General features: G+C 42.5%; 34 protein-coding genes and 1 pseudogene (1 of these 35 running past the window's edge). 27 read left to right on the forward strand and 8 right to left on the reverse strand.

What is annotated here, in order from left to right:
- The 5 genes from MKO06_RS07160 to MKO06_RS07180 form a co-directional block, all read left to right on the forward strand.
- Window positions 1–9, forward strand: partial view of an ABC transporter permease gene (locus tag MKO06_RS07160; protein WP_241550177.1) — the final stretch only. It extends 1,251 nt beyond the left edge of the window; 9 of the gene's 1,260 nt are visible here — the last part of the coding sequence; the start codon falls outside the window, past its left edge; the stop codon is at window positions 7–9.
- A 178-nt stretch (window positions 10–187) separates the two neighbouring features.
- Window positions 188–1,411, forward strand: coding sequence for a DNA polymerase IV (dinB, locus tag MKO06_RS07165; RefSeq protein ID WP_241550179.1), 1,224 nt, complete (start codon window positions 188–190; stop codon window positions 1,409–1,411).
- Window positions 1,412–1,470: 59 nt separating this feature from the next.
- Window positions 1,471–1,698: a hypothetical protein gene (locus MKO06_RS07170; protein ID WP_241550180.1), complete on the forward strand. Its 228-nt coding sequence runs from the start codon at window positions 1,471–1,473 to the stop codon at window positions 1,696–1,698.
- Entirely contained in the window at window positions 1,682–1,984 is a 303-nt protein-coding gene (locus MKO06_RS07175; RefSeq protein WP_241550181.1) for a type II toxin-antitoxin system RelE/ParE family toxin, read from the forward strand. The genes MKO06_RS07170 and MKO06_RS07175 overlap by 17 nt, the downstream gene beginning before the upstream one ends.
- A 40-nt stretch (window positions 1,985–2,024) precedes the next feature.
- Window positions 2,025–5,009, forward strand: a complete 2,985-nt coding sequence (locus MKO06_RS07180) for a DNA polymerase III subunit alpha (protein ID WP_241550182.1) — start codon at window positions 2,025–2,027, stop codon at window positions 5,007–5,009.
- Window positions 5,010–5,340: 331 nt separating this feature from the next.
- On the opposite strand, the gene MKO06_RS07185 is transcribed toward MKO06_RS07180, so the two are convergent.
- Window positions 5,341–5,796 (reverse strand): GAF domain-containing protein, encoded by a 456-nt coding sequence (locus MKO06_RS07185; protein WP_241550184.1) that lies wholly within the window; start codon window positions 5,794–5,796, stop codon window positions 5,341–5,343.
- An 87-nt stretch (window positions 5,797–5,883) separates the two neighbouring features.
- Here MKO06_RS07185 and xrtF point away from each other — a divergent pair, with 87 nt between their 5' ends.
- The gene (gene xrtF / locus MKO06_RS07190; protein WP_241550186.1) at window positions 5,884–6,429 is read left to right on the forward strand and encodes an exosortase family protein XrtF; all 546 of its coding nucleotides are present in this window, start codon (window positions 5,884–5,886) and stop codon (window positions 6,427–6,429) included.
- Entirely contained in the window at window positions 6,414–6,881 is a 468-nt protein-coding gene (locus tag MKO06_RS07195) for an exosortase F system-associated membrane protein (protein WP_241550188.1), read from the forward strand. Before xrtF ends, MKO06_RS07195 begins: the two co-directional genes overlap by 16 nt.
- On the opposite strand, the gene MKO06_RS07200 is transcribed toward MKO06_RS07195, so the two are convergent.
- Window positions 6,871–7,818, reverse strand: a complete 948-nt coding sequence (locus MKO06_RS07200) for an NmrA/HSCARG family protein (RefSeq protein WP_241550190.1) — start codon at window positions 7,816–7,818, stop codon at window positions 6,871–6,873. The two genes, MKO06_RS07195 and MKO06_RS07200, sit on opposite strands and share 11 nt — an antisense overlap.
- A 217-nt stretch (window positions 7,819–8,035) precedes the next feature.
- Here MKO06_RS07200 and MKO06_RS07205 point away from each other — a divergent pair, with 217 nt between their 5' ends.
- The 13 genes and pseudogenes from MKO06_RS07205 to MKO06_RS07265 all read left to right on the forward strand — a co-directional run bounded on the left by MKO06_RS07205 (window position 8,036) and on the right by MKO06_RS07265 (window position 24,121).
- Window positions 8,036–8,428, forward strand: a complete 393-nt coding sequence (locus MKO06_RS07205; protein ID WP_241550191.1) for an HYC_CC_PP family protein — start codon at window positions 8,036–8,038, stop codon at window positions 8,426–8,428.
- Window positions 8,429–8,527: 99 nt separating this feature from the next.
- A pseudogene (locus MKO06_RS07210) lies at window positions 8,528–12,369 on the forward strand (efflux RND transporter permease subunit).
- Window positions 12,359–13,603, forward strand: a complete 1,245-nt coding sequence (locus MKO06_RS07215) for a TolC family protein (RefSeq protein ID WP_241550193.1) — start codon at window positions 12,359–12,361, stop codon at window positions 13,601–13,603. The pseudogene MKO06_RS07210 and the gene MKO06_RS07215 overlap by 11 nt, the downstream one beginning before the upstream one ends.
- On the forward strand, window positions 13,590–15,290 hold the full coding sequence (locus MKO06_RS07220) for an efflux RND transporter periplasmic adaptor subunit (protein WP_241550195.1): 1,701 nt from the start codon (window positions 13,590–13,592) through the stop codon (window positions 15,288–15,290). Before MKO06_RS07215 ends, MKO06_RS07220 begins: the two co-directional genes overlap by 14 nt.
- Before the next feature lie 53 nt (window positions 15,291–15,343).
- Window positions 15,344–15,835, forward strand: coding sequence for a DUF305 domain-containing protein (locus tag MKO06_RS07225; protein ID WP_241550197.1), 492 nt, complete (start codon window positions 15,344–15,346; stop codon window positions 15,833–15,835).
- A 67-nt stretch (window positions 15,836–15,902) separates the two neighbouring features.
- Window positions 15,903–16,640 carry a PepSY domain-containing protein gene (locus tag MKO06_RS07230; RefSeq protein WP_241551037.1) on the forward strand — a complete coding sequence of 246 codons (738 nt, stop codon included), beginning with the start codon at window positions 15,903–15,905 and terminating at the stop codon, window positions 16,638–16,640.
- 30 nt (window positions 16,641–16,670) lie between these two features.
- The gene (locus tag MKO06_RS07235; protein ID WP_241550200.1) at window positions 16,671–17,252 is read left to right on the forward strand and encodes a DUF3347 domain-containing protein; all 582 of its coding nucleotides are present in this window, start codon (window positions 16,671–16,673) and stop codon (window positions 17,250–17,252) included.
- A 54-nt stretch (window positions 17,253–17,306) separates the two neighbouring features.
- Window positions 17,307–17,873 carry a helix-turn-helix domain-containing protein gene (locus tag MKO06_RS07240; RefSeq protein ID WP_241550202.1) on the forward strand — a complete coding sequence of 189 codons (567 nt, stop codon included), beginning with the start codon at window positions 17,307–17,309 and terminating at the stop codon, window positions 17,871–17,873.
- 82 nt (window positions 17,874–17,955) lie between these two features.
- A complete protein-coding gene (locus MKO06_RS07245) occupies window positions 17,956–18,963 on the forward strand; it encodes a potassium channel family protein (RefSeq protein ID WP_241550203.1) in 1,008 nt (335 codons plus the stop codon).
- Window positions 18,964–19,078: 115 nt separating this feature from the next.
- Window positions 19,079–19,399: a four-helix bundle copper-binding protein gene (locus MKO06_RS07250; protein WP_241550205.1), complete on the forward strand. Its 321-nt coding sequence runs from the start codon at window positions 19,079–19,081 to the stop codon at window positions 19,397–19,399.
- 102 nt (window positions 19,400–19,501) lie between these two features.
- The gene (locus MKO06_RS07255) at window positions 19,502–19,888 is read left to right on the forward strand and encodes a DUF302 domain-containing protein (protein WP_241550207.1); all 387 of its coding nucleotides are present in this window, start codon (window positions 19,502–19,504) and stop codon (window positions 19,886–19,888) included.
- Window positions 19,889–20,007: 119 nt separating this feature from the next.
- Window positions 20,008–22,740: a heavy metal translocating P-type ATPase gene (locus MKO06_RS07260; protein ID WP_241550209.1), complete on the forward strand. Its 2,733-nt coding sequence runs from the start codon at window positions 20,008–20,010 to the stop codon at window positions 22,738–22,740.
- A 160-nt stretch (window positions 22,741–22,900) separates the two neighbouring features.
- The gene (locus MKO06_RS07265) at window positions 22,901–24,121 is read left to right on the forward strand and encodes a permease (protein ID WP_241550210.1); all 1,221 of its coding nucleotides are present in this window, start codon (window positions 22,901–22,903) and stop codon (window positions 24,119–24,121) included.
- Between the two features lie 67 nt (window positions 24,122–24,188).
- On the opposite strand, the gene MKO06_RS07270 is transcribed toward MKO06_RS07265, so the two are convergent.
- The 3 genes from MKO06_RS07270 to lysS all read right to left on the reverse strand — a co-directional run bounded on the left by MKO06_RS07270 (window position 24,189) and on the right by lysS (window position 29,111).
- A complete protein-coding gene (locus tag MKO06_RS07270; RefSeq protein ID WP_241550211.1) occupies window positions 24,189–26,684 on the reverse strand; it encodes a zinc-dependent metalloprotease in 2,496 nt (831 codons plus the stop codon).
- Between the two features lie 105 nt (window positions 26,685–26,789).
- Window positions 26,790–27,353, reverse strand: a complete 564-nt coding sequence (locus MKO06_RS07275) for a hypothetical protein (protein WP_241550212.1) — start codon at window positions 27,351–27,353, stop codon at window positions 26,790–26,792.
- Window positions 27,354–27,419: 66 nt separating this feature from the next.
- Entirely contained in the window at window positions 27,420–29,111 is a 1,692-nt protein-coding gene (gene lysS, locus MKO06_RS07280) for a lysine--tRNA ligase (RefSeq protein ID WP_241550213.1), read from the reverse strand.
- Window positions 29,112–29,230: 119 nt separating this feature from the next.
- Here lysS and MKO06_RS07285 point away from each other — a divergent pair, with 119 nt between their 5' ends.
- From MKO06_RS07285 to MKO06_RS07300, 4 genes are all read left to right on the forward strand, one after another.
- Entirely contained in the window at window positions 29,231–29,392 is a 162-nt protein-coding gene (locus MKO06_RS07285) for a YqaE/Pmp3 family membrane protein (protein ID WP_156285130.1), read from the forward strand.
- On the forward strand, window positions 29,385–30,089 hold the full coding sequence (gene lipB / locus MKO06_RS07290; RefSeq protein WP_241550218.1) for a lipoyl(octanoyl) transferase LipB: 705 nt from the start codon (window positions 29,385–29,387) through the stop codon (window positions 30,087–30,089). The genes MKO06_RS07285 and lipB overlap by 8 nt, the downstream gene beginning before the upstream one ends.
- Window positions 30,090–30,250: 161 nt before the next feature.
- On the forward strand, window positions 30,251–33,244 hold the full coding sequence (locus MKO06_RS07295; RefSeq protein WP_241550220.1) for a SusC/RagA family TonB-linked outer membrane protein: 2,994 nt from the start codon (window positions 30,251–30,253) through the stop codon (window positions 33,242–33,244).
- 10 nt (window positions 33,245–33,254) lie between these two features.
- Window positions 33,255–34,592, forward strand: a complete 1,338-nt coding sequence (locus MKO06_RS07300; protein ID WP_241550221.1) for a RagB/SusD family nutrient uptake outer membrane protein — start codon at window positions 33,255–33,257, stop codon at window positions 34,590–34,592.
- Between the two features lie 88 nt (window positions 34,593–34,680).
- Here MKO06_RS07300 and MKO06_RS07305 read toward each other — a convergent pair whose 3' ends face one another.
- From MKO06_RS07305 to MKO06_RS07315, 3 genes are all read right to left on the reverse strand, one after another.
- On the reverse strand, window positions 34,681–34,995 hold the full coding sequence (locus tag MKO06_RS07305; protein ID WP_241550223.1) for a hypothetical protein: 315 nt from the start codon (window positions 34,993–34,995) through the stop codon (window positions 34,681–34,683).
- 140 nt (window positions 34,996–35,135) lie between these two features.
- Window positions 35,136–37,568, reverse strand: coding sequence for a hypothetical protein (locus MKO06_RS07310; RefSeq protein WP_241550225.1), 2,433 nt, complete (start codon window positions 37,566–37,568; stop codon window positions 35,136–35,138).
- 38 nt (window positions 37,569–37,606) lie between these two features.
- A complete protein-coding gene (locus MKO06_RS07315; protein WP_241550227.1) occupies window positions 37,607–38,203 on the reverse strand; it encodes a ribonuclease HII in 597 nt (198 codons plus the stop codon).
- 186 nt (window positions 38,204–38,389) lie between these two features.
- Here MKO06_RS07315 and MKO06_RS07320 point away from each other — a divergent pair, with 186 nt between their 5' ends.
- From MKO06_RS07320 to MKO06_RS07330, 3 genes are all read left to right on the forward strand, one after another.
- The gene (locus tag MKO06_RS07320; protein ID WP_241550228.1) at window positions 38,390–41,425 is read left to right on the forward strand and encodes a SusC/RagA family TonB-linked outer membrane protein; all 3,036 of its coding nucleotides are present in this window, start codon (window positions 38,390–38,392) and stop codon (window positions 41,423–41,425) included.
- A gap of 11 nt (window positions 41,426–41,436) precedes the next feature.
- Entirely contained in the window at window positions 41,437–42,807 is a 1,371-nt protein-coding gene (locus MKO06_RS07325; protein WP_241550231.1) for a RagB/SusD family nutrient uptake outer membrane protein, read from the forward strand.
- Between the two features lie 120 nt (window positions 42,808–42,927).
- Window positions 42,928–44,826 (forward strand): putative porin, encoded by a 1,899-nt coding sequence (locus tag MKO06_RS07330; RefSeq protein ID WP_241550233.1) that lies wholly within the window; start codon window positions 42,928–42,930, stop codon window positions 44,824–44,826.
- Window positions 44,827–45,223: the final 397 nt, after the last annotated feature.

Raw genomic sequence — 45,223 nt, forward strand, 5'->3', positions numbered from 1 at the left:
GGAATGTAAGGGATTCATTCACAGTATTTTAACCCCTGTTCAGAAGTCATTTTTCTTGGTTGGCAATCGCTTGTGCCTGAAAATGAAGCTCCTGTAGTCTTCTCGATTTTTTAACATTCAATTTCCGAAAATAAGCCCCTGATTTTATAATTTTGGAAAATATCCTATAAAATGGAAATAATCCAAAATGAAGAATAAGGAAAAGGCGATATTACATCTGGATCTGGATACTTTTTTTGTGTCTGTAGAGCGATTAAAGGATTCGCGTTTGCTTAATAGGCCGCTCATTGTGGGTGGTTTGAGTGATAGGGGAGTGGTTGCGGCCTGTAGCTACGAGACACGAAAATTTGGAGTGCATTCAGGGATGGCGATGAAAGTGGCGAAAAGGCTGTGTCCGCATGCGACTTATATTCGGGGAGATGCTTCGGTGTATATGCGACATTCCGAGATCGTTACCGAAATTATCAAAAGTGAAGTGCCTACTTTCGAAAAAGCCAGTGTGGATGAATTCTATGCTGATCTTACGGGAATGGATCGCTTTTTTGGAGTAAAAAAGTTTGCCCATGAGCTTCGGGAAACCATCATGCGCGAAAGCGGACTTCCTATTTCCTTCGGACTTTCCAGGAATAAGATCGTTTCCAAGATCGCGACCGGCGAGGCTAAACCCAATGCCGAAAAATATATCGAAGCAGGATCTGAACGCGGATTCCTGGCACCGCTTGAAGTGAATAAGATCCCGATGATCGGGAACAAGACCTTCCAGGCTTTGCTTAACCTTGGGGTAAGGAAGATAAAGACCATACAGGAAATGCCGGTGGAAATGCTGGAAAGTGTTCTGGGAAAGAACGGGAGAGTGATTTGGAAGCGGGCTCACGGGATAGATGATCCACCTATCATTCCATTTCATGAACGAAAATCCATTTCTACTGAACGAACCTTTAACCAGGATACTATCGATATGGTTCGCCTGCACGCAACCCTGGTAGCGATGGCCGAGAGCCTGGCTTACCAGCTTCGGAAGGGCGAAAAACTGGCTTCGGTGATCAGCGTCAAGATCCGGTATTCCGATTTTCAAACGCAGAGCAAACAGGCAAAGATTCCCTATACCAGTGCCGATCATATCCTGATCCCGGTAGTGGAGGAACTGTTCAAAAAACTCTATACCCGCCGGCTCCTGATTCGGCTGATAGGTGTTCGTTTCAGCGGACTGGTTTCAGGACATTACCAGATCAATCTTTTTGAAGATTCTGAAGAGATATTGAGTCTTTACGATTCGCTGGACCGCATCAGGAAACGATTTGGAGAAGGAAGTGTAAAAAGAGCCGTAGGCATGGATGCGAAGACCATTGGCCGCTCGGGTAACCCGTTCAATGGTCAGCCGCCAATTGTATTGGCACATAGAAATCAATGATTAATAAAAACCAATTATCAAATGATTATGAGAAAGATTAAAAACTGTAAATTTGGGTAATGAGCATTCAGGATAAGAAAATAGAGTTGATCCAATGGCTGTCTACTTTAGAAGACCAATCTGTTATTGATAAAATAATTGAATTGAGAGAAAGTGAGAAAGCAAATTGGTGGGATGACCTTTCCCAGGCGGAAAAAGATTCTATCGAAAAAGGAATCAGTGATGCCGATGCTGGTAAGCTGAAGCCACATGCTAAGGCCAGGGATCTTTATGAAAAGTGGTTATAAGATCTACTGGACGGCTCATGCACTTTCCGAATTAGAAAATACTCTTAATTACCTTAAAGAAAACTGGACCGAGAGAGAACTGAAAAAGTTTTCTCGGGAGCTGGATCATAGTATCGAACTGCTATCCCGGAATCCCAGGATTTTTCCGCTTTCGTCCCAAAAGAACAATATTCGAAGAGTAGTAATTCTGAAGTTCAATACGCTGTATTACCGAATCAAAAATGATTCGGTGGAGATACTTTCTTTTTTCTCCAATCGCCAGGATCCAGGCAAGCTCAAAACCTGATTTCTTTTTCCATAATCATTAGTTGAAAACTCATTTTTAAATGATCTACCTGAATTGTCATACCTGGTATTCTTTGCGTTACGGAACTTTTTCCCCGGAGCGCCTGTGCGACCTTGCTGAAGCAAATTCCGCAGAATACCTCGCGGTGACCGATATCAACAACACCTCTGCCTGTCTCAGTTTTCTGAAAATGGCAAAGGATAGAAAATTCCATGCTATGATAGGTATCGATTTCAGGAATGGGGTAGATCAGCAATACGTGGGAATCGCTCGGAATAACCAGGGTTTCCGGCAACTGAATGAACACCTTTCCAGGCATATCCATATAGATAAGAGTTTTGAACCCGATGCGCCCGATCTGCCAGGTTGCTTTATCATCTATCCTTTCCGGAAGGTGGAGACCAGTGACAAAATCAAGTTCAAAGAAAATGAGTTTGTCGGGGTTTCGATAGATGATCTTCGCAGGCTGAGGTTTTCTAAATACCGAAAATACCGCGAAAAGCTCGTGCTGCTTCAAAGCGTAAGTTTCGAGACAAAAAAGGATTACAACGCACACCGACTTTTAAGGGCGATCGATAATAACGAGTTGTTGAGTCGGCTTCCCGAATCGGAACAGGCTTCGTTCTCCCAGCGATTCCTTTCAGCTGGAAAATTAGAGAAGGCTTTTGAGGAATTTCTGCATATCATAGAGAATACCCGAAAACTGGCCGCACAGTGCCAGGTAGAGTTTGGATTCGGAAGAGACCAGAACAGGAATTTAAAGGTCTATGGTAAAAGTGAGGAGCAAGATATACAGCGCCTACGGGAATTATGTGAACAGAATCTTTCCCGGCGCTATCCCGAAGCCGATGAGAAAGTGAAAGCCAGGCTTGAAAAGGAACTGGCTTCGATCATCAAACTGAAATTCGTTTCTTATTTTCTGATCAATCATGATATCGTAAGCTATGCCCGCTCCAAGAATTATCCTTTTGTGGGACGGGGAAGCGGCGCCAACTCCATCGTAGCCTACATCATTGGGATCACCAATGTAGATCCTATAGAGCTTGACCTGTATTTTGAGCGTTTTATCAATGAGAGCCGTGCCTCACCTCCCGATTTCGATATCGATTTTTCCTGGAAAGATCGTGAAGATATCACCCGTTATATTTTCGAGCGATATGAGCATACTGCTTTGATGGGAACCTATGTGACCTTTAAACGCAGGGCTGTGGCCAGGGAGCTTGGTAAGGTGTTTGGGCTGCCGAAGGAGAATATCGACAAACTTTCAGAAGGTTTTTTCAATTTCAGGGAACTCGATCACCTGGAAAAACTGGTATTGAGGTACAGCAGGCTTATTGAAGGTTTTCCAAATTACCTGAGCGTTCACTCGGGCGGGATCCTGATCCTGAACGATTCGATATATAATTACTGCGGAACCTTTTTTCCGCCGAAAGGCTTCGCCACGGTGCAGATCGATATGAATATAGCCGAAGATGTAGGGGTGCATAAGTTTGATATCCTCGCCCAAAGAGGACTTTCCAAGATCACCGATAGTATCGAACTGATCAGGCAGAATCAGCCGGACGCTGAAATTCACGATATAGAGGACATTCATTTTTTCAAAAAAGACCCGGGCATCAATGAGTTGCTGAAGGTGGGAGACTGCATGGGCGTTTTTTACGTGGAATCTCCAGCCATGCGGGGCCTGCTCACCAAACTCCAAACCGATAATTATATGAACCTGGTCGCGGCAAGTTCGGTGATAAGGCCGGGCGTTTCGAGTGCCGGGATGAAAGAGGAATTCATCAAACGACACCGCGACCCTGAAAGGCGGAAACAGGCTCACCCTGTAATGTACGAGATCATGAAAGAGACCTACGGAGTGATGGTCTACCAGGAAGATGTGATGAAAGTCGCTCACCTGTTCGCCGGGCTCAATTTCGAGGATGCCGATGTGCTTCGGCGGGGAATGAGTGGGAAAAAAGTGGCTGGTTCAGATCTTGAACGGGTGGAGCGTACGTTCAGGGATAATTGCAAAGAAAAGGGCTATTCGGCCCAGCTTACCGAAGAGATCTGGGAACAGATTTCCTCTTTCGCCGGTTATGCCTTTCCTAAGGGACATTCGGCTTCCTACGCGGTGGAAAGTTACCAGAGTTTGTATCTAAAAAGATATTTCCCGCTGGAGTTCATGGTGGCGGCTCTTAATAATGGTGGCGGCTTTTACGATACCCGAACCTATATACAGGAAATTCGAAGATGGGGCGGGAGGATACATGCGCCCTGTGTGAATAAAAGCGATCATCCCACGGCGATCTACGGAAAGGATGTTTACCTGGGGCTTGGCTATATCAAGGAGCTTGAAATAAAAGTGGTACAGCAAATACTGGAAAACCGACAGTTCTTCGGAGAGTTTAGCAGTTTCGAAGATTTCCTGGATCGTATTTCTATTTCCGTGGAACAGCTTACACTGCTTTTAAAAATAAACGCCTTCCGGTTTACCGGTTTCGATAAATACCATTTGCTCTGGAAGGCCTGCTTCAGGTTGAATAAAACGAAACGGGATATCAAACAACCCCTTCTGTTTAAGCCGGAACACCGGGATTTCGATCTTCCGCAGTTTCAGATCTCCCGGCTTATCGAAGCCTATGACCAGATCGAATTACTGGGTTTTCCGCTTTGTAGTGAATTCGACCTTTTGAAGCAACCTGTGAGATCAGGGGTGAAGGCCAGGGACCTGGAGAATTATATAGATCGTGAGATTGAGATTTATGGGAATTTGATCACTTCCCGAACGGCGGGCACGGTGAATAAGAAACTGATGCGTTTCGGGACTTTCTTTGATGTGGACGGCGATATTTTTGATACAGTTCAGTTTCCAGATACTTCCGAAAAATTCCCGATACGCGGGAAAGGGATCTACCGGTGCCGGGGAACGGTGGCCGATAGTTTTGGTTATCTGTCGGTTAGGATCAAAAGCATTCAAAGACAGGAAACGGCACCCGATCCGCGACTGGTGAATAGTTCATTTAAAGTGAAAATAGCCTGATACGATTTCAGGATGTTGAGCAGGATTTTCCGCTAAAATTAAAATTCCCGTTAAAATAAAAATGAACTCCTACTTAAATAATCTTAAAAAAATGGAAAAAGCTTTAAAGTTAGTTAAATGCTTAAAAATCAGTTTTTAGCTTGTTTATATTTGATCAAAAGAAAGAAAATGGGAAGCGAAATTGAAAAGGAATATGCGAATTCTATCTTACAATTAATTGGGTTTTTTGCCCTGTTAATAGTTGTTCTTGTAGTGATATTGTAGTTCTCAAAAAACTGAACATAAAAAACCCTCGAAAGATCGAGGGTTTTTTTATTTAATCAGGCAGCTATTAAAGGATTTCTGCCACTTTTTTATTCACCCATTCCAAAAAGATCTCATCTTCATGAGAGAACGGATCTTCAGTATGCGAGTCGATATCGATCTGGCCAATATTTTCTCCGTTTACGAATAAAGGAATCACAATCTCAGCTTTTACATGAATGCTGCAGGCGATATAATTGTTCTGGGCCTTTACATCGGGCACCACGAAGTTCTTGTTCGAAACAGCAACCTGCCCGCAAATTCCCTTTCCAAAAGGAATGATCTCATGATCTGTTGGTTCGCCGGCAAATGACTTCAGCTTTAATTCTTCTTTATCTCCATTCCTGAAGTAAAAACCTACCCAGTCGTAGTAAGGGATGCTGGTTTGAAGCAGTTCACAAACTTCGGTAAGGCGTTTGTCAACACTGGCATTATCGTTCGCAAGGATCTCTTCGATCTGTGGTTTTAATTTCTGAAAGGTCATATTAACAATATTTAGTGCAAAAGTATTCAATTTATGCTGCAAAGCGACGCCAGCTTTTCTATAAATTTGTTAAAAACCCGGCTGCCTTTGCTCAGTTTATTTAGAAAATACCGACTGGTCCTTCGTTTCATCTTTATCTTCCTGGGTAGCTATTTTCTTTTCTCGAGTTTATATAACGGTTTTTTGATCCTGTATGATACCGATCCGCCGGTGCCAGACCCTATTACCAGGCTTGTTGCTTATCAGAGCGGGGATATTATGGCTGGCCTGGGATATGATACCAATGTAGTAATGCACCCTACCGGTCTATCCATGAAATTGATGGTTGAAGACCTTTTCCTGGCCGGGATCGTGGAAGGTTGTAATTCGGCCAGTATGATCATCCTGTTCGCATCATTTGTCCTGGCGTTCTTTGGTAAACCGCTGAGAACGTTGCTCTATATTTTTGCCGGGGCCGTGATCATATATGCGATGAACCTCATTCGTATTGTCCTGCTAGCCGTTAGTATTTACGAATACCCGCAATATTCAGGTATTATGCACTCCATTTTTTTTCCGCTGGCGATCTACGGAACCGTGCTGCTACTCTGGATAATCTGGGTTAGAATCTATTCGAGATGGAAAAAAGGCTGAAAAGAAGGTATCGCGGATTGCAGATCGCACTGCTGGTCATTCTTTTGGCCGCGGTACGGCTTTTTGAAGAAAGCCTGTTCTACGACCCACTTACTTATTTTTTCAAATCAGATTACCTGACTGGTAAAATTCCAGAAATGAACCTTGGGCTCCTCACCCTGAATTTGATATTTCGTTTCATCATTAACACCCTCATTTCACTGGCGATAATCTATGTAGCCTTTCGGGATAAGCAAATCATGAAATTTTCAGGCATCCTGTATGCCTTGCTATTTGTTCTGGGATTTTCGGTATTTTTCTACCTTATTTTGAATTTGGAAAATGAACATTACCTGGCACTTTTTTACGTGAGACGATTTTTAATTCATCCCCTTTTTCTGCTTATTTTGCTGCCTGCCTTTTATTATTACAGGTTGAGGCAAAATGACCATGGATCGGCGATCAAACCCTAAACCGGTTTTTATTCTTTTCCAGCCATTCTTTAAAAGATAATAATTCAGGATTTAGTTCCCATGTATTTTCAGGATCCCTTAGGGCGCAATATTCCTTTTCGAATTCAGCTTTGAACTGAAACATATTTCCCAGATCATCGGCCCCGGGAAAGTCGGAGTTCCTATACAGATCAGGTTCCAAAGCATGGTATTTAACCTTCTTACCAAGAACTTCACTGAAAATTGCTGCCATTTCATTTCCGGTAAGCAATCCTCCTGCGATCGAAATAGTTTTGCCTTTGTATTTGTTTCCTTTCTTAAAGATTTGAAAAGCTGTTTTTCCAATATCTTCTGAAGCTATTCCTGGTAATTTTTTATCGCTCATGGGAAGATTAAGGCTTAACCGACCATTTTCGTCCTTTTGAGGACCCATTCCAAAATTGATGAAATTATCCCAGAAAAAGGAAGTTCGAAGTAGGGTATAAGGGACCTTGCTTTTAATAAAATAGGAATCAGCTTCTCCTTTAGCATCGTAGTGCGGCACCTTATAATGACCCATAAGAGTTGGCATTCGATCATCATCAACCGGGATCCATTTACGCGTATCTTCCAGGCTAGACCAGATCACATGTTTCAGTTTGGCTTCTTTTGCGGCCTCAGCCATATTCCTGGCATGTTCTTTTTCTTTTTCCGGTGAAAAATGTTCCCAGAAGAAGGTCACACAGAATGCTCCGTAGGCACCTTCGAAAGCTTCGATCAGACTTTCCTTATCATCAACATCAGCTTCGAAGAGATCTGCTCCATGTTTTCTGAGCTCTTGTGCCTTATCTGAGGTGTAGTCTCTTGTGATTGCTCTAACCTCAAAAGTTTTATCGGGATCTTCTATGATGGCTTTTACCAGTCCGCTTCCCTGGGATCCGGTTGCGCCAACTACTACGATTATTTTCGGGTCATTCATTTTATCGTGAATTTAAAAAGCTGAATATTATAAAGTTATGAAAAATGCTAGTTGAAAATAAGCTTTCCTAACACCAGAAAATAACAAGGGAGAATTGAAAGTTTTTTCCTGAATTTTATAACCGCGCTAATAATTCTTGCTTTAATTTTGACCGGTATTTTTGAAATTGAGGGTCTAAATGCCTGATATTGAAAAAATATGTATTTTTGTTAACCGAATGAAAGAGGCTTTTAGACAAATATCATCTTTTATGCTGGCCATGCTGGTCATGTTTTCCACTATGTCTTTCACCGTGGAAAAGCATTTTTGTGGTGATCACCTGGTTGATAAAGCTGTCTTTTCTGAAGTGAAGACCTGTGGTATGCAGATGGATGCGATGGCCGAAGGTCATTGCTGTACCAATGAAAAAACATCGGTTGAAGGCCAGGACGAATTAAAGATCTCGTTTGATTCCTTCGATTTTCAGCAAAAGATTTTTTTAACCACCTTCACTTTTTCCTATTTCAATCTGTTTGAGGCAGAGCCACAGCAGGTAATACCATTCAGGGAATATACTCCTCCCTTGCTGGTCTACGATATTCAACTCGAAGACCAGGTATTCTTAATTTGATCGATTTGATCCGCGTTCTGTAGAGCAATTTATACAGAGCCAGTTCCTTATTTGCCCAATTTTCGGGCTATTCTGAATTAAGATCAAATCATCAAATACATGTTCAATAGAATCATAAAATATTTTCTCTACAACCGTTTAGTTACGGTTTTACTGCTGCTTTTCCTCGTTGGGTGGGGCCTGGTAACCGCACCTTTTAACTGGGATACTGGCTTTTTGCCCAGCGACCCGGTCCGGTTGATGCCATACCCGATATTGGTGAAAACCAGCAGATCGTTTTTACCGAATGGCCTGGCCGTTCCCCTCAAGATGTGGAAGACCAGATCACTTACCCGCTTACCAGTTCACTTCTGGGAATCCCGGGAGTGAAATCCATACGCAGTTCCTCGATGTTCGGGTTTTCAAGTATCTACATCATTTTTGAAGAGGATGTGGAATTCTACTGGTCCCGTTCACGGGTTCTGGAAAAACTGAATTCCCTGCCTGCCAATTTGCTTCCTGCTGAAGTACAGCCCTCGCTGGGTCCAGATGCAACAGCACTTGGCCAGGTTTACTGGTATACGCTAGAAGGTCGTGACCCTGATGGCAATGTGACCGGGGGTTGGGATCTTCACGAGTTAAGAAGGATCCAGGATTATTATGTAAAGCCGGGTTTGAGTGCCACCCAGGGAGTTTCAGAAGTTGCCTCGGTAGGAGGATATGTCCAGGAGTACCAGATAGATGTAAATCCCGATGCACTTAAAGCCTTCGATATAGGTATCGACCAGGTGATGATGGCGGTGAAGAATTCCAATAGGGATGCGGGAGCCAAAACTTTGGAGGTCAATAAAGTTGAATACCTCGTTAGAGGTCTGGGGTATATTGAATCGATCGAAGATATCGAGAATACGGTAGTCGTAGCCAGGGATAATAAGCCGGTTTTGATCAGTGATATCGCCAGGGTTCATCTTGGTCCTTCTGAAAGGAGAGGAATCCTTGATAAAGGCGGGGCTGATGTTGCCGGGGGCGTTGTTGTTGCCCGTTATGGTTCCAATCCGCTGCAGGTGATCCAGAACGTCAAGGACAAGATCGGGGAGATCTCACCCGGATTGCCTTCGAAAACATTAGAAGACGGTACTGTTTCCAAGCTCACCATAGTTCCGTTTTACGACAGGACCCAGTTGATCAACGAAACCATCGGAACACTCGAAAGCGCACTTTCTCACGAGATACTGATAAGTATTATCGTGATCATCGTTCTGGTTCTGAATTTACGGGCTTCGGTTCTCATATCCAGCCTGCTTCCCATCGCGGTGTTAATGACATTCATCACGATGCGCTATTTGGCAGTGGACGCCAACGTGGTAGCATTATCGGGTATCGCGATCGCTATTGGGGTGATGGTAGATGTGGGAATTGTTTTCGTCGAAAATACCATTCGCTGGCTCGAGATGCCGGAAAACAAAAATGCCCGTGGAAAGAGATTGCTGGATATCATCTATAAAGCCACCGTGGAAGTCGCTCCGGCAGTGACTACTGCTTTACTTACCACTATTGTGAGTTTTCTTCCGGTCTTCTTTATGGAAAATGCCGAAGGAAAGTTATTCCGTCCTCTCGCTTTTACCAAGACATTTGCCATTGCAGCTTCCTTTGTGATAGGAGTTCTGGTATTGCCAATGTTCTCCTATTATTTCTTCAATATCAAGGCCGATAAAAAGAAGACTAAATTCATCTGGAACCTGGTGCTGATCTTTGGTGGGATAATTCTGGCCATTGTTTTCAGCTTCTGGTTACCATTGGCTTTAACGCTGATTGGCCTGCTGAAACTTTTTGAAGACCGAAATCCTGAGTTCCTTGGAAAATATTCTTCCCAGATCATCATCGGGATCACCTTGCTGGTCACTATTTTATTCCTTTCGGAAGAATGGATGCCTTTAGGCTTCGAAAAGAGCCTTTTTTCGAATTATATTTTCGTGATCATTCTTATCGCGATCACCCTGGCCATGTTACTGGCAGTGGTACGTTTTTATGAACCTATCCTTAACTGGTGTCTTACCAACAAAGGAACTTTCTTTATCCTTCCGCTTATTACCATTTTCCTGGGAGCCATGATCTGGTTCGGGTTTCCGAAATTATTCGGTTTTGTGGATGACGCCACCGAAGAGATAGGGCTGGACCTGAGTAAAACCCGGGTTTGGTCTGGTCTTTCCCATGCTTTTCCGGGCGTAGGGAAGGAATTCATGCCTTCACTAAACGAAGGTAGTTTTCTCCTGATGCCAACTACCATGCCGCATGCAGGGATCGAATATTCCAAGGAAACGGTTCAGAAACTCGATATGGCGGTGACCAATATTCCGGAGGTGGAAATAGCGGTTGGAAAACTGGGACGTATAGAAAGTGCCCTCGATCCTGCGCCGGTTTCGATGTTCGAAAATGTGATCAATTATAAGCCAGAATATGCCCTGAACGAGAATGGGAAACCAATTCGATTTAAGGTTGATGAGGAGGACCGGTTCATTCTAAGGTCTGGCGACAGCCTGTCCAATGCCGATGCGGTTAACAGGGGCATTAAGCGGGAACAACTGATTCCCGATGAAGACGGAAAGTATTTCAGGAACTGGAGAGATCATATACAAAACCCTGATGATATCTGGGATGAGATCGTTCAGCGAACAAAACTTCCCGGGGTGACTTCAGCTCCTAAATTACAGCCAATCGAAACCAGGCTGGTCATGCTGCAAACCGGGATGCGTGCGCCTATGGGAATCAAGGTTTATGGCCCTGATCTGAAAACTATCCAGGATTTTGGAATCCAGCTTGAAAATCTATTAAAGCAGGTACCTTCAGTTAAATCTGAAGCCGTATTTGCAGACCGTGTTGTGGGTAAACCCTACCTGGAAATAGATATAGACCGCACTGCGATCGCAAGGTTCGGGCTTAGCATAGAAGACGTTCAGCAAACCATTGAAACTGCTATTGGCGGGATGGAGATCACATCTACCGTAGAAGGCAGGGAGCGTTTCCCGGTTAGGGTGAGATACCCAAGGGAACTTCGCGACAATCCTGAAGCGGTGAAACGAATTTTAGTACCCACTTCTAGCGGAGCACAGATCCCACTAGGCGAGCTGGCCGATCTGGAATATGTTCGAGGTCCGCAAATGATCAAAAGTGAGGAAACCTTCCTGGTTGGTTATGTGCTTTTCGACAAACGCGATGGCTATGCCGAGGTGAACGTGGTGAACGACGCCCAGAACTTCATCCAGGAAAAGATCGACAATGGCGAGTTATTAGTTCCGGAAGGAGTAAACTTCAAGTTTTCGGGGAATTATGAGAACCAGGTAAGAGCAGTAAAAAGGCTTTCCATACTCATTCCATTATGTTTGATCATCATTTTCCTGTTGCTTTATTTTCAGTTTAAGACCGTGATCGCTTCTACCATCCATTTTTCGGGAGTTTTTGTGGCTTTTGCGGGAGGATTTATCATGATCTGGTTGTATGGACAGGGATGGTTCATGGATTTTGATGTTTTCGGAACCAATATGCGTGATCTTTTCCAGATACAGGAGGTGAACTTAAGTGTGGCCGTTTGGGTTGGATTTATTGCACTGTTTGGTATCGCTACCGATGATGGAGTATTGATGGGTACCTATATTCACCAGGTTTTTGAAAAACGCCAGCCCAATACAGTGCCCGAAGTAAGGGATGCTGTTATGGAAGCGGGTAAAAAGCGGGTTCGCCCAGCGATGATGACCACCGCGGTTACTATAATTGCTTTATTCCCTGTGCTTACTTCCACCGGGAAAGGATCGGATATCATGGTGCCAATGGCGATTCCTATCGTAGGCGGAATGATTATCCAGATCATGACCATTTTCGTGGTACCTGTTCTTCAGGCTTACTGGCGTGAAACCGTGGTTAAAAAGAATTCAAAATCTCAAAATCAGTTAACAAATGAAGAATAATCGAATTATACCGTTTATCTGGTTCCTGGTTTTGGGTTTCAGCCAGCTTCAGGCTCAGCAAATTCAGGATTATTTACAGATAGCTTCTGAAAACAATCCGGAAGTTCAGGCTGCCTATACCCGGTTCGAAGCTGCCCTTCAAAAGGCACCACAGGTTTCATCATTACCAGATCCAACACTCACTATGAGCGCCTTCGGAAGAATGATCGAAACAAGACTGGGAGCACAGGAGGCCCGTTTTTCCCTGATGCAGATGTTTCCCTGGTTCGGAACGAACAATCTAAGAAAAGGGTCGGCTGAATTAATGGCCGAGGCCAGATTCCAGGATTTCCTGGCAAGCCGGGAATCGCTTTTCGTAAAGGTGAAGGAAGTTTATGCCGAAATTTACCGAATTGAAAAGAGTATCGGGATCATGGAAGAAGACCTGGAAATTCTAGACTCATACAGGAAACTGGCCTTGAATCGTTTTGAAGCCGGAAGCGCTCCCATGGTGAACGTGGTAAAAGTGGATATTGACCGGGAGGAGCTTATTACCCGAATTGCCCTGATGAAAGATGAATTGGAAACCAGGAAAATTCAGTTCAATTATTTATTGAACAGAAATGAGTCGGCCATGGTTGAGGTACAGGACAGCCTGAGGCTGGAAAATGAAATTTCAGGAATTTCAAATTTTGAAGAACATCCTAGTGTCCAGTCTCTGGATTACGAGAAGCAGGCCTTCAAAAAGGAGATCGAGATCAGTAAAAAAGAAGGCCTTCCCATGCTGGGGCTCGGGCTGGATTATTCGATCATTTCAGAAAGAACCGATGCCAATCCGGCCAATAACGGGCAGGACGCGATCATGCCTATGTTTTCGGTTAGCCTGCCCATTTTCAGAAAGAAATATAAGGCAGCCCGTGAAGAGGCCAGACTGATGGCACAGGCCACAGAACAGGAAAAGAAGGCCATGATCAATGAACTAAGCAGTGAAGCCGAAATGCTTAACTACGAGCTGAAAAAAGCCAGGCAGTTGATGGACCTGTACGACCGGCAGATCACTAGCTCGAACCAGGCCAATAAATTACTGATTTCAGGATTTAGCAATGCCAATGCCGATTTTGAAGAAGTTCTACAGATGAACCAGGATCTTCTGATGCTGAAAATTCAGAAGATCGAGACTCTTGCCAATGGCTATAAGGCGGCGGCCAAACTTGATTACCTACACTTTAAAAACAATACAGATGCAAACGAATAGAAAAAATATATTCCTGGCCATCGGGATCCTCGTAGCAGGGATCTTCCTGGGCTGGCTTTTCTTCGGAGGTAATGGAGCCGGTCAGGATGAACATGAGCACGCGGCAAATACTGAGGCCGAAGTATGGACCTGTTCCATGCACCCACAAATCAGGCAGCCGGAACCGGGGCAATGCCCGATTTGTGGGATGGACCTGATCCCGCTTTCTGAAGATGAAGGCGGATTGGACTCAGACATGTTCCAGATGAGTGAAGATGCCATGAAACTGGCCAATGTGAGAACTATGACCGTGGGTGGCGGAGAAAGCGCCAGGGAGTTGAGGTTGAATGGAAAGGTAGTCGTGGATGAACGAAATGACTATACGCAAACCGTGCATATTCCCGGGCGTATCGAAAAACTAATGGTCAATTTTACCGGAGAGAAGGTGGAAAGAGGTCAAACTCTGGCCATGATCTATTCGCCACAACTGGTAACCGCCCAGGCCGAACTTTTACAGGCGCAGGAAATTAAAGAAAGTCAGCCGGAATTGTTCCAGGCAGCCAAACAAAAACTGCGAAACTGGAAGATCAGTGAAGCACAGATAGAAAGGATGCTTGCCGAAGGTGAGCCTATTGAAAGATTCCCGATACGATCTGATGTAAGCGGCGTGGTGACCGAACTAATGGCCGAACCTGGAGATCATCTTGAGCAGGGAATGCCTATCTACCAGATCGCTAATCTTGATAAGCTTTGGATACAGTTTGACCTGTATGAAAGTGACCTGAACTGGGTAGAGGAAGGAAGCACCGTAGAATATACCGTTAAATCGCTTCCGGGGAAAACCTTTGAAGGAGAGATCAGTTTTGTGGATCCCTTGCTGAACGACAATACTCGTGTGGCTACCGCCAGGATCGAAGTGCCTAATAAGGATAGAAAACTGAAACCTGGAATGTTCGTTAGCGGCGTGGTAGAAAACCAGCTGGATAGTTCCGTCGAAGATCGAATTGTGATCCCGGAGTCGGCTGTTCTATGGACCGGTGAACGGTCGGTGGTGTATGTGAAGACCGATATGGATAAAGGCGCTGGATTTGAAATGAGGGAAATAATTTTGGGCCCGGCACTGGCCGATTCTCACGTGGTGGAAAGCGGACTGAAGCAGGGAGAACAGATCGTGGTGAACGGTACTTTTACCGTAGATGCGGCAGTTCAGCTTGCCGGGAAACCCAGTATGATGAACCCGAATATTGGAGAAGAGAAAGTAGATGTTTCTGAAGAGGACAGATCAGCCTTACAGCCGCTTTTCAGCGATTATTTTGAATTGAAAAATGCGTTGGTAAATGATGATCTTGAAACCGCTAAAGCTTCAGCTAGGCAATTTCAGCAAACAATAGACCAGCTGCAGGTTTCAGCCATGAGTGATGAGGTGGGATCCTTGTTGAAGATTCATTTTCCAAAGCTACAGTCGGTTACCGACCGCCTGGTTAATGCTGCAAATATCGATGCGGTTCGCAACGAATTCATTGGCCTGTCCAATACCATGATCAACCTGGCAGTTTCTACCAGGCCCATGGAGGGGATGTATATTCAGCATTGTCCCATGGCGAACAGCAACCAGGGAGCAGACTGGCTTAGCATGTCTTCTGAAATTCGAAATCCGTATTACGGGGCCTCCATGTTGGGATGTGGTGAAGTCACAGACCAATTATAGAGCCGATATGTTGAATTCAAAAGTTCAGTAAAACAACCATAAAACCAATCAATATGAATGATCAGAAACAAAATGAGAACAAAGGACTGAGCAATTACACCAGGTTTTTCCTGATGTTAGGATTATCATTTGTTGCAATGTACATCACGATGTACCTGAATACTTATGAAATTGACCATGTTTACTTCAGCCTTACCAGGTTTTATATGACCTGTTTGGGAATTGCGGCTATGGCGGTGATCATGTTGAGCTTAATGCTGAAAATGTATAAGAACAGGAAAAAGAATATCGCCATCTATGTTGGTAGTCTTGTCCTGTTCGTGAGTGCACTCGGACTTGTAAGGGCACAGTCGCCAGTCATTGGGGATGTACTTTATATGAAGGCGATGATCCCGCATCATTCCATAGCGATCCTTACCAGTAAAAGGGCCGATATCGATGATCCAGAGGTAAGAGAGCTGGCAGATGAGATCATCAAGGCTCAGGTTAAGGAGATTGACGAAATGAAGCGTCTACTAGATAAATTACAGAACAGGGAGGATTGATAGAAACAAAAATTACCTGCCAGTATAGATCAATATGAAAATAGAATCCCGAACTAAGAATTAGATGATAGTAAAAAGAAAAACCGCGAAGAAAATCCGGAAAGCCCACCGCTACCTGGGTATTTTTATTGGTATTCAGTTCATCATGTGGACGGTAAGCGGCCTTTATTTTAGCTGGACTGAACTGGATGAGATACATGGTGATCATTTCAGGAAGGAGCAGCCACAAATCGCCGCTTTTGGAAATCTTAGCAGTCCTACTCAATTACATCCCGGGTTAGAAGTGAGTTCTGCGGAATTATATGGTATTTCGGGTGAGCCGTTCTATTTTATCAATGATCATCTATTGATGAATGCCAGGACAGGCGAGGTAATAGATAAGATCGATGAATCCCAGGCGCTGGATATCGCTGCAAGATTTATGAAGGATGATCTAGAGGTTGAAAATATTGAACTGATCACCGAGACCGGGAAGCATCATGAATACCGTGAGAAATTATTACCGGCCTATGTCATTTCTTATGAGGGAGATGAAAATTTAAAGGCATATATCGGTGCAGGAAACGGAAGTTTTCAAACCGTGAGACACCGAAACTGGCGTTGGTTCGATTTTTTGTGGATGACCCACACCATGGATTATGAAGGCAGGGATGATTTTAATAATTCACTGCTTCGGGCCTTTTCGCTTTTAGGACTGATAACAGTTTTAAGCGGCTTCCTGTTATGGTATATCTCATCACCAACTGTGCGGAAGGTCGTTCAGCCAAAGAAAAAGAATAAAAAGAAAGCCTTTCAGGCGAATTAAAAACAGATAACAATAATTAAATTTAGGAAAATGAAAAAAAGAGTGAATAGTTTATTCGTTTTGGCACTAGCAGGAATGCTAAGCTTTACTTCGTGTAAAGACAACAAGGAGGCCGAAAATGAGCCTGCAGAGCCTATGCAGCATGAAATGCACCAGGCAGATACCGAAATGGATCATGAGGGGGATATGATGGATCAATCTGGCGGAGAAATGGCCATGGCTGAATTCAGCGATGAAAACAGCAGTATGATGTACCAGCACTATCTCGAGATCAAAGATGCCCTTGTCGCCACCGATGCTGCAGCAGCTAAAAAAGCAGCTGGAAACATGGCCGGGATGATGGAAGAAAAGAACGATATCTCCAGTATTGCTGAAAATATCGCCAGTATCGACGACGTGAATAAGCAGCGAGAATTATTTTCTGAGCTAACAGCCGCTATGGAACCTGCCCTGAAAGAAGCGATCACTTCTGGAAAGATCTATAAGCAGTATTGTCCTATGGCATTTGAAGGTAAGGGAGATTACTGGTACTCGAATTCGGACCAGATCAGGAACCCGTATTACGGCGATAAAATGCTGAAATGCGGAAGGGTTGAAGAAACCATTGAATAATTAATAAAATTTCCCGGGAGCCACTGGTTCCCGGGAACTTTAATTGAATTTGGATTGGAAGAATATAAATTACATATCAAGAACGTGGTTTGCCAGCGATGTATCATAAGCGTTCAAAATATCCTGGAGCGGCTTGAAATCCCATTTTCCAGTATAGATCTGGGAGAAGCCGTTTTAAAAAAACCGCTAAATCGTTCTGAAATGCAGGCCTTGCAGGCCGAATTCGATAAGGTAGGTTTCGAAATACTTCAGGATAGAAATGAAAGGCTTATCAATGAGGTGAAATCCATGATTATTGAAGAGGTTTACTCAGATGAACCTTCCAGCCAAAAACTGTCTTCGCTGCTTTCTTCCAGGCTTAATTTTGATTACAGCCATATCACGCACCTTTTTATCGAAAGGGAAGGGCAGAGCATTCAGAAATTCTACAATGCAGTACGTATTGAGCGAGCCAAGGAATTACTGGATTATAATGAGCTCGATATCGCAGAGATCGCCGACAGGCTTGGATATTCCACACCTGCCTATCTTTCTACTTCCTTTAAAAAAGCTATCGGGCATAGCCCTTCAGAATATAAAAATCTTGATCTGAAAGACCGACAAAATCTCGATTCTGTTTAGAAAGCTTTTTGAAAGTTTAGCATTTTCGTAGGATTTTGAGATCAAAAGATTGGTTAGGTTAAATTGCAACCAATCGATAACAATGGAATTCTATATTATACTGGGAGTTATTTTATATCTCTCCATCGCGCTGGATATTCTGCAAACCACACTCTCTATGCATGGAGGAGGCTGGCTTACCAGCCGTACTTCCCATTTTTTCTGGAAATGCGTTTACTGGTTATCCGGTAAGGATGGGGAATCTAAATTGCTTGGACATGCGGGCTATTTACTGCTTGCTTCCATTGTGGTGGTTTGGGTATTCATCTTATGGCTGAGTTTCAGTTTTATTCTCTACGGAATGCCCGGCGTGATCGTAGATAGTACTACTAAAGTCCCGGCAGATTTTCTTGAACTGGTCTATTATGCAGGTTTCAGTTTGTCTACTCTTGGAATGGGAGATTTTGTTCCGGTCACAACTGCTGCCCGAATTCTCACCAGCTTTTTTTCGTTTACAGGTTTAATACTCCTAACCATGTCGGTTACCTATTTTATCCCGGTTCTTTCAGCAGTTATTGAACAGCGAAAACTGGGTATACGTCTTAGTCTTTTAGGAAAAAGTCCCCAGGAAATTGTTCTGAACGCCTGGAACGGGGAGAATTTTGATAGTTTGCTGAAGAAATCTGATGAACTTTCAGGATCCATAATCAAATATAGTCAGCAGCACAGGGCCTACCCGGTGATCCATTATTTTCATAATACCGATGTGGAAACAACCGTGATACTTCAACTTGCCAGGCTTCATGAAGCCCTGCAGATACTTAGTTATAAGATCCCTGATGAATATCGCCCCGACGACCAAATTTTAAGACCGCTTCATAAGGCCTTTGAAAATTACTTTAAGGTACTGCTGGAAGTGACCCATATCAAACTCAGGGATACCGAGCCAGAAAGCAGCAACCTGGATGCGTTGGTGGGCACAAATTTCTTTGGAGAGCAAAAACCAGATTCCTCCGTGCCCGATAAGATCACACGGCATCGTAAATTTTTCCATTCGCTAATTTACCTCGACGGCTGGAAATGGGATCAGGTTGATCCTAAAAAATCTTAAAAATGCCCGCCCGAAGTTAAAAAGCTTTAAAACTGAAAGAACTTAGCATTTTTTTAAAAGCGAGCCTGAAACCTCATTTCTATTTTTGAGTTATAACCAATAAAATCAATTAGTTATGAGAAACGAAAAGCTGATAAGCGCCCTCGGAAATTGCATTAACCACTGTAATTATTGTGCAGATGCCTGCCTTGATGAAGACCATGTGAAGAAAATGGTGGATTGCATTCGATTAGACCGTGTTTGTGCTGAAGTTTGTTCTGCCCTGAATCAGGTACTCGCAATAGATTATAAAGATGTAAGAGGCCTGGTAGAATATTGTAAAAAAGTGTGCCAGGCCTGTGCCGATGAATGTGGAAAACATGACGCAAAACATTGTAAAGATTGTGCTGTAGCCTGTAAGCAGTGTGTTAAAGCATGCGAAACTTTTCTAGCTTAAAAGCAAAATTTGAAGAGCCTGGAACTCATAGGTTTCAGGCTTTTTTTATTCTTTTTTGCTAACTTAATGCTGATAATCAATTGTTAACCAAAAATCACAATTATGAGCTATTATTTTTCTAAAACAGTTGAAGGCAATTTTGATGAGGTGATAGAAAAGGTAAAGTCTGAACTAAAGGAAGAAAGCTTTGGCGTACTTACCGAAATCGATATTAAGGATACTCTTAAGAAAAAACTGGATGTGGATTTTAAAAAATACCGAATCTTAGGAGCATGTAACCCACCTTACGCCCATAAAGCCCTGCAGGCCGAAGACAAGGTTGGCACCATGCTGCCCTGTAATGTGATCGTTCAGGAAACAGATGCCGGGAAAGTAGAGATCGCTGCAGTTAACCCCTTGGCTTCCATGCAGGCCATCAAAAATCCGGAACTGGAACAGATCGCCAACGAAATAGCCAATAGGCTCCAGAAGGTTGTAGAATCTGTTTAAGGTTTATCTCAACTTTGGAAAGATTTTTTCGAAAGTACCTTCCCAAAAATTGAAACGGGATTTCTCCCGCCACGGCTACCTTTGCCATTCAATAACTGAATTCTATTCATTTGAGATCAATGAAACATACTTATAAAATTACCGGAATGAGCTGTAACGGATGTAAAGCTCATGTTGAAAATGCCCTTTCTTCGGTAGAAGGGGTTGAAAGCGTAGCGGTAGACTTGGGGGAAGGAAAGGCCGAAATCGAGATGGGCAGGCATATCGAACTTCAGGAATTGGAAGCTGCTCTGAGTTCCAGCGGTGGGAATTACCATATTCATATGCCATCATCCGATGAGCCGGGAAAACCAATGACGCATACTTACCAGGTCACAGGAATGACCTGTAATGGCTGCAGGTCTCATGTTGAAAAAACCTTAAACGAGGTTCCAGGGGTTGTCAAGGCTTCGGTAAACCTTGAAAATTCGGAAGCCGAGATAAGCATGAAAAAGCATATCCCGGTAGAAACTTTTGAAAAGGCACTTCAGGAAAATGGTGGGAACTATCACATTATGCTTCCCGGCCAGGAACCTCCAAAACAGGAGGATGCAGCCAAAAAGCAAGAAACTAAAGGAAAGGGAACTGGTACCTGGTACTGCCCCATGCATTGCGAAGGAGAGAAGACCTATGATCAACCCGGGGACTGTCCTGTTTGCGGGATGGACCTGGTGGAGGAAGTAAAGGCAGCTCCTAAAGTACAATTTACATGCCCGATGCATTCTGAAGTGGTTAGGGATGAACCTGGTGATTGTCCTATCTGCGGGATGGAGCTGGTGCCGCTCGAACCCGAACCTTCAGCCGAAGAAAAAGGATATAAAAAACTGCTGAAGAAATTCTGGATCTCCATCGCATTCACGCTGCCTATTTTCCTGATCGCAATGAGCGAAATGTGGCCAGATAATCCTCTTTACGAATTGGCGGACATGAAGGTGTGGAACTGGGTTCAATTTGGACTTTCCCTGCCGGTGGTTTTCTACGGAACCTGGATGTTCTTTGAAAGAGCCTGGAAATCTATCAAAACCTGGAACCTTAATATGTTTACCCTTATCGGGATAGGTGCGGGAGTAGCCTGGCTTTTTAGTGTTTTCGGACTTATCTTTCCAGACTTCTTTCCCCCGCAGTTCAAGACCGAAATGGGAACTGTACACGTCTATTTTGAAGCGGCCACCGTGATACTTACCCTTGTTCTAATGGGACAGGTGCTGGAAGCCCGTGCTCATAGCAGGACCAATTCGGCAATCAAGGAACTCCTGAAGCTGGCACCAAATACAGCGGTTCGGGTGGTAGATGGAAAAGAAGAGACGATTGCCGTAGATAAAATTCAGAAGGGAGATATTTTAAGGGTAAAACCGGGTGAAAAGATCCCCGTAGACGGAACCATTGAGAAGGGTGAATCAAGTATCGACGAATCCATGATCACCGGGGAACCTATCCCGGTAGATAAGAAAAAAGGAGATAAGGTTAGTTCTGGAACCATAAACGGGAACAAAAGCTTTACGATGGTGGCTGAAAAAGTAGGCGATGAAACCCTGCTTTCCCAGATCATAAATATGGTGAACGAGGCAAGTCGATCTCAGGCACCCATTCAGAAACTGGCAGACAGGATCTCGGCTTATTTTGTTCCGATCGTAGTTATAATTTCAATCCTCACATTTATAGCCTGGGCTATCTGGGGACCTGAACCATCTTACGTATACGCACTGGTTAATGCCATCGCCGTGCTCATCATTGCCTGTCCCTGCGCTTTGGGACTTGCCACGCCTATGTCGGTTATGGTTGGAGTAGGTAAGGGCGCTAAAAATGGCGTTTTAATCAAGAACGCCCGTGCTCTGCAGGAAATGAACAAGATAGATACCCTTATCATTGATAAAACGGGAACGATCACAGAAGGGAAACCTTCGGTAGATAAAGTTGTTTCGGTATCTTCGGAATATGACGAAAATGAGATCATTCGCCTGATCGCTTCGGTTAATGCACAAAGTGAGCATCCGCTGGCGACCTCCACGATCAATTATGCCCGGGAAAATTCGGTGGATTACGGAGAAGCTTCAGAATTCAATTCGGTAACCGGGAAAGGCGTTGAAGCAAAATTTGAAGGAAAGAGGCTGGCGCTTGGAAACGATAAATTGATGCAGGCCGAAAATGCTGAAATTTCAGATGATCTTCAGAAGCAGGTTTCGGCAGAACAGGAAAAAGGCAAAACGGTTTCCATGCTGGCGGTAGATTCCAAAGTTGTGGGCTTTATCAGCATTTCAGATAAGATCAAAAAGACCAGTAAGGAAGCGCTGGAGGAACTTCAAAAACATGGAATAAATGTGATCATGCTTACGGGCGATAACGAAAGGACGGCTTCGGCGGTAGCAAAGGAGCTAAACCTGGCCGACTTTAAAGCCGGCATGATCCCGCAAAATAAAATGAAGGAGGTAAAGAAACTGCAGGCAAAAGGGCACAAGGTGGCTATGGCCGGCGACGGAATTAATGATGCACCGGCTCTGGCCCAGGCCGATATTGGGATCGCAATGGGAACCGGAACCGATGTGGCCATCGAAAGCGCCGAGATCACACTGGTAAAAGGTGACCTTAAGGGAGTACTAAAAGCGGTAAAACTGAGCGAAAAAGTGATGAGGAATATCAAGGAGAATCTGTTCTTTGCGCTTATTTATAACAGTCTGGGAGTACCTGTGGCGGCCGGGATCTTATATCCGTTCTTCGGATTATTGCTTTCCCCTATGATCGCGGCACTGGCGATGAGCTTTAGTTCGGTTTCCGTCATAGGGAACGCGCTGAGGTTGAAAAAAGTGAAATTGTAGGAAATCAATTTTATCAATCGACAATTGACAAGGGAAAATGGACAATAGACAATAAACAATGAACAATAAACAATAACCAATGGATAATTTGACCTAAGGTTAGAAGAACATAACCTGAATTATTTCAGGACCTTATAATTAAGCAAAACAATTTAAAGATATGCAGGATTTTTTAAGCAAATGGGGAGAAGCAGCTTACACGACCAGTGGATTTTTCTGGATGGCCTTATGGGCTTTCGCACTGGGTTACGTAATAAGCAGCTGTATTCAGGTTTTTGTGACCGAGAAGAAAATGCAGGAAACCATGGGGAAAGAGGAATCTAAAGGGGTGCTTTTAGGAACCTTTTTCGGGTTTATTAGCAGTTCCTGTAGTTTCGCTGCGCTGGCGTCTACCAAGAGTTTGTTTAAAAAAGGAGCCAGTTTTGTCTCTTCCATCGCTTTTTTGCTGGCTTCCACGAACCTTGTGATCGAGCTGGGGATCATAATTTCGATCTTCCTTGGCTGGCAATTCGTGGTTGGAGAATACGTGGGTGGTGTAATTTTGATCTTGATCAGCTGGTTGCTGTTGAGGATCATTAGTCCTAAAAAACTGATCGAGAGAGCCCGAAAAAGACTTGATGACGAGGATGATGAAGATGATTCGGGTAAATCCTGGAAGAAGAAAATGAAGTCGGAAACCGGATGGGCGAAGGTGGCTCAGCAATACGGAATGGAGTGGAAGATGGTCTGGAAGGATGTGAGCGTTGGTTTCACCGTTGCCGGGATCGTGGCTGCATTTGTTCCTGACGCTTTTTTCAAAACGCTGTTCATCAATAGCGGGCAGGGACAAACAGAATTCGGTTTTTTTACCATCCTGGAGCATATCGTGGTAGGGCCGGTGGCCGCTTTTCTAACCTTTATTGGATCTATGGGGAATATTCCGCTGGCAGCTCTTCTGTTTGGTAAGGGAGTGAGCTTTGCCGGCGTAATGGCCTTTATATTCAGTGACCTGGTGGTTTTTCCCATTTTGCGTATCAATGCGAAATATTATGGCTGGAAAATGAGCTTTTTTATCCTTTTCCTGCTTTTTGCCTCGCTTGTTGGCGCTTCTCTTGCCTTGCAATACGGGTTTGATCTTCTCGGTATGTTGCCTGATCCTTCTTCCGTAAAAATTCAGGATAGTGAATTCTTTAAAATTGATTATACCTTCTGGCTGAATATGGCCTTCCTGGCGATCTCGGCTTATTTGATCTACCTGGGATTCTTTAAAAGAGATGATGTTATGTTCATGAAAGAAATGGCACCAAAAAGCAAGATCCTGGAAAAGACGCTGAAATATCTCGCTTTCGCCTGCTATATCTGGCTGGCAGGAGGGCTAATTGTAAAGTTTTTCGCATTGTAAAACTTGAGCAAACAAAAAAGAGCTACCAGGAATGGTAGCTCTTTTTTTTAAAAAATCATTTAATGGATTATCCCATTGGGTTCAATATCAGGTCTATTCTTTCCAGAACATCCTGAAGGTGATAGCGCGTAAGCGTATCTCCGGATGAATAAAGGGAATTCTTGATCTGTCTTTCTAGATTCTTCAATTCACCTCTTACAACCGGCCTGATGTCACTTTGTGAAACATCGAGGTTACTTCTGGAAATTCTGCTCCTCCATCTTGATGGGATCTCATCCTGCTCTTCGGTCATCAAATGCTCCATTCTTTCGATGTAGGCTCTTTGAAGGTTTCTTCTGTAACGATCAATGCTTTGACCTGAATATACTTCGCTCCAGATCCCTTTTCTAAGATCGGTCATCATGTCCAGAAGTGAATAGGCATCCTTACCATTTATTTCTTCATTTTCCATGAGCCTGGCCATTCTTCCAAAGTCAAGAATATCATTCAGGGTACGTTGCTGCATCCCGCGAACTCTTTCAATATTTCCGTCGAACTCGATCTTGTTAAAGATGTCCTGGTTGATCAGCCACTCTGGAGTATCGAATAACTGCTCCTGAAGGAAATCCATTGCTCTCTGCTGTTTTTCTGCAGTTACATGGAAGTATACAGGTCCTTCCTGGTCGTAGGTCTTGTAATATTCATATACTCCACCAATGTTTGCTGCTACATGACCCATATAACGGTTGTATTGTGAAAGCACCTGGCCGTAAAGATCATCCAGATCATCATAATCCTTTCCGTCTGCAGCGGTCCATTTGATTAGATTTGGAACAATGCGCTTCAGGTTTTTGATCCCATATTCGCTGGCAAGCATAGCGTCATCACCAAGATCTTCGGTTTGTGAACTAGGATCGATCACTCCGCCGCTTTGCTGTCTTCCGAATCTGTACATCGGGTCACCTGCATGTTCCAGGATCCACTCGTCAAGAATCGGCTTTTCTTCTTTTCCTGTCTTTTCAGGGATTGGGCGGTAACCCCATTTGATCGCATATTTGTCATATGGGCCAATATTCGGCATCAGGGCTACATCTCCGTCTTCTGGCTGTGCTATATAATTAAAACGTGCATAGTCCATGATAGAAGGAGCTGTTCCGAATTTCTGAGTGAATTCAGGATCTCTAAGGTCCTCTACCGCATAGGCAACACTAGATCCCATGTTATGTGGAAGTCCCAGGGTGTGGCCTACTTCATGAGAAGATACGAATCTGATCAACCTTCCCATTACCTCGTCTTTGAACTCTACATTCTGGGCATCTTCATTGATCGCCGCAGTTTGTACAAAGAACCAGTTTCTTAAAAGGGTCATTACGTTGTGGTACCAGTTAATGTCTGACTCCAGAATTTCTCCTGAACGCGGGTCGCTTACGTGAGGCCCGTTAGCGTTTGGAATTGGAGAAGCAAGGTATCGTACTACCGAATATCTCACATCCTCAGGGCTCCAGTCTGGATCTTCTTCAACAGTTGGAGCATCCTTGGCGATGATCGCATTCTTGAATCCGGCTTCTTCAAAAGCTACCTGCCAGTCTTCGATTCCCTGTTTGATGAAAGGCCTCCATTTTTCAGGAGTCGCACGGTCAATATAATATACGATAGGTTCTTTTGGTTCTACCAGTTCACCGTTCTTGAACTTTTCCATATCCTCTTCACGTACTTCCAGTCTCCAGCGGTCGAGATATTCAACTGTTTCGCTTTTCTGGGCTTCAAGTCCGTAATCGGTTTGTTCACTGGTAAACCAGCCTACACGTTCATCGAAATACCTTCTTTCCATTGGCTCCTTAGGAAGCAGGATCATGGAATTGCTGAACTCCATAGAAATAGATCCGGTGCTTTCGTTAGAAGGCGGTTCACCCGCATTATAGGTCTTGATGTGCCTGATCTCGATATTCTCTGGATAACTGCGGATGGTATCGATAAAGGAACGGCTTTCATCCAGTCTTGATACTTTGTATTGCTTACGGTTTCTATCCTGTAGTCCTAAAGCCTGAACGTCCTTGGTGTAAAGATCGGTAACATTAATAACCGTGGTTTTGTTGATAGAGTCCTTACCTACAGTTTTTACGTCGAAGCTTTGAATGATAGGTTCAAAATTCGAGTTAACCACAGCCTCATGAACCGGAAGTGTATCTGCAGCGTAAACTTCATAAGAAACTACACGTAGCAGTACCTTATCACCTTTTTTCTGCCAGCGGTGAACCTGGGTGTTCTGTTTTCCGCCTCCAAAGCCAATGCCGCTTGCTGTTTTTGCAATACGGGTTACGGTAAGCATTTCGCGGTTAAAAAGGCTGTCTGGGATTTCGTAGAAATAATCGTTATCCACTTTATGCACAGTGAACAATCCCTGGTCGCTTTTCGCATCTTTTGTGATTACCTTATTGTAAGGTTTTAAACCACCGTTTTTTTCTTCCTTTTCTGGTTTCGAGGCTACGTCCTGTTTCTTTTTATCTGGCTGAAAGACGGCACAGCTGGAAACAGACAAAGAAAGAGCTACAAGCAAAAGCTTGAGACTTTGATTCTTGATCATAAAATTGTACTTATTCGGTTAATAATTTGAATTTTGAGGTCTTTGAAATAGAAAAGACTGCTAAATGCAGCCTTTTGACTGCAAAACTAAGTAATGGTTTAAAACTTAATTTGTAATTCCCTGTTTTAATTGCTGTTGTTCCCAGGCGATCTTTTTAAAATCGAATTTCGAGCGATAGGGTTTTTCCAGGAAGGTGCGCGACCAGAAAGATTTTCGGAAAGGGAATAATGGGTCCTGTATCATGAAATAAGGAATGAAGTGATGATTTTTTACGCCGCATTTTCTGAAGAATCGCCTTATTTCCTTTTCCATTCCCAGCTCTGAAGCTGCAATGATGGCCGCATTTCTCTGGCATTTCGAACCTTTATAGTTGGCGGCCAGCCTAACATCAAAACCGTGGATGTAGAACTGGTCTTTTATTCTTTTGTAATTCTGAAACCTGGACCAGCCATCCATTAAAACCAGGAAAATGTGGATGAATGAAAAGATAAAACAGACCGACCAGAATACAATTAAGTCGGGGTCGCTGTTTGAAATGGCTTTAATAAGTAATACGTAGTAGATATAGGACTGAAGCAAGAATAGCGATAATCCAAAATATAGCAACTTGCCTACTTTCAAATAAGAGACAATTAAAGCCGGTTGTTTTGGAAGAATGAGCGCTCGCATTCTCTAAATTAATAAAAAAAGCCCTACAAAATTTGCAGGGCTCTGAAGGAATCCGGTTTTTCCTAATTACATTATCTTGATGCTCAGGGTTTCTCCTTCCTTGAATACATCTATCATTTTATGTTTCCTAAGGCTCTTTAAAGCCTTGTCCCATTTTTTATTGCTGAGCCCAGACCGGTCTTTAATAGTGTCCAAGGCATGAACTTCATCACCTTTCAATAGTTCGTAAACCGATTTTTCCTCTTCATTTAAATCCACCTGTTTCTTTTCCGGTTTCATCTGAGGGAAGAAGAGCACTTCCTGTATCGACTGGTTATTGGTAAGGAACATGATCAAACGGTCCATTCCAATTCCAAGTCCCGATGTTGGAGGCATTCCGTATTCCAGGGATCTTAAAAAGTCATTATCGATAAACATCGCCTCGTCGTCTCCTTTTTCTGAAAGCTTCAATTGCTCCTCAAAACGCTCTCTCTGGTCAATAGGATCGTTTAGCTCAGAATAGGCATTTGCGATCTCCTTTCCACAAACCATCAGCTCAAAACGCTCGGTCAGTTCAGGATTATCGCGATGTTCCTTACAAAGCGGACTCATTTCCTTTGGATAATCGGTGATGAAAGTTGGCTGTATAAAGTTGCCTTCGCATTTTTCCCCGAAGATCTCATCGATCAGCTTTCCTTTACCCATGGTTTCATCAACTTCAACACCCATTTCAGTAGCAGCAGCGTAAAGTTCCTTTTCAGATTTCCCGGTAATATCAAAACCAGTATATTCTTTAATCGCGTCGGTCATGGTAAGGCGCTTATAAGGAGCCTTGAAATCGATCTTATGTTTTCCGAAGGTAGCTTCAGTAGTTCCGTTTACAGCAATTGCGCAGTGCTCAAGAAGCTTTTCGGTAAATTCCATCATCCAGTTGTAGTCCTTGTAAGCTACATAGATCTCCATGGCAGTGAATTCAGGATTATGCGTCCTGTCCATACCTTCATTTCTGAAGTTCTTGGAGAATTCATATACCCCGTCAAAACCTCCAACGATCAGTCTTTTCAAATAAAGCTCATTGGCGATCCTTAGATAAAGCGGAATATCCAGCGCATTATGATGAGTAACGAAAGGCCTCGCTGCCGCACCACCTGGAATAGATTGCAGGATAGGTGTTTCAACCTCGAAGTATCCCTTTTCGTTGAAAAAGTTGCGCATCGCGTTGAAAAGCTTCGTACGCTTTACAAATATCTCCTTAACCTTCGGGTTTACGGCAAGATCGGCATAACGCTGGCGGTACCTTTGCTCCGGGTCGTTAAAACCATCATGCACATTTCCTTCCTTATCGGTCTTCGGAAGCGGTAAAGGTCGGATAGCCTTGCTCAAAAGGTGAAAATCCTTCACCATTACGGTTTTTTCCCCCACCTGGGTTTTAAATAATTCCCCTTCAATTCCGATGAAGTCGCCTATATCCAGCAATTTTTTATACAGGTCGTTGTATTTGAACTTATCCTCTCCCGGGCAGATCTCATCCCGGTTAAAATAAACCTGGATACGGCCCGATGAATCCTGAAGTTCAGCAAAAGAAGCTTTTCCCTGTATCCTACGGGACATCAGTCTACCTGCGATGACCACTTTCTTACCATCTTCAAATTTTTCCTTGATATCTGTTGTGGTGTGATCTACCGGAAACAGATCGGCAGGATATGGATTGATGCCTGCCTTTCTTATGGCGGCTAATTTTTCTCTTCTAATTTGTTCCTGTTCTGATAATTGCTGCATATAATCGTTTTTATGCATTCAACAAAATGCGGGTGCAAATATAGTGACTATCAGGCTTCCGCACAATTGAATTAAATGCCGAAATAATAATTCTATCTTTGCAGGAAAATCAAAGCAATATGAGTATCTGGAGAGTGATCCTTTCCGTTCTTTTTCCTCCGCTAGCCGTATATGATAAAGGATGCGGTTCCTTGCTAATCGTATTAATACTTACTCTTTTAGGCTGGGTGCCCGGGGTCATCGCGGCTTTGATCATTTTGAATAATCCGAAATATGAATAAGGAAGTAGAGGTACAATATCTGGGAGTTAAAGATTACAAAGACACCTGGGATTACCAGGAACAACTGTTTAAAAATACGCTTGACCTCAAGATAAAGAACCGGCGTGAAGAACTGGATATCCCAACGAAAAACTATTTTATATTTGTGGAACATCCTCATGTTTATACCCTTGGCAAGAGTGGCGATGCCAGTAATTTGCTAATTTCAGATGAGGAGCTTAAAGCCAGGAACGCTACTTACTACAAGATCAACCGGGGAGGAGATATTACCTATCATGGTCCGGGCCAGATCGTAGGATATCCTATCCTGGACCTGGACAACTTCTTTACCGATATACATAAATATTTGAGGTTGCTGGAAGAAATGGTAATACTTACCCTAGCTGAATATGGGTTGAAGGCTGAACGCAGCCCAGGAGAGACCGGCGTATGGCTGGATGTGGGTACTCCTTTCGCCCGTAAGATCTGTGCCATGGGAGTTAGGGCCAGCCGATGGGTTACCATGCACGGTTTCGCGCTTAATGTAAATGCCGATCTGGGGTATTTCGACAATATCGTTCCCTGCGGGATCAAGGATAAAGCCGTAACCTCCCTCAATGTCGAACTTGGAAGGAAGGAAGTCGATATGGTCGAGATTCAGCAGAAATTACTTAAGCATTTTACCAATCTGTTCGAAGCTACCATCTCAAAAAGTTAGTTTATTCTCAGAAAAATCCATTTTTATCTATCTAAAATTAAAATAAAGGTCCTTCTGTCATTATTTATTTAAATTTCATGCAATCTGCTGAAGAAATTAAATTTTTTTTTAATGGTTTAAATAAAAATTAGGATTTTTACCAAAATTTTAAAAGATAAAACATGAAGAAACAATTACAATTCCTTATTGTTCTGATTTTTTCATTTACATGCCATCTTGGTTTTGCCCAGGAGAAAACAGTAAGTGGAACGGTGAATGATACCGATGGGCTTCCTTTGCCCGGGGTGAATGTTATAGTTCAGAACACCAATAGAGGAACTCAAACCGATTTTGATGGTAATTACAGTATAGAAGTTTCTCCAGGAGAAGTTCTAACATTTAGTTATGTTGGATTCACGACTGAAACGCTTACTGTTGGGGAAGCTAATAACTATAATATTATTCTACAGGAAGATGCTTCACAATTAGATGAGGTAGTCGTGGTAGGTTATGGTACTCAAAGCAAGAGAAAATTAACCGATAACGTTGCTAAATTAACCGCAGAGGATATCGAGGAAGTTCCTGTGCCAAACATTCAAAGTACTATTGCTGGTAAGGCTGCTGGTGTTCAGATAGCTCCAACCAATGGTAAAGTAGAAGGTGGGGTAAATATCAGGATTCGTGGTATCGCCAGTATAGGTGCAGGATCTGAACCATTGTACGTACTGGATGGTGTGCCTTTGATTAACAATAACGAATCCAGTAATGGGGCACCTACTAACCCGTTACTTACTTTAAGCGCTAATGAGATCGAATCTATCGATATTCTTAAAGATGCTTCGGCAGCTGCTGTTTATGGTTCTCGTGGTGCAAACGGGGTTGTGATCATTACTACCAAAAAAGGTAAGGAAGGGAGATCTTCTTTCACCTTAAACTATTCGTATGGTATTAGTGAGCCAACTAATGAAATGGAATGGTTGAATGCCGATGAATATATCGAACTTTTTACCGAAGCAGCCGTTAACAGTTTTGGAGAACAAGATGGTACCGAATATATTGAAGGTATTTTCGACTTCCTGGCTGGAGATACCGACTGGAGAAGTAGGGAAGTAGATACCGACTGGCAGGACCTTGCTCTTCAATCTGGGCATGTACAGGATGCAAGTCTTTCAATGTCTGGAGGTAATGAGAAAACAACCTATTTCTTCTCCGGAGCATATAATGATACAGAAGGTATCATAACTGGAAACGACCTGGAAAGGATCAACAGCCGTATTAACGTAACTCATAGTTTCGATGAAAAGTTTCGTGCTGGAATGAATACCAGTTTCTCAAGAACAGAAATAGACAGGATTGCAAACGATAACGCCTTTGTTAACCCTATTCAGGCAGTTGCTCAGCCTGCAATCTCGCCGGCCTATTTGGAGAATGGTGATCCTAACCCAAATACATTGTATCCTAACTTTTTACTACAGGATAAACATGCTTTCTATAAAACAGTGATTAGAAGGATTACAGGTAGAGCTTTTGGTGAATATTCTTTTACTGATAATTTCAGATTCAATTCAGATTTTGGATATGATCTTTATTACCAAACAGAAGATAGCTACACCGGTAGACTGGCACCGTTTCAATCAACCAATGGTGAAGGTTACGCATCTAGCGTAGGAACCGAATCTTACGTGGCATCTAACTATTTCACGTTTTCTGAGCAGTTTGGAAGTGCACATGATCTAGAAGTTGTGGCTGGTATGGAATATAACCAATCAAATAGAAGATTCCAGAGTATAACAGGAATCCAGTTCCCAACAGATGATTTTGAAACGATAAGCAGTGCAGCCGAGATTACAGGAGGAGCTGGAAGTGAATCTGCGAATAGTTTCCTTTCATACTTCGGAAGGGTTACCTATTCCTTTTTAGATAGGTATCTTTTCAAGGCAAGTGTTAGACGAGATGGATCTTCCCGTTTTGGTGAGGACGTGAAATATGGTACTTTCCCTGCGATATCTGCAGGTTGGATCGTAAGTGAAGAAGCGTTCCTGGAAGACTCTGATGTTCTGAGCTTCCTTAAGCTTCGTGCAAGTTATGGGGAAACTGGAAATGCCAATATTGGTGATTTTGCCTCCCTTGGTCTTTTTGGTGGTATTTCTTATAACCAACGTCCGGGTATAGCCCCAATACAGGCTTCTAACCCACAATTAACCTGGGAGAGTGTGAACCAGTTGGATCTTGGTCTGGAATACGGATTCTTTGACAATAGAATCTCTGGAGAGATCGATTATTATGTTAAGGAATCTGATGGACTTATTTTTAATGAGCCACTTCCAGGTACCTCAGGACAGTCTTCTATTACAAGAAACATTGGGGTGTTGGAGAACAGCGGTGTGGAATTCGTGTTAAATACCCGGAATGTTCAAACCGATAAATTAAGCTGGAATACTAACTTCAATATTTCCAGGAACATCAACGAAGTGAAAGTACTTCCTGACGGTCAGGATGTGGTTTCCGGTCAAACGATTCTAAGAGAAGGTGAAGCATTGTCTTCTTTCTATCTAATTGAGTATGCTGGTGTAGACCCTGATAATGGAGATGCTTTGTACTATATCAATGAAGATGGAGGAGGAAGAGAAACTACAACCGATCCAAACGAGGCAAATAGAATTATTGCAGGTCAGCCATATGCCGACGTTATCGCTGGTTTAACAAACACTATTAATTTTAGTGGACTGGATTTCACCGCCACCTTTGTTGGTGAATGGGGAGCCAGTATTTATAATGGAGGTGGAATCTATCAATCTGCGAACGCCGATTTTTTCGATAACCAGACCAGAGACCAGTTAAGAAGATGGCAACAGCCGGGAGATATCACAGATGTGCCTCAGGCCAGGTTATTTGGTGGTAATGGTACGGCTAATTCCACAAGATATCTTCAGGATGCCGATTTTATCAGGCTTAGAAATCTAACTATCGGTTACACCATTCCAGACGCTTTAACAGATGAGATAGGACTTGAAAAGTTCAGACTGTACTTTACAGCTATCAACTTATTAACGTTTACAGACTTTGATTTGTACGATCCTGAATCGGTTAGTGATGCAGGCCAGGGTGCTGGAGTTGCCTTTTACTCAGCTCCTTCCGCCAGAACGATGTCAATAGGTGTTAATATTAACTTCTAAAAAAGAATTTATGAAAAAAGTATATAATTTATTGTGGGTTGGAGCCCTCGCGTTCATCCTTGGAGGATGCGATGAGAAGCTGGATATTGAGCCGCGCCAATCTATTTCAACAGATATTGCCCTTTCGAGCGGCGAGAATATCAAGAATATTTTAATTGGAACTTACGAGGAAACCAGTCAGTCTGCATCTTATGGAGGATTTCTGCAAATGATGGCCGATCTTTATGGTTTTGAAGACCAGGCTACCTGGGGCGGAACCTTTCAGCAGCCAAGGCAAATCTTCAACAAGGCTATTTTTGTGGACAATAGCTTTGTAAGCGCCCTTTGGTTAAATGCTTATGAATCCATCAACCAGGCGAATCTGGTTATCGACTATGCCGATATTATAGAGGATGAAACCGAAAGAAATACTGCTGTTGGAGAAGCTTATTTTTTGAGAGCTCTTAACTATTTCGATATTAACAGATTCTTTACTTCTCCTGATGGGTCATTAGGTGTTCCATTGAGTTTGGAGGGAATAACCGATTATTCTCAAAACCTGGAAATACCTCGTGCTTCTTCAGATGCTGTTTACCAGCAGGTTATTTCTGATCTTGAGAATGCTTACGAGCTATTGCCTGAATCAAATAGTTTCTTCGCCGATAAATATGCTGCTCAGGCATTACTGGCCAGGGTTCAATTGCACGTAGGTAATTATCCCGCGGCTGCTGAAGCTGCTAATGATGTGATTGAAAACAGCGGTCATAGCCTAACCGGAACCTATGCCGATGCATTCAATAATGATGTGGATTCAAGTGAAGATATCTTTGCTTTTCAGGTTACCTCTCAGGGAGGAGATAATGAATTAGTTGTTCATTATGCCGACCAGAGATTTGGTGGACGTGGAGGTGATATCACCGTAAATCCAGAATACCTTGCGCTCTTTGGGGATACTGACGATAGAGGGTCTTTCTTCTATATCAGTGCGCAGAATGGAGGAACTCTAACTGAGAAGTATACCAATCAGTTCGCGAATGTATCTATTCTGCGATTAGCTGAAATGTATCTTATAAGAGCAGAAGCAAACCTTAGAGAAGGTTCGGCAATTGGAGCCACTCCACTGGAAGATGTGAATACTGTTAGAGCAAGATCAAATGCTGAACTTCTTTCTGATGTGACAGTTGACGATATTCTGCTGGAGAGGGAACTGGAATTGATGTTCGAAGGACACCTTATCTTTGATTACACTCGTACTGGTAGAGCTGTAGATGGTATTCCTGCCGATTCAGACAGACTATCTTTCCCGATTCCGTTGAGAGAAATGGACGTGAACTCTGAGTTAGTACAAAATCCTGGTTACGGATCTTAATCTGAAACCTCAATATAAAGGAAATGGCCGGAATTTATTTTCCGGCCTTTTTGTTTTCGGTGCTTTTTTACCAAAAATTATTTTTGAACTACTCTATAAGGATTTCCTTGGTTGTTACCAGGCAATAGGTGAGTGCCTTTTTTGCCCTGTTTAAGTTAAGGAGTGCCTTCCCCTGTCTAAAAACACTCCTTCCATCAATATCTTCCGCTGCTTCTATTGCATAAGCTGATAAAAGTTCGGAATCATGGCTAATTTGTTCCAGAAGATCCATTTCCTCGTCATTGAGTTCTTCACCTGATTCAAGCCGCAGATTATAATCATAAACGGCGTCATACATATCAAAAGATTTGTCTACCAGGGAATCTACACTGCTAATACCAACTTCCTTGGTTGGTCTCTTCAATTTCTGTTGGCCATAAATCGGGAGGCTTGAAATAAAAATTAGGCCGATTATTAATTTTGACAACATAACTGAATAAAATTAAAACGGTTAGGAATATCAAAATTACTGGGTAACCTTCAAAAAGTAAGTAGGGGTTAACCCTAAAGTTTATACATGATAATTTCATTCTCCTCGCCCTGGACAATGAGTTCCAGCCTTCTGTCCAGGTCGGCATTTGCTATATCTACCTGGGAATTACCATAAACTGGGAAGCCTTCGAGAAGTTCTGCGTCGCTGTTAAAAAGGTAAACTTTATGAGTCTGTAGATCGGTAATTGCGATCAATGATCTACCCTGGATTTCGAACAATTGAGGATTGGTATATAAACCAAAATCCAGTTCGGCTGTTTTTTCATTGATCGATAGTTGATTTTCGTTTAAATATACAAGCAGGTCGTTGCCTGCAACAAGCCGGTTGTTTTCAGCAAGGTCCAGGTTTTTCTTTGATATTTGCCCTTGTTGACTAATTTCCAGTAAGTTCCCCTGTGGGGCTGTAGAGACAAATTTATCCCTATATCCGTACCATTGATTATCTGAAAATTGAATACTCTCACTTATCGGTACTCGTATTTCTCCCTGCCTGCTTAAGATATTAAGCCTGCCCGATTTTTCAGGAACCAGGATATAATCCTTTGTGCCTAATCGTATATGTTTAGGGGGCATGGCGATTTGGCTTCCGGCTTTTTCAAACTGAAACCCTTTAATGCCTTTACCTTTTGGGCCAACCATATATAGCCGGTTATTCTGGGTCAGGACGAACCGATAATTTCGGTTATTGTCATAGTCAAAAACGGAAACTGGTTGGGTAAGTGGCTGGTTGAAGCTGATAGGAAAGGGTTTAACCCTGTTGCCGTTCCTGTCCAGTACTTCCAGATTGTAGCCAGTTGAAAAAGCAAGCTGCTGATTACCGTTCTTGAAAAGGTCAACCTGGTAAATATCACTTGTTATCTTGCTATCGAGCTCTTTTCTCCAAAAAAGGTTGCCCTTATTGGAAAACAGGTGCAGCCTGTTCTGCTCGTCCTGCACGGCGATGTCGAATTGATCGGTTTTGTGGTTCTTAAAGAAGTATGGCCTGGTGGCAAGGGGAGCATCTAATTTAACAGAAGAAAATTGTTCTGGACCACTGGAATTCTGGGAATTATCTTCAGAATTTGAAAAATAGGCATGAATATGGGCGAAATCCTTTTCCATGATGAACTGCAGCATGGTAAGGCTGTTTCGGTTCAATTGGAAACTGGAAGAGGTTTGGCCCGCAGTTAATCTTTCTGTAAAGGCTGAATTCCGCGTGATCAGGAGCATCGATGACTCTGAGGAAATAGAATTCATCATGTCTTTGAAGTATGCTTGTTCAGAAATACTATTTGAATTAAGAAAGCTGCTTATGTGTTTTTGGAGAATTTCGATTTCGGGGGCGAAAATGATGAAATGATCCAGAATCGTGTAATAATTTAAAGCTGGAATTTCCACCATGTTGCTGAGTGCAAGCTGTATATCGGGTTTCTTGATAAGCCTTAGAACAGGTTTTCCTCTAAATTCTTCCACCTGTTCACCAGTGCCTGCAAGTTGCTCCTTTGCGGTTTCGATCTCGATTGCGTTTAGCACCAGGCTGCTGCCTTCGGGAAGATTAACCCGGGCGATTTCCTGTATATGCTCCAGGAGATCGGGAGTGTAAATTTTCGTAGAATCTGCTTCCTGCCCGTTCTGGGGAACTACAGGTTCACCAGGTTGGTCAAAACTAAATGCATAAAGGCTTATAAACTCACTTGGGCAAACTCTTGTCGTTTCGGCAACCCCTGGCTTGCTTCTTCTTAAAACGCCTGGCAGATCAATTAGGTTGTCAAAAAGGCTAATTCCGTTAGCTTTGATTTCAGATGGATCTACGTCCAATTCCACGACACTCCAATCGGTAATTTTTTGAATGGATCGAGATCCTGTTTCCCCGATAACCGAATTAAGAATTCCAAATTTGTGATTGATGAAAACCGAATTCTTATTGGGGTCTGCGGCTTTGTAAACCTCCTTGAATCTTTCTGAATGCAATGATTTAGAAGAATTGTCTTTGATGTGGAGCTTGTTTTTTGAATTGGTTATTAAGACCATATTTCCTGTTTCTTTCAGGTAAAAATGGAAATCCTCGAGATTTATCTTTTTATACTCCAGGCTTCCCTCTTTTAGGTTTTCGATGCTTTTATTCGGAATTGAATCCAGCGGAATTAGTGCGGAATCCCTTTTAGTAATAAGGCTGTAGCTGAAGGATTCGTCCTTAAGATTTGAAAAAGCGATCGCGGTTTCGTTGCGGAGGTTTAGGTAGGGAAGAAAGCCCAGTTCCTTTTTAAGGTTGTTTTTAAAGTGGAAGTCGCTGTTGTTTAAAAAGCCGTTATCGTTAAGACTGGTAACGAAGGACTTAAGGTCTGGAGAGATAAGAATAATTTCTGCATTCTCCGGAATATGTTCTGTTAAACTGAAGTCCTCTTTTACTTGATTGGAGCAGGCTGAAAGGATGAATATCCAGGTTAGGATCATCAGTTTTTTCATGGTCTGGGCGTGGTTTATTTAAAAGCAAAAATATGAACTTAGAAATCAATGGTCAATTGTTCCGGAAGTAGTTTAAAACTTTTACGATGATACCTGGTAGCCCCAAATTCCCGGATGGCTGCCCTGTGTTCCCTGGTAGGGTAGCCTTTATTTCGTTTCCAGTTATACATAGGAAATTCATTATGGATCTTCTCCATGTATTCATCCCTGTAGGTTTTGGCCAGAATGGAAGCAGCAGCAATGCTTAGAAATTTAGCATCCCCTTTGATAATGCATTCATGTGGGATTTCGCCAAAAGGTTTAAATCTATTGCCATCAACTATGATATGTTGTGGCGCTTGCTGCAACTTTTCGATAGCCCGGTGCATTGCAAGGATGGATGCGTTCAGGATGTTTAACGCATCGATTTCTTCCATAAAAACATGGGCTACCCCGTAACAAATGGCTTCCCCTTCTATACAACCACGAAGAAAATTCCTGGTTTCCAGGCTTAAAACTTTAGAATCGTTTAAGGTTTGATTCTGAAAATGTGGAGGTAAGATCACTGCAGCGGCCGTAACCGGACCCGCCAAACATCCTCTTCCGGCTTCATCGGTCCCCGCTACGGAAATTTTTGAATTATAGAATGATAGCATGCTGGCAAAAATATTAAGAATTTTCCATACTATTCAACTGTTAAACAGCCTTCCAAAATAAATTTTCATCTCTAACTGCCTTATAAACAAATTGTTAATTAGTTGTGAAGATAGCAGGTAAAATAATTTTGTTTTATTAAGAATTTATTATGATTTTTGGCAAGGCTAATTCAAATTTAACGAATAATGAAAAAAAGTTTACAAGGATTACTAACGCTGCTATTGGTGTTAGTGGTGCAAATTGGTTTTGCACAGGAAAAAACCGTCACAGGTACGGTTTTGGATGAAGACGGTTTACCACTGCCGGGTGTTAACGTAATCGAGCAAGGTACGTCAAACGGTACACAAACAGACTTCGATGGAAATTATTCTATTTCTGTTGCTCCTGGGGATGTGCTTGTATTTAGTTATGTAGGGTTTCAACAACAAACCATTACCGTAGGTAGTTCTAATGTTTACAACGTGTCCCTTCTTGTGGATGCTGCTGCTCTTGATGAAGTTGTAGTAACTGGTTATGTTACCCAGAAGAAATCAGATATTACTGGTTCTCTGGTAGAGGTTAGTGAAGAGAAGCTTACCGAGTATGCTGCTGCTTCTGTAGATCAGGCCCTTCAGGGTAATGTTGCTGGTTTAGCAGTTTCAGCTTCTTCTGGTACGCCAGGATCTGTTGCTAATATCAGGATTCGTGGTATCAGCTCTATTACAGCTGGAAACGAACCATTGTATGTAATTGATGGTGTGCCGGTAAATAACGGAAACGCTAGTGCTAGTGCTGCAACATCATCTATTAGTGCTCTTGCTGCGATAGACCAGTCAACCATTGAGTCTATTACCGTGTTAAAAGATGCTTCTGCTACCGCTCAATATGGTGCGAGAGGTGCGAACGGGGTTATTTTGATTACTACTAAAGGTGGTAAGTATGGAACTACCAGGTTTAATTTTACATCTCAGGTAGGTTTCCAGAATGATGCGATCGAGCAGCCAACTCCGCTTACAAACGCACAGAGAATTGTTCTTGCGTCTGAAGCATATGTGAATGATGGTTTCTTTGCTACTGAGGCAGAAGCTGAAGATTTTCTAGTTAATAACAGTGCTTTGTTTGCTCAGTGGGATCAGGCTGGACGTCCTGAGTCTAACTGGCAGCAGGTTCTTCGTAACCCTGATGCTTTATTCCAGCAGTACAGCTTGTCTGCTTCTGGTGGAGGTGAGGATAACAGGTTCTTTGCGTCTATTGGTTATTTAGAGCAGGAGGCTACCGTTATTGGATCTTCTTTCGAAAGGATCTCTGGATCTTTGAATTTTTCTAAAGATTTCAGCCCAAGCTTGAAGTTCTCTTCTAACAACACGGCATCTTACTCTTTCCAGGATGCATTCCTGGAGCTTAGTGCGTATTTTGATAGTCCAAGAACTGCGACTTATTTCATGAACCCGCTAAGACAGCCTTATAATGAGGATGGTACTCCAGCTGAAATTGGTGGAGCTCTGCCAAACCCATTGATCTCTACAAGAGATAACTTCAATGAAAACCGTTTCACCCGTATCATTTCAGGTAACTCACTTGACTGGGAAATCGGTGGAGGTTTTTCTGCTGGAGCAAAGTTCAACGTGGATTTACAATTGTATAACTACAGAACCTATACAAACAGGAATTATGGATATGGTGTACCTACTTCAGGTGATGCCTCTCAGTACGACAGAACAAACGCCTTCTACGTATTCCAGAATTACCTGAACTATGACTTCGAGATCAATGCAGATCACAGATTTGATGTTAAAGTTTTACAGGAATACCAGGCTAGCCGTAGCTATTTCTTAGGTGGTGCTGGTAATAACTTCGCTGACGATGGACTGTTCTATCTGGCAAGTGCTGGTACTCCAACTTCGGTTACTTCTAGTTTCAGTGACTGGTACATGGGAGCATACCTAGGCTTGCTTCAGTATTCTGCTTTCGATAGTAGATATGTATTGAACCTTTCTTACAGAAAAGAAGGTAACTCAAGATTTGCTGCAGATAACAGATGGGGTGATTTCTACTCTGTAGGTGCTGCATGGAACCTTCATAAGGAAAACTTCCTTGCTGATGCTGGTGCTATAGATTATCTTAAATTAAGAGGATCTTATGGTGTGACCGGTAACGCTAATATTGGATTGAACAACTACCAGTCTCTGTTCACTTATGGTGTAGACTATAATGGTGAGGGAGCTCAAGCTGTTAGTACTTTTGGTAACAACGACCTTTCCTGGGAGATCAACAAGACCTTTGATGTTGGACTTGAATTTGGCTTCTTCCAGAATGCTTTAACTGGTAGTATAGCTTACTTTAATAGAGATTCGGAAGATCTTCTGTTAGATGTGCCGCTTTCTCAAACTACTGGATTTGCAACTCAAACCCAGAATATTGGTGAGTTGAATAACCAGGGATTCGAATTCCAGTTAACTGCAAATATTATCGATACTGAAGATGTAGGTCTGAGTATAGGTGGTAACCTTGCTACCGTTGAAAATGAGGTAACAAAACTGCCTTTAGATCCAAATGGTATTGAAAGAACCATCACTACTACCATTACTAGAATCGAAACAGGGCATCCTGTAAGAGAATACTACATGCCAACCTGGGCAGGTGTTAATCCTGAAACCGGTAATGATGAATGGTATGTAAATGGTGTAGATGGAGAAACTACAACGAATTTCAATGATGCTGAAGCTGTATTCCAGGGAGGTAACTCTATTCCTACCATTACTGCTGGTATGAATTTGAACTTCAACTTTAAAGGTTTCTTTATTAATGCTCAGGGATACTATGCTGGTGGTCATAAGATCTACGAAGGATGGCACTTATACCTACACCAAACTAATGGTTTCCCAATCCTTGCTTACAATGGATATCAGTCATTGTTAGACAGATGGCAGGAGCCTGGAGATGTTGCTAGACATAGTAAATTTACGTCAGCTGGACAGCCATGGCAAAGACATTCTAAGTATCTTTATGATGCAGATTTCTTAAGACTTAGAACAGTTACTGTAGGTTACGATCTACCTAGTACAGCAATGGAGCAAATTGGTATGACTTCTGCAAGAATCTATGTAAGAGGAAACAACCTTGCTACCTGGGTAAAAGATGATAACTTACTTTATGATCCAGAACAGGATCTAGGTGGTGAAACAGGATTGGAGACTCCTCCAACCAAGGCGGTACTTGTAGGTGTTAATCTAACTTTTTAAAAAAATTATTGATGAAAAAAATTATTTATAAAGGATTGATCATGGCTATATCAGTTGGTGCCATATCATCCTGTACAACAGAAGATTTAGATCCTACACTTGCTCAGAATAAAAGTGTTGAGCAGAGTGTGAACAATGTGGGTAACCTGTTCAGTATTCTGAAAGGTGTACACAGTCTTATGTCTGAAAGTGGTTATTACGGTCAGGATGTTATTATTACAAACGAAGTAAGAAGTGATAATACATTCTCTATAGGTAACTCGGGTAGATATACTACCGAAAGCCAGTATCTGTATAACAATAACACAGACCTTATCTGGAACAATGCATACGAGGTGATCGCCAATGCGAACATTATCATCAATGCAAACCTTGAAAATCTTGAAGGTGATGTTGATTATGGTGCTCATGTTCAAGGACAGGCCACAGCTATAAGAGCATTAGCTCATTTTGATCTGCTTCGTGAGTATGGTCAGCAACATACTGGTAGCGGTAACCTTGGAGTGCCAATCGTTACTGAATATAAGGGAGATAACCTGTTTCCTGCCAGAAATACCATCGAAGAAGTAAAGGCGGCTATTTACAGCGATCTTGAAATGGCTTATTCTATGATGGATTCTCAATATGATGATTCTAAAGTGTATATCTCTAAGCTTGGTGTGAAGGCACTTGAATCTAGGGTAGCTGTATACTTTGGAGACTGGACTAGAGCACGTGATGCAGCAGAGATTGTTGTAAACTCAGGTGAATATTCAGTTATTTCTGCTGACTCTTACGTTGATAGCTGGCAGGGTGACGGAGGAGTAAATGTGATCTTCGAACTTGCTGCAAGTCAGGTGGATAACGCAGGTATCAATGGTTTGGCTTATATGTACCAGATCAATGCTGATGGTAGTGGATATGGAGACGTGGTTGCAAGACCAGAAGTACTTGGTATCTACGAAGATTCAGACGTTCGTCTAGGAATACTTGATACTTCTGGAGACTGGATTAGAAATACCGGTAAGTATCCAGATAACGTAAACTTTACCAATAACATTCCATTGATCCGTTTCGAGGAGGTAGTTTTAAACTATGCTGAAGCTCTAATGGAAACTGGAGGCGATGCCTTGACTCAGTTGAATAAACTTCCTGCTAACAGAGGAGCATCATTATATGCTGCAGCCACAAAAGACAATATTCTTTTGGAAAGAAGAAGAGAATTGATCTTTGAAGGATTCAGATTTGATGACCAGCTACGTACTGGAATGACTATGGAAGCTGTTGGAACAGATGGGATGATCATGGAAACAATTGATTACCCAAGCTACTTGTTCGCTTGGCCAATCCCGCTTTCTGAAATGAATGCGAATTCAAACATGGTTCAGAACGACGGTTACTAAGTCAAAGAACCAGTTTATAAATAGAAACCACCCGCCAATGGCGGGTGGTTTTTTTGTTTATGAAATCTTCCATCATTTTTTAGTTTATTATTATATTTTTGCTCTTACACTTCTGCTCTGATGAAAAGACTGTTTTTTTGCTTCTTATTTTGTATTACTTTCAGCGCTTTCTCCCAGGATGGCTCAGGCAGGGGTAGAACCGAAGGAGTTAAGAAGGCAGATACCCTACCTTCAATAGATCTTTACAAGATCATCTCGGTTAAAAATGATACGACTTATCTGGATACCGTACTTACAATAGAAAAGGATTACCGGTTCAATTACCTGCGTCAGGATAATTTCGAGTTATTGCCGTTCTCTAATACCGGGCAAACTTATAATAGTTTAAGTTTAAGAAAGGATTACAGGTCGAGTTTTCCTGAATTCGGAGCCCAGGCAAGGCATTTCAATTTTTTTGAAGTAGAGGATATCAATTATTATTATGTGCCAACTCCCTGGACTCAGTTATATTTTAAAACGGTCCCTGAACAGGGGCAGCAGCTCGATGCGTTTTTTACCGTGAATACTTCCAAAAACCTTAACCTTTTCATTGCCTATAAGGGTATGAGGGCCTTGGGGAAATATCAGCACATTCTTACCAGTACCGGTAACCTTAGAATGGGATTCAGTTATCAGTCTACCAATCAAAGGTATTCGGCAAAGGCTCATTTTGTGTCCCAGGACCTTCTCAATGAAGAAAACGGTGGTCTCACCGACCAGGCAATTGAACAATATATCAATAAGGAAGAGGAATTTGAGGACAGGTCTGTTCTGGATGTGAATTTTGAGAATGCTGAAAGTGTTTTGTTTGGAAAGCGATTTTTCCTGGATCACCAGTATAGAATATTGAATGTGACAGATTCTGTGAATCAGCTTAACCTGTTCCATACTTTTGATTATAGTTACAAGAAATATGTGTACCGGCAGGATAATGCCGTAGAGGATATATTTGGCCAGGCTTTTGAATCTTCAGGCCTAAAGGACATTTCCAGGCTGGAAAAGCTTTATAATGAAGTTGGTGTTCGTTATTCTAATAAAATTTTGGGCGAAGTGGTGTTCAAGGCCGGGCATACTAATTATGAATATGGTTATAACGCGGTATATATAAGGCCGGGGGATACTATAGGGAATCGCCTTGATGGAAATCTGCTGCATGTTGGAGGCGGGTATAAAAAGCAGATTGGAGGTTTTGGAATAGAGGCTGAAGGCAGGTTGAACCTATCCGATGAGTTTTCAGGTAATTACCTGGCTGCTTCTGCCGGGTATGATTTCGATGAAAATAACCGCATACGGTTCGGGGTCAATCAGAATAGTTCGGTTCCAAATTTCAACTTTTTGCTGTATCAAAGCGATTATGTGGAATATAACTGGCAAAACAACTTCGATAACGAGATTACCCAGAGATTATATGCCGACTTTAATTCAGGAATTTTTGGTAATATATTCGGAAGTCTTTCTCAAATTGAAAATTATACCTATTTCGGCCTTGATGAGGAAGGTAGGGTTAAGCCTTTCCAGGCAGGTGACCAGGTTAGGTATTTAAAACTGAAGGCAGAGAAAGGTTTTGATTTTGGTTTGTTTGGTGTCTATAATACGCTGATGTACCAGAATGTTTTAGAGGGACAGGGAGTTCTCAATCTTCCTGAATTTGTAACCAGGAACTCAATTTATTATAAGGATTATTGGTTCAGGCGGGCATTGTACCTACAAACCGGCTTTACTTTTACCTATTTTTCCAAATATCAAATGAACGGTTACGATCCTGTTCTGGCGGAATTCTATGTTCAGAACGATCAGGATCTGGGAGGTTTCCCCGTTGTAGACTTCTTTTTTAACGCTAAGATCGATAAGGCCAGGATCTTCTTTAAGCTGGAACATGTTAATGATTTGATAGACGGGAATAATAATTTTTCGGCTCCTGGTTATCCGTATACCGATTTCCTGGTACGATTTGGTCTTGTTTGGGATCTTTTTCTATAGGTTTTTCGCATTTCTTTTTGCGGAATTCTTTTTGAAACGAATTTGCTCTTGAATTATTCTTTCCAATTGCTAAAAAAACCTGTTTTTATTCTTTCTTTTTTGGCTGAAATAATCCGATTGAAATAAAACTTCCAAAAATTTTGAAAGCCTATTGTGCAATTAAAAAACAGGCGTATATTTGCACCCGCTTTGGAAACGAAGTTATGTTCACTGAAATTACTGGAGAGTGCTAAGGGCAAGGGCTCAGCTAAAATAAAGGCCGAAAAAAAGTTGAAATTTTATTTGGTTTGAAAGCAAAAGTCACCTTACATTTGCATCCGCTTTCCGAGTGAGGGGAGTGAGGCTTCTGAGAAGGGAGTGATGTTCATTTGAAGGTTGGGTTTTAAGCAGGGTAAAA

This window comes from Christiangramia oceanisediminis (assembly GCF_022570735.2).
In the GTDB taxonomy this organism is placed as follows: Bacteria; Bacteroidota; Bacteroidia; order Flavobacteriales; family Flavobacteriaceae; genus Christiangramia; species Christiangramia oceanisediminis.

Bases quoted from the DNA above. Each gene is read 5' to 3' on its own strand.
- dinB (WP_241550179.1), top strand. From the start codon at position 188: ATGAAGAATAAGGAAAAGGCGATATTACATCTGGATCTGGATACTTTT.
- MKO06_RS07170 (WP_241550180.1), top strand. From the start codon at position 1,471: ATGAGCATTCAGGATAAGAAAATAGAGTTGATCCAATGGCTGTCTACT.
- MKO06_RS07175 (WP_241550181.1), top strand. From the start codon at position 1,682: ATGAAAAGTGGTTATAAGATCTACTGGACGGCTCATGCACTTTCCGAA.
- MKO06_RS07180 (WP_241550182.1), top strand. From the start codon at position 2,025: ATGATCTACCTGAATTGTCATACCTGGTATTCTTTGCGTTACGGAACT.
- MKO06_RS07185 (WP_241550184.1), bottom strand. From the start codon at position 5,796: ATGACCTTTCAGAAATTAAAACCACAGATCGAAGAGATCCTTGCGAAC.
- MKO06_RS07195 (WP_241550188.1), top strand. From the start codon at position 6,414: ATGGAAAAAAGGCTGAAAAGAAGGTATCGCGGATTGCAGATCGCACTG.
- MKO06_RS07200 (WP_241550190.1), bottom strand. From the start codon at position 7,818: ATGAATGACCCGAAAATAATCGTAGTAGTTGGCGCAACCGGATCCCAG.
- MKO06_RS07205 (WP_241550191.1), top strand. From the start codon at position 8,036: ATGAAAGAGGCTTTTAGACAAATATCATCTTTTATGCTGGCCATGCTG.
- MKO06_RS07215 (WP_241550193.1), top strand. From the start codon at position 12,359: ATGAAGAATAATCGAATTATACCGTTTATCTGGTTCCTGGTTTTGGGT.
- MKO06_RS07220 (WP_241550195.1), top strand. From the start codon at position 13,590: ATGCAAACGAATAGAAAAAATATATTCCTGGCCATCGGGATCCTCGTA.
- MKO06_RS07225 (WP_241550197.1), top strand. From the start codon at position 15,344: ATGAATGATCAGAAACAAAATGAGAACAAAGGACTGAGCAATTACACC.
- MKO06_RS07235 (WP_241550200.1), top strand. From the start codon at position 16,671: ATGAAAAAAAGAGTGAATAGTTTATTCGTTTTGGCACTAGCAGGAATG.
- MKO06_RS07245 (WP_241550203.1), top strand. From the start codon at position 17,956: ATGGAATTCTATATTATACTGGGAGTTATTTTATATCTCTCCATCGCG.
- MKO06_RS07250 (WP_241550205.1), top strand. From the start codon at position 19,079: ATGAGAAACGAAAAGCTGATAAGCGCCCTCGGAAATTGCATTAACCAC.
- MKO06_RS07255 (WP_241550207.1), top strand. From the start codon at position 19,502: ATGAGCTATTATTTTTCTAAAACAGTTGAAGGCAATTTTGATGAGGTG.
- MKO06_RS07260 (WP_241550209.1), top strand. From the start codon at position 20,008: ATGAAACATACTTATAAAATTACCGGAATGAGCTGTAACGGATGTAAA.
- MKO06_RS07265 (WP_241550210.1), top strand. From the start codon at position 22,901: ATGCAGGATTTTTTAAGCAAATGGGGAGAAGCAGCTTACACGACCAGT.
- MKO06_RS07270 (WP_241550211.1), bottom strand. From the start codon at position 26,684: ATGATCAAGAATCAAAGTCTCAAGCTTTTGCTTGTAGCTCTTTCTTTG.
- MKO06_RS07275 (WP_241550212.1), bottom strand. From the start codon at position 27,353: ATGCGAGCGCTCATTCTTCCAAAACAACCGGCTTTAATTGTCTCTTAT.
- lysS (WP_241550213.1), bottom strand. From the start codon at position 29,111: ATGCAGCAATTATCAGAACAGGAACAAATTAGAAGAGAAAAATTAGCC.
- MKO06_RS07285 (WP_156285130.1), top strand. From the start codon at position 29,231: ATGAGTATCTGGAGAGTGATCCTTTCCGTTCTTTTTCCTCCGCTAGCC.
- lipB (WP_241550218.1), top strand. From the start codon at position 29,385: ATGAATAAGGAAGTAGAGGTACAATATCTGGGAGTTAAAGATTACAAA.
- MKO06_RS07295 (WP_241550220.1), top strand. From the start codon at position 30,251: ATGAAGAAACAATTACAATTCCTTATTGTTCTGATTTTTTCATTTACA.
- MKO06_RS07300 (WP_241550221.1), top strand. From the start codon at position 33,255: ATGAAAAAAGTATATAATTTATTGTGGGTTGGAGCCCTCGCGTTCATC.
- MKO06_RS07310 (WP_241550225.1), bottom strand. From the start codon at position 37,568: ATGAAAAAACTGATGATCCTAACCTGGATATTCATCCTTTCAGCCTGC.
- MKO06_RS07315 (WP_241550227.1), bottom strand. From the start codon at position 38,203: ATGCTATCATTCTATAATTCAAAAATTTCCGTAGCGGGGACCGATGAA.
- MKO06_RS07320 (WP_241550228.1), top strand. From the start codon at position 38,390: ATGAAAAAAAGTTTACAAGGATTACTAACGCTGCTATTGGTGTTAGTG.
- MKO06_RS07325 (WP_241550231.1), top strand. From the start codon at position 41,437: ATGAAAAAAATTATTTATAAAGGATTGATCATGGCTATATCAGTTGGT.
- MKO06_RS07330 (WP_241550233.1), top strand. From the start codon at position 42,928: ATGAAAAGACTGTTTTTTTGCTTCTTATTTTGTATTACTTTCAGCGCT.